The sequence below is a fragment of the Massilia norwichensis genome (assembly GCF_024753245.1).
Classification (GTDB): Bacteria; Pseudomonadota; Gammaproteobacteria; order Burkholderiales; family Burkholderiaceae_D; genus Telluria; species Telluria norwichensis.
In genome coordinates, this window is record NZ_JANUGX010000025.1 from 1 (window position 1) to 55,942 (window position 55,942).

Consider the following 55,942-nt stretch of genomic DNA (forward strand, 5'->3'; position numbering starts at 1 on the left):
TTCTTTCACACAATTCGGGTATGGGATGCGGTAGAATCGCTGCGCCTTTTTGTCCAATCTCATAGGAGTTGTCGTGAAATCTGCGGTCATCCGTCAAGTCAAGAGCATGGCCATGTCGTGCGACCGGGTCGGTAATCTGTTGTTGGCGAAGTTTTCGGCGCACGGTGCGAATGATGCCCTGTTTGTCATCCCGGCCTCGATCGTGTTCTTCCTGTTGAAGAACCTGCCGCCCAACCAGGATCCCACCCTGCAGCCGCCGCCACCGGGACCGCAAATCACGCAATGGGATTGGGACCATCCGAACATTCCGCGCGCGTTCACGGTCAACTGCAAGGTCCTGCCGGGCAGGATCAGCATGACCTTCAACCTCGACGTCAAGCCGGACCTGACCCTGGTCCTCGACCGCAGCAACGTCGAACTGATGCGCCAGATCCTGATCGCGTACAGCAAGGACCTGATCGACCTCGACGCATGAAAGGAGACACCATGTCCATCAAGATCAGCCAGCTTTTCGACTCGGGTGCCATCGAGGTCGTCAGCGCAGAAAGCGCCCAGAAGATCGACCTGAACCTGCGCAAGGATTCGCACGCCGACATCCACCAGTGGTTCCACTTCCGCCTGCAGGGCGCACGCGGCCAGGCCTGCACCATCCGCTTCCTGAACGCCGGCCAGGCAACCTACCCGAAAGGCTTCGAGGGCTACCAGGCGGTCGCCAGCTACGACACCGAGAACTGGTTCCGCGTGCCGACCAGCTTCGACGGCCAGGTGATGACCATCAAGCACACGCCGGAACTCGACAGCATCTACTACGCCTATTTCGAGCCCTACACCTGGGAGCGCCACCTGCGCCTGCTGGGCGAGGTCGCCGAGAACCCGGTCGCGCGCGTGCACGACATCGGCACCACGGTCGACGGCCGCGACATGAACCTGGTGGTGATCGGCAATCCGCAGGCCGAGAAGAAGATCTGGGTCATCGCCCGCCAGCACCCGGGCGAAACGATGGCCGAATGGTTCGTCGAGGGCATGATGGATGCGCTGCTCGACAATTCGAACCCGGTATCGACCAAGCTGCTGCAGCGCGCCGCGTTCTACATCGTGCCGAACATGAACCCGGACGGCTCGGTGCGCGGCAACCTGCGCACCAACGCGGCCGGCGCCAACCTGAACCGCGAATGGATGACCCCGTCGCTCGAGCGCAGCCCGGAAGTCCTGTGCGTGAAGCGCAAGATCGAGGAAACCGGCGTCGACATGTTCTTCGACATCCACGGCGACGAAGCGCTGCCCTACAACTTCGTGGCCGGCAGCGAGATGCTGACCGACTTCACGCCGGAGCGCCTGGCTGCCCAGAACGCCTTCATCGAGCGCTACATGGCATCCAGCCCGGACTTCCAGAACGTCTACGGCTATGCGGCCTCGAAGTACAACGAAGAGCTGCTGACGCTGGCGTCGAAGTACATCGGCCACACCTATAAATGCCTGTCGCTGACGCTGGAAATGCCGTTCAAGGACAACGCCAACCTGCCCGACGCCCACGTCGGCTGGAACGGCGCCCGTTCCGCGGCGCTGGGTGCGGCGATGCTGCAGCCGATCCTGCTGTCGCTGGACGACTGAGACGAGGGGGAGAAACATGGGCGTCGAAATCGAACGGAAGTTTCTCCCCAGCGGCGACGGCTGGCGCGGGCTCGGCCAGCCGACCCTGATGCGCCAGGGCTACCTGACGTCCGACCCGGTGCGCACCGTGCGCGTGCGCATCGAGGGCGAGCGTGCCGTCATCACCATCAAGAGCAAGAGCACGGGCGCCACCCGCGGCGAGTGGGAATACGAGATTCCCGTGCCGGACGCGGCCGAACTGCTGGACCGCCTGTGCGAACAGCCGCTGGTCGAGAAGGTCCGCCACCGCATCGATCACCAGGGCCACACCTGGGAAGTCGACGAGTTCCAGGGCGAGAACGCCGGCCTGGTGGTGGCCGAGATCGAACTCGGCAGCGAAGACGAAGCCTTCGAGAAGCCCGACTGGATCGGCCAGGAAGTGACGGGCGATCCGCGCTACTACAATTCCAGCCTGATCCGGCTGCCGTACTCCAAGTGGAAAGACCAGGCATGACACGTATCGCTCGCCGTACCGTTCTCGCACTCGCCTTATCGCTTCCCCTGGCCGCATTGGCCGCAGCTTCCGCCAAAACCTATTTCCCGCCTGCCGGTTCCTGGGAACACAAGAACCCGGCAGCGCTGGGCCTTGACCCCGCCAAACTGGCCGAAGCCATCGCCTACGCCAGTTCGCACGAAACCGAGCGCGCCAAGGATTTCTCGGACCAGCAGCAGACCTTCGGCCAGCCGCTCGGCTCGCTGCCGACGAAGCGCGCCGCGACCAATGGCGTGGTGATCTACAAGGGTTATGTGGTGGCGGAGTTCGGCGACACGCACTTCGTCGATCCCACCTATTCGGTGGCCAAGAGCATGCTGTCGACGGTGGCGGGCGTGGCGGTGCGCGACGGCAAGATCCCCGACCTGAACCAGCCCGTGGTCCAGCTCGTGCAGGACGGCGGCTACGCGTCGCCGCACAACGCCGCCATCACCTGGAAGCACCACCTGCAGCAGGAATCCGAGTGGGAAGGCAGCATGTGGGGCAAGAATGCCGATTTCATCGGCCGCGAAGCCTTCGGCGCCGGCGAGCGCAAGCCGCGCCAGACCGGCGCGCCGGGGACATATTACGAATACAACGATGCGCGCATCAACCGCTTCGCGCTGTCGCTGCTGCGTGTGTTCGGCAAGCCGGTGCCCGAGGTCTTTCAACAGGAAGTGATGGACCCGATCGGCGCCTCGAACACCTGGAAATGGGTGCCGTACACCAACAGCTACGTCGACATCAACGGCAAGCTCATGCCTTCGGTCAGCGGCGGCACGCGCTGGGGCGGCGGCATGTGGATCAACTCTTGGGACATGGCCCGCTTCGGCTACCTGTGGCTGCGGGGTGGTGCCTGGAACGGCCGCCAGATCCTGCCGCCGGATTACGTGAAGGCAGCGCTGAGCCCGAGCGAACACGGGCCGGACTACGGCTACCTGTGGTGGCTCAACACCAAGGGCAAGAACCTGCCGGGACTGCCGGCCACCGCCTACGCCGCGTTGGGCGCGGGCAGCAACGACATCGTGGTCTCGCCCGAGCACGACCTGGTGATCGTGTGGCGCTGGCATGCCGGCAATACCGCCGAGTTTGCCAAGCGCGTGATCGCCGCCATCAAGCAAAAGTAAGGTAGATTGGCGGGCGTGATCCTCAGCGAGAGGTGCCCGCCATGCCAGACCCGTTTCCGACCTTCGGCCCCGATGCCTTCGGTGCCGATCCCGAATCCCGCGCGGCGGTCGCACATTACCGTCATTCCCGCGAAAGCGGGAATCCATGCTGAGGCACTGATGACGCGACGCATGGATCCCCGCCTGCGCGGGGATGACGATAAGCCTATTCTTCCAGTTCCGCCACCTGCTCCAACCAGCGCGCCACGACCGCCAGCTCCGCATCCGAAAACCCGCGCGTGATGCGCTCGTTCAGCCCGGCCAGCGCCAGGCGCGCACCGCTTGCCGCCTGCTCGCCGGCGGGCGTCGCGCGCAGTCGCGTCAGCCTGGCATCCATCTCGTCGGCGAAGCGCTCGACCAGGCCCGCCGCCTGCATGCGCTTGGATAAATTGGTGACGGCCGCCGGCGAGGCCTTCAGCTCGGCGGCGATCTCGCCGATGGTGGCGCTGCCGCGCGAGGCCAGCAGGAACAGCACGCCGGCCTGGGCCGAGCTGATGCCGTCCCATCCGTGCGGGTGGTTCTCGACCCAGCGCTGCAGGATGCGCTGGGCGCGGTTCAGCAGGAAGACGAAGCGCGGCTGCTTCATGCCGCGCGCTCCAGCAGCCAGTCGCCGATCTGCGGCCACAGCACGGCGGCGCAGCGCTTGCGGAAGAATCCCATGTGGCCGATCGCCGGCACTCCAGCATCCTTCGGTGCGATCTGCCGGCGCTCGACGCGGGCGTTGGCCAGCGGCGCCACCAGCATGCCGATTGCGTCCGGATTGGCCCAGGGATCGTCGTCGAAGCCCAACACCAGCAGCGGCAGGCGCTGGCGCCGCATGCGGCGCTCGGCATGCATGGTCGGGTCGTCGAAGAAGTAGCGCGGCCGGCTGGTCCAGCGGCTCCACTGGCGCATTACCGAGGCCGGCAGGTCTTCGCCGAGGCCGATGCGGCGTCCCGGCATGTAGCCGAACAGGGCGCACAGCAGCGGCGTGAGGACCCGCATCACGAAGCGCACGCGCAGCCGTTCGCGCCTGCCCTGGATCAGCCGGCTGGTGCCGGCGTGGGACGCCACCAGCACCGCCGCGCGCAGGCGTTCGCTGTCCTCGGACAGGGCGATCGCGTGGCCGCCCACGCTGTGGCCGACGGCCAGCAGGGGCAGTGCGGGAAAGCGTTCGGCGGCCCAGCGCGTGACGGCGCCGACGTCCTCGTTCATCCAGTCGGCCATCGTGACCGTGCAGGCATGCAGGCTGGCGCCGCGCGAGGCGCCGGTGCCGCGGTAGTCGTAGGTCAGCACGTGCAGGCCGAGTCCCGCCAGCCAGCGCGCGAAGTGTTCGTAATAACCCTGGGTGACGGCGGTGGCCGGATGCAGCAGCACCAGCGCGCGCGCCTCTGCCGCCGGGAACAGCCGCGCCGCGATGCTGCCGCCGTCGGCCGTGGTGATGGAGACCGCTTCGTTGTCCATGCCGCCCTCGATTCGTTAACGTGTTAACGAAAATGTAGCAGCGGTGTGCGCAAGGTGCAAGAAAAAAAAGCCCGGACAATGCCGGGCTTCGTGTGCAGGGAAACGAGACTCAGTGGAAGTGCTCGTTGCCCGCCGGCGTATCTTCCGGCATCTCGGCATGTACCAGTTCGCCGCTCGGGTCGGCGAACAGCGGGGCGCCGCAGTCGTCGCAGTATTCCGCGACATAGCGTTCGGCGATGCGCTTGACGTGGGCGATGCCCATCTCGTTCAGGTGCTTGACGATGTCGTCCATCGGCGACAGCGGACGGGCGCCGTGTACCGGGCCTTCCATCGGCGTGCCATCCTCGTCTTCCTGGCCGTACAGCGGCCAGACGATGCCGTACACCACTTCCGCGGACTGGCGCAGCGTGAAGCCGACACGGTATTCGTCGACCTGGCTGTCGTTGATCTCGTCGCCGAAGCCGGCGATCACGGCGCGCAGGTCGCCCGGCTCGACGCCCAGCGTGTAGGTCAGGTAGTGCACGGCGGCGCGCACCGACACCGGGCGGATCAGCTTGTCCGCCTCGCGGCAGGCCACGTAATAGGCTTCCGGCAGCAGCAGTTCGGTGCCGCAGCCCGGCAGCAGGCGCGCGATGCTGGGGCCGGCCTGGGCGCGCCATTGCTCGAGCGCGGCCTCGCGTACGGCTTCGAAGTTGACGTGGTGCTGCGGTTCCTGCCAGCGGAACAGCGGCGCGCCGACCGGGGCGATCACGGCCACCAGCAGGTAGCGGGTATCGGCCAGGAACTGCGAGGCGTCCGGGCCCGGCGCGGCCGGCTTCAGGCCGCCGCTGCCCTTGTGCGCGGCCTGGGCCAGCTTGTGGGTCAGGCCATAGGTTTCGGCGTGGGTGCGCGGCAGCTGGTCGAGCGAATACAGGGTCGGCGCCATCGCCATGCGGGCGCCGTCGGCCAGCAGGTGGGCCGAGAAGTGGGCCGACAGCGTGCTGACGACCTCGTTCGGGACGGTGCCGGAAGCGATCGAGAAGCGGGTCCAGGCCAGCACCGGCGCGGCCACCAGCAGGGCCTGCCAGGTGACGTCGGCGCCGTCGGCACCCTGCTCGGTCATGGTCGAGGATTCGCTGACGGCTTCGACGCCATCCATCAGCACGTCGTAGACGGCGAGGTCGCCCTTGAACAGGACGTTCAAGGCGGCGTCGATGCTGTCCTGGTGGTTGGTCTTCAGCAGCTTCTGCAGCTGCGAGTCGAGATTGCGCTCCCAGGTCCGTTCTTCAACGCGGCTGGCGGCCTGCACGATGGCTTGGCTGATGCTGACTAGACGCTGGCTTTCTGCCGATAGTTTGGGTGAGTCTTTGGAGGAGCGACGCATAGTAGTTGATTGAATGTGGAACGATGGCCCAAGGGACCATGATAAACCCTTATCCACGGTATTGTAGTTGATTCGGCCACATGCCTGTGACGCATGGCAAGTCGGGGCAAGCGCGCGCTTGCTAAAAAGCTCAACAGGAATCATAATGCGAATCGTTCTCATTATCTTTTCTGCTGTCCGACCCCATGACGAATAACAACAAACAGCAAGCATCCTTCATCAAGAGCCGCAAGCACGCCCCGCAGTCCCCCGCGATGCGTCCGGCGCCGGCGCTGGCGCTGACGATGCTGGCCACCCTCGTCATGCCGGCCGCCCACGCGGCCCCGGACAACATCATCGACCAGAGCATCCCGACCGTGCAGGTGTCGGGCGCAAGTGCCCCGGTCGGCCCGGTCTCGAACAACGACAAGTTCACCGCACCGCTGCTGGACACCCCGAAGTCGGTGACCGTGGTGACCGCCGATACGATCGCCCAGACCGGCGCGGTGTCGCTGACGGATGCGCTGCGCACCGTGCCGGGCATTACCATCGGCGCGGGCGAGGGCGGCAACCCGGTCGGCGACAATCTCTTCATCCGTGGTTACAACGCCCAGACCGATACCTATATCGACGGCATCCGCGACGCCGGTTCGCAGTCGCGCGAGATCTTCAACCTCGAGCAGGTCGAAGTGGTGAAGGGCCCGAACTCGGCCTACGGCGGCCGTTCCTCGGCCGGCGGCGGCGTCAACCTGGTCAGCAAGAGCGCCCAGGCCTACGACTTCAACCAGGCCTCGGTCGGTATCGGCAGCGACAAGTACAAGCGCATCACCGGCGATGTGAACCGCAATATCGGCAGCAACAGCGCCTTCCGCCTGAACGTGATGGCGCACGAGAACGACGTCGCCGGCCGCAAGGTGGTGGGTGGCAATCGCTGGGGCGTGGCGCCGACCGTGACCTTCGGCCTCACCGGCCCGGACCGCGCCATTATCAGCCTGTACCACCTGACGTCGCACGAGATCCCGGATACCGGCATCCCTTTCAACAACCCGATCACGAGCGGCAAGGATCTGCCGAAGAACGGCAACGGCACCCCGTTCGCGGTCGACCGCGAGACCTTCTACGGCCTGGCCAACCGCGACTTCCGCGATACCAGGAGCGACGTCGGCACGATCGACCTGCGCCATGAATTCTCCTCGACGCCGGGTCACAGCTTAGCCCTGCGCAACGTGACCCGCTACGGCAAGTCGAACAACGACTACGTCTGGACCCAGCCCGACGATTCGAAGGGCAACACCGTCCTCTACGGCACCGTCTGGCGCCGCGCCAACACGCGTGCCACCGAGACCCGCACCTTCGCCAACGTCACCAGCCTGAGCGGCGAACTGAGTACCTTCGGCCTGCAGCATACCTTCAATGCCGGCGTCGAATTCGACCGCGAGACCACCGACCGCGGCAGCTACGTCTTCACCCCGGGTACCAACAACCCGCTGACCAACACCTTCACCTGCCCGACCTCGGGTGCGGCGACGCTGTACAACTGCACCACCCTGGTCAATCCGAACCCCTACGATCCGTGGGTATACAGCCGTACGCTGTCGGGCGCGCTGACGCATGTGAACACCAGGACCAAGGCTGTCTACGCCTTCGACACCATCGAGATCAACCCGCAATGGCTGCTGAACCTGGGCGTGCGCTGGGATGACTTCCAGACCACGCTGGACACGCTGCCGACCGCCACCACGGCCGCGGTGCGCGCCAGGGTCGACACCGACTTCGTCAGCAGCCAGGCCGGCCTGGTCTACAAGCCGAGCAAAAACGGCAGCATCTACCTGTCCTGGGCCAGCTCGGCGACCCCGCCGGGCAACGACGGCGGCGACGGCCTCGATGGCTTGACCGTGGCGGTGCAGAACCTGCAGCCCCAGCGCAGCCGCAACATCGAGCTGGGCACCAAGTGGGACCTGCTGCCGGGCGGCCGCCTGTCCGTGACCGGCGCGCTGTTCAAGAGCACCATGAACAATGCCCGCGTGACGGCACCGGACGGCACCACCCAGAACGTCGGCCGCAAGGAAGTCCAGGGCGTGGAGCTCGGCTTCTCGGGCAAGCTGTCCACTGCCTGGACCGTGTTCGGCGGCTACACCTGGCTGGACGCGGAAGTCGCGGACAACGGCTACGCCAACACCGGCACCACGGCCAACCCGGTCTGGTCGCCGTCGCCCTTCAACGGCAACCGCTTCCCGACCACGCCGAAGAACAGCGCCTCGCTGTGGACCAGCTATGCCTTCACCAAGGCCTTCACCGCCGGCTTCGGCGTGAGCGCGATGTCGAAGGTCTACGCCAACGTCAACAACAACAAGTGGGTGCCGGGCTATGCCCGCTTCGATGCGATGGCCAGCTATGCCCTGAACCAGGACATCAGCCTGCAGCTGAACCTGCAGAACCTGACCGACAAGCTGTACTTCGACAAGGTCTCCTCGCCGCACTACGCGGGCGTGGCGCCGGGCCGCTCGGCGACGCTGACGGCCAACTTCAAGTTCTAAGGCATTCCTCATGATGCTGCATATTCCCGGCGTGCTCACGCCGGCGCAGGTGAAGACCATGCGCGAGCGCCTGGCGGCCACCGACTGGGTGGACGGCCGCGCCAGCGTCGGCAGCCAGGGCGCCCAGGTCAAGCGCAACCGCCAGCTGGCGGAAGGATCGCCGCTGGCGCTGGAGTTGGGCCAGCTCGTGAGCAGCGCGCTGATGGCCAATCCGCTGTTCTTTTCGAGCGCGCTGCCGCTGCGCATCCTGCCGCCTTTCTTCAACAGCTACGCGGGCGGCGAGCATTACGGGCCGCACGTCGACGGCGCCATCCGCGCCCAGCGCGGCGGCCCGGCGCTGCGCACCGACGTGTCCTGCACCGTGTTCCTGTCCGAGCCCGAGGAATACGAAGGCGGCGAGCTGACCGTGATCGATTCCTACGGCACCCACGAGGTCAAGCTGCCGGCCGGCGATGCGATCGTCTACCCGGCCACCAGCATCCACGAGGTGCGGCCCGTCACGTCCGGCGAGCGTATCGCGTCTTTCCTGTGGGTGCAGAGCATGGTGCGCGACGACTGGAAGCGCGCCATGCTGTACGAGCTGGATACCAACATCCAGGCCTTGCGCGCCAGGCACGGCGACGGCCCGGAGCTGGTCGGACTGACCGGGCATTATCACAACCTGCTGCGGCAGTGGGCCGAGACCTGAACCTTCGTCGCAGGCGCCCCCGCTACTGCACGATCCGCACGACTGCATTCTCCGTCATCACATAGATCGCCCCCTGGTCATCCACGGCCATCCCGCTCATCAGATTCAGGCTGCCCGGCAGGGCGCCGGTGATCAGTCCGAACTGGTCGCGGCGTCCCGCGACCAGCTGGACCTTGCCGTCCGGCCCCAGCTTCTGCACGACGGCCGGCTGCAGATAGGCGCTGGCCAGAAACAGGTTGCCGCCCGGGTCCACGGCGAGCCAGTTGAGGTAGGGCACATCGGCGCGGATCACCGTGACGCCGCCGCCGGCCGCGATCCTGACCACGCTGCTGTTGGCGGGGCCGGCAAACACATTGCCCTGTCTGTCCGCGACGATGGACCAGGGCTGGCCGACGCTGTCTTCGTGGGGCACGCTGTACACGGTGCTGACGACGCCACCCGCGCTCACCTTGCGGATGCGGTTTTCCAGCCAGTCCGGGAACACGTCCGTCGGGTTGGCGCGGTGCTCGTAGCAGTCGAGCAGGTAGAAGTTACCGGCGCCGTCGCGGGTGACGCCGCAGATGGTGTCGAAGCCGGCCTGGGCAGCGGCGCCGTCGGTCTGGCGCGGCGCGTTCGCGGAGCCGGCCAGCACCCGCAGGCTGCCGTTTTCGTCGGCCAGGTAGACCACCCGATTGGCCACGCCGACCAGGCTGCCCTGGTATGCCATGCCGCCGGTGAACCAGGTGATCGGGTTCTGGCCGGCGTCCTTGTCGGGCAGGTTCAGGGTCGTCACCACGCCGGCGCGGGTGATTTTGCGGACCTTGTTTTGCTGGACCAGGTAGAGCGTGTCCTTGCCGTCGAAGGTCAGCTGGTTGGCGCCGTCGGTGAAGCGCGCGGCGCTGCCCGTGCCATCGACCATGCCGCGCTGCGCAGCCTTGCCGGCCACGGTGCTGACGGCGCCGCCCGGGCCGATCTTGCGCACGACCCGATTGGCCATATCGGTCAGGAACACATTGCCCGCGCCATCGGTCACGATGCGGCCATCGCAGCCGGATTCGCTGCCGAAGCTGGCGTCGACGCCGGCGCCGTCCAGCGCACCGCGGCGGCTGGGCGAACCGGCCAGCACGCTGACCTGGCCGGCGGCGTCGGCCTTGTACAGCGTGCACTGCTCGAAGCCGTAGAGATTGCCGTCGCGGTCCACGGCGATGGCGGTGCCGGCGCTCAGCGAGGTGTCGAGCCTGGCGCCGGCCGGCGTCAGCTTGCGCACCTTGGCACCGCCGACCGCGATCACGAGGTTGCCGGCCTTGTCGAAGGCAAGGCCGGTCGCGGAGTAGCCGAGATAGAAAGGCTGCCCATGTTCGTAGCCGGCGACGTCGGACAGCGCCTGGGTTGCCGCGGCATGGGTGCGCACCTCGCCGCTGGCGCTCACGGTGCGGATTTTCTGGCTGTCGGCGACCCAGATCAGGCCCGCACTGTCGATCGCCAGCGCGCGCGGAAGGGTAAAGCTGGCCTGCTCGCCCATGCCGTCGGCGCTGCCCTCCGCATCGCTGCCCGCCAGTGTGGTTTGCGTGCCATCCTTCGCGATGCGCACGATGCGCCTGCCGAGGATCCCGATCAGGTTGCCGGCGCCGTCGGCTAGCAGAGCCTCGGGCGCCTGGGCCTCTGCGGGCAAGCCGACACCCTTCCAGAAGGTACCGAGCGTCGCATCGGCGCCGGTCCCGATGGTGAGGGTGCGCACGGTGGGCCCGAAGTCGCCCACATACAGCACGCCGGCGCGGTCGATGGCCAGCGCCTTCGGCTCGCGCAGGCGGCCGACCGGGCCGTCCGCATCGCCGTCGCCGCCGATCGCACCGGCCAGCACGCTGATACCGCGTGGGATGGTCTGTACCGGCGGCGGTGGCATCACAGGGCCGGGTGGGTTGGCGTCACCGCCACCGCCGCCTCCGCAGGCGGACAGGACGAACAGCAGCGTGCTGAAGACGGGAGCGAAACGGTGGAGCTTCATGGTCGGTATCCTGCATTCAATAGTGAACATGCAGGATACCGACTATTCCGGTGCGAATTTCCTCAGAATTTCACACCTGCGCGCGCACTGGCCTTATTCCCGCCGAACGCATTGCCGATCGCGCGCCGCAGCACCGGTTCGCCATGCCGTGCGATCAGCCAGGCTACTACGCCGACGGCCGCCATCGCCAGCGCGAGCGCCGCCGCATGCGGCAGACCGCGCGACAGCCCGGCGTGCAGCATGAAGCCGCCCAGGATTTCATGCAGCAGGTAGAAGGGATAGGTGACCAGCCCCAGCGTGCGCACCAGGGTAGCCAGCCGTGCCGGCGGCACCCAGGCCTGCGCATGCCGCAGCGCGACGAAGATGGCGCAGGTGCAGGCCGCGAAGATCGCCAGCGCGCCCGCCACCAGGAAGCCGATGCTCAGCGGGCCATGCGCGCCCACTGCATAGCTGCTCACGATCTGGGCTGCGCGCGTATGGATCTCCAGCCCGGCGCCGGCCAGCGCCAGCGCCAGCAGCAGCCAGTCGATGCCGGCGAGCCGGTGCCGGCTGTTCAGCAGCCAGAAGTACATCCCGGTCGCGAAATAGATCCCGTGGCGCAGCAGCAGCATGTTCTTCGGCCCGTAGCCGAAGTCGAACCAGCCGAGGGCGCCGGCGCTGCGCGTGGCGGCGAACAGGAACACCACATACGGCAGGCTGGCGACGACCAGCAGCCGCGCCACCGCCACGAAGCGCCTTGCGCCGCCGCCCACGATGGACAGCAGGATCAGCGCATAGAAGGCCAGTTCGATCGGCAGCGTCCAGTAGGCGCTGGTCAGGAAGGTATTGCCGAGCAGGGCCAGCGAAAACGCCAGGCCCTTGAGCGAAGGATCGACCCACACGCCCACCGCACCGAATGTCGCCACCGGCACCGCCAGCAGGAGGCCGAAGTTGACGATGGCGGCCAGCCACGCGGCCGGATACAGGCGCAGGAAGCGGCTTCTCAGGAATTGCAGGGGCGTGGCCCGGGCGGCGGAGTTGGCGATGACGACGCCCGAGATCACGAAGAAGATCTGCACCCCGATCCAGCCGAAGGGCATGGTCGACACCATCTGCGGATTGTGCCAGGTAAGGTGGAATGCGCAGACCATGAGGGTGCACAGGAAGCGGACGAGGTCCAGGCCGTACACGTAGGGAGTGGGGCGGTGATCGGTCATGCGGTGGGCGAGGGGAGGTTGAAAGGAAAAAAGGCCGGAACCTTTGCGGGTTCCGGCCTTTTTTGCGTTAGCTGTTCAGCTTATGCAGCCAGCAGCTGGCGCAGCACGAACGGCAGGATGCCGCCATGCTTGTAGTAGTCGACTTCGATCGGGGTGTCGATGCGCAGCAGGACCTGGGTTTCCTTGACCGAGCCGTCGGCGCGGTGGATCACCAGGGTTGCCTGCATCTGCGGACGGATCTCGCCTTCCAGGCCCTTCAGGTCATAGGTCTCGTTGCCGGTGATGCCCAGCGACTCGACGCTGTCGTCGCCGATGAACTGCAGCGGCAGCACGCCCATGCCAACCAGGTTGGAACGGTGGATACGCTCGAACGAACGGGCGATCACGGCCTTCACGCCCAGCAGCTGGGTGCCCTTGGCAGCCCAGTCGCGCGAGGAGCCGGTGCCGTACTCTTCGCCGGCGAAGATCATCGTCGGGGTGCCTTCCGCGATGTACTTCATACCTGCGTCGTAGATCGACATCTGTTCGCCGCTCGGCTGGTGGATGGTGATGCCGCCTTCGACTGCGGAACCGTCGGCCTTCGGCGGGATCATCTTGTTCTTGATGCGCACGTTCGCGAAGGTACCGCGCATCATGATCTCGTGGTTGCCGCGGCGCGAGCCGTAGGAGTTGAAGTCGGCCTTGAGCACGCCGTGCTCTTTCAGGTATTTACCTGCCGGACCGTCTTCCTTGATCGAACCGGCCGGGGAGATGTGGTCGGTGGTGATCGAGTCGCCGAACACGCCCAGGGCACGTGCGCCCGAGACGCCGGTGGCGGCTGCTTTCGGGGTCATCTCGAAGTCGGCGAAGAACGGCGGCTCGGCGATGTAGGTTGATTCCGGCCAGTCGTACACCTGGCCCGAGGTCGACGACACGGCTTCCCACAGCGCGCCCGGGTTGCCCTTGACGTCGGCGTAGTTGGCCTTGAAGACTTCCGAGTTCATCGCGAACTTCATCAGGTCCTGGACTTCCTGCGAAGTCGGCCAGATGTCGCCCAGGTAGACGTCGACGCCATCCTTGCTCTTGCCGACCGGCTCGTTCATCAGGTCCTTGTTGACGTTGCCGGCGATCGCGTAGGCGACGACCAGCGGCGGCGAGGCCAGGAAGTTCGAACGGATGTTCGGGTGGATACGCGCTTCGAAGTTACGGTTGCCCGACAGGACTGCGGCGGCGATGATGTCGTTCTGGGTGATCGTCGCGTTCAGTTCCGGGGTCAGGTCGCCGGCGTTACCGATGCAGGTGGTGCAGCCGTAAGCGGTGACGCCGAAGCCCAGCTGGGTCAGGTAAGGCAGCAGACCGGCGGCTTCCAGGTAGTTGGTGACCACGCGCGAGCCAGGAGCCAGCGAGGACTTGATGTGCGGAGCGACGGTCAGGCCCTTCTCGACGGCCTTCTTGGCCAGCAGGCCGGCAGCCAGCAGCACGCTCGGGTTCGAGGTGTTGGTGCAGGAGGTGATGGCGGCGATCAGGATGTCGCCGTTCTTCACGCGCACGCCATTGGTGGTCTCGTAGACCTTGTTCAGGTCGTCCGGCGACTTGTTGAAACCGTTGGCGGTGGTCGGCTTGGAGAACAGGTCGGTGAAGGTCGACTTCATCGCGCCCAGTTCGATACGGTCCTGCGGACGCTTCGGGCCGGCCAGCGACGGGGTCACGGTCGACAGGTCGAGCGACACCACGCGGGTGTAGTCGATCTCGCCTTCGCGCGGGATGCCGAACAGCTGCTGGGCCTTGAAGTAGTTTTCGAAGGCAGCCAGTTCTTCTTCGGTACGGCCGGTGCCGCGGAAGTAGTCGACGGTCTTTTCGTCGACCGGGAAGAAGCCCATGGTCGCGCCGTATTCCGGGGCCATGTTGCCGATGGTGGCGCGGTCGGTGGTCGACAGCGAGGCGGTGCCTTCGCCGAAGAATTCGACGAACTTGCCGACGACCTTCTCTTTACGCAGCATTTCGGTGATGGTCAGCACCAGGTCGGTCGCGGTGCAGCCTTCGCGCAGCGCACCGGTCAGGTTCACGCCGATGACGTCCGGGGTCAGGAAGTAGACCGGCTGGCCCAGCATGCCTGCCTCGGCTTCGATACCGCCCACGCCCCAGCCGACGACGCCGACGCCGTTGATCATGGTGGTGTGCGAGTCGGTGCCGACCAGGGTGTCCGGGTAGTACATCGAACCGTTCTTCATGACGCCGCGCGCCAGGTACTCGAGGTTGACCTGGTGGACGATGCCGAAGCCCGGCGGCACGACGCCGAAGGTGTCGAATGCCTGCATGCCCCACTTCATGAACTGGTAGCGCTCGTTATTGCGCTGGAACTCGATCTTCATGTTCAGGTCGAGCGCGTCCGGGGTGCGGAAGTGGTCGATGGTGACCGAGTGGTCGACCACCAGGTCGACCGGCACCAGCGGCTCGATCTTCTTGGCGTTCGCGCCCATCTTGGCGGCGACGTTACGCATTGCGGCCAGGTCGGCCAGCAGCGGCACGCCGGTAAAGTCTTGCAGCACGACGCGGGCGACGACGAACGGGATCTCGTCGGTACGCTGGGCGGTCGGGCCCCAGTTCGCCAGCTGGCGGATGTGTTCTTCGGTGACCTTCTTGCCGTCGCAGTTGCGCAGCACGGACTCCAGAACGATACGGATCGACACCGGCAGGCGCGACAGGTTCACGCCCAGGGCTTCGCCCAGCGCCGGCAGCGAGTAGAACTGGCCGGTCTGGCCCGCGAGCAGCGGGAATTCCTTGAGCGTATTCAGCGTGTTGTGAGACATGAATTCTCCTTCAAAAGAGGATTTTGTTAACTACTTAAAGCGTCAGCTTTTCTGTTGCGAAGGGGCGGCCGCCACCAGCGGCTTGGCCTGTTCGGCGTTCTTGCATTCGTTGGCCAACTGGCGGTTCTGCTTCGAGTCGAGCAGGATGCCCTTGCTCGGGATGCCGATCCAGATCAGGCCGAACTTCGTGTTCTCGAAACGCAAGGCGCCGGTGGTGGTGCCCACGCGCTCGAGGCGGTGCAGGCGGTTCTTCCAGCGCAATGCGATGTGGCCACTGTCCTTCTCGTTGGTGTAGATGGTGACCTTGTTGTTCAGCTCGCACGCGTAATCGGCGACCACGGTATCGGTGATATCCGGTTCCGGCTCGTCCGCGAGCACTTCCTGCTTGGGTTCTTCTTTCTTGGCCTTTTTCGACTTGGCCTTTTCTTTTTCTTTCAGGACCTTGGTCGCTTTCGGGTGCGTTTCGTGGTCCTTGTCGGCTGCGGATGCGGGCGCGCAAAGGGCGGCGGCCGCGAGCGCGAATGCGGCCGCAAGCGCGCAGGCGGCGGGTGATTTCAGGGTGATGGCCATCAGATGGATTCCGGTTGGTTGACGAGTGCCGCCGCGGCATCTGGCAGCGCAAGGCCGGCCAGCTTCGCGCGCTGCAACACCGTCCAATAATATCGGTAGCTGGCGCGGTCGTGCAAGCGGCCATGCTGGGCAATCGGGCCCCAATCTGCTGCCATCGCTTCGAGCAGGATGTTTGTTGCTTCGTTCACTTCCGACACGCGCGGGGTGAAGGCCTTGACGATCGGCTTGATCTGGTCAGGGTGGATGCTCCACATGCGCGTGAAGCCGAACTCGCCGGCGGCGCGGGTGGCGTCATTGGCGACAACCGCGCTGTCCTTGATATCGGTCGTCACATTATGCGAAGGGACCTTATCGTGCGCATGACATGCCGCAACCATCTCCAGCTTCGCTCGTACTACCAACGGATGGGTAAATTGTCCCGGCGTACGCATCGCGGCGCCGGGGATCGCGCCGTAATGGCTCGATACGAAATCCATGATGCCGAAGGACAAGCATTCGACCTGGGGCAGGGCGGCGATCGCATAGGCGTCGTGCAGCGCGCCATGGGTCTCGATCAGCACGTGCAGCGGGATCGGCTTGTCCGCGGGGCGTCCAGCCTTCTCGGCGATGGCGTTGACGAGCTGTTGCGCACGCAGCACATCGGCCACGCCGTTCGGCTTCGGCAGCACCACATAGGCCAGCTTCGAGGCGGCGTTGCCGACGATGATCCCGACATCGTGCGCGAAATGCGCGCTGCCGACGTCGTGCAGGCGCGCGCCGATGCGTCCGAAGCGATTGCCTTCGTCGTTCAGCAGGCTGGCGACCAGCTGGGCATGTTCACGCTCGTTGCCGGCGCTGGCGCCGTCCTCGCAGTCGAAGGTGATGTCGAAAACCGGGCCAAGCTCTTGTTGCAGGGCCATCGATTTGCGCATCAGCTTCTCGCTGCCGGCGTAATGGTCGCAGGCAGGGAGCAGCAGCGGCTGGCGTTGGCCCTGGAATAAAACCTCGGAGGGGTGCATGTCAGATACGGTATATAACCCGTCGTCCCCGCGAAGGCGGGGACCCAAGTTTGGCAGGCGCTAACGAAACGCACGCAGAACTTGGGTCCCCGCCTGCGCGGGGACGACGATTTTCGAAATTACTGGCCCAGCAGGTGAGCGACGCCAGCCTTCTCTTCGTTCAGTTCGTTCAGGGTGACATTGATGCGCTCTTGCGAGAACTGGTCGATGTCCAGGCCCTGCACGATGGTGTACTCGCCGTTTTCGGTGGTCACCGGGAAGCCGAACATGGTGCCTTCCGGGATGCCGTACGAACCGTCCGACGGGATGCCCATGGTGGTCCACTTGCCGTTGGTGCCCAGGATCCAGTCGCGCACGTGGTCGATCGCTGCGTTGGCGGCCGAGGCTGCCGACGAGGCGCCGCGGGCGTCGATGATCGCTGCGCCGCGCTTGCCGACGGTCGGCAGGAAGGTGTCGCGGTTCCAGACGTCGTCGTTGATCAGATCCTTGACGGACTGGCCATCGGCGGTGGCGAAGCGGTAGTCGGCGTACATGGTCGGCGAGTGGTTGCCCCACACGACCATCTTTTCGATCGAACCGACCGGCTTGCCGGTCTTGGCGGCAACCTGCGACAGGGCGCGGTTGTGGTCCAGGCGCAGCATGGCGGTGAAGTTCTTGGCCGGCAGGTTCGGGGCCGACTTCATGGCGATGTAGGCGTTGGTGTTGGCCGGGTTGCCGACCACCAGCACTTTGACGTTACGCGACGCGACGGCGTCCAGGGCCTTGCCCTGCACGGTGAAGATCTGAGCGTTGGCTTCCAGCAGGTCCTTGCGTTCCATGCCAGGACCGCGCGGACGGGCGCCGACCAGCAGGGCGACGTCGGCATCCTTGAAGGCGGTCATCGGGTCGCTGTGTGCGGTCATGCCGGCCAGCAGCGGGAATGCGCAGTCGTCGATCTCCATCATGACGCCCTTGAGCGCCTTCTGTGCTTTCTCGTTGTCGATCTCGAGCAGCTGCAGGATGACGGGCTGGTCCTTGCCCAGCATGTCGCCGTTGGCGATGCGGAACAGCAGGGAATAGCCGATCTGGCCGGCCGCGCCGGTCACAGCGACGCGCATTGGGGTTTTAGCCATGATGAATCTCCAAAGGGGTTCGGGGAAAATGCAATCATACCAAAAGCGCATCCGGGTTTCGGGGCGTTTGGCCGATAGCGATCGACCGGGAGTGTAGTCCTCGGGTATTCCATCTGTCAATTCATATCATATGTCTTATATAAGACACATAATCTTTCCCTGGACGCACTGGACGCAGAGGGGGATTTATGAAAAAATCGTGGTCTATGAACCAGGTCCCGTCCAATCCGAACAGCAATGGCGCCCCAAACAGCAACGCGGGCGGCGCCGGCAACGCTGCCTCCGGAACTGGATCTTCCCCCACGTTTTCGCCGCTGTACCAGCAGATCAAGGCCCTGATTACCCAGAGCCTGCAGTCCGGTGAGTGGAAGCCGGGCGAACTCATCCCCTCCGAAGTCGAGCTGGCCGGCCGCTACAAGGTCAGCCAGGGCACGGTGCGCAAGGCGATCGACGAGCTCGCGGCCGAGAACCTCGTGGTGCGGCGCCAGGGGAAGGGGACGTTTGTCGCCACCCACAACGAGGCGCGCGCCCACTTCCGCTTCCTGAAGCTGATGCCCGACGAGGGCGTGTCCCAGCATCCCGATCACCAGTACGTCGAGGTCAAGCGCATCCGTGCCGCCGCCGAGGTGGCGCGCCTGCTCGACCTGAAGTCGGGCGATGCGGTGGTGTATATCAAGCGCGTGATGTCCTTCGACGGCGTGCCGACGATCCTGGAAGAGCTGTGGCTGCCGGGGCAGTTGTTCAAGGGACTGACGGCGGAGCGCCTGGCGGAATACAAGGGGCCGATGTACGGCCTGTTCGAATCGGAGTTCGGCACCCGCATGATCCGCGCGACCGAAAAGATCCGCGCGGTGGCCGCGGATGCGAGCGCGGCCGAATACCTGAAAGTGCCCGAGGGAACGCCGCTGCTGTGCGCGGACCGGGTCTCTTTCACCTATGGAGACAAGGCGGTGGAATTGCGGCGGGGTTTGTATCTGACCTCGTCGTTCCATTACCAGAACGAATTGTCCTGAATAGTTTTTGTACAAGCTCTATGCTGGTGCAGGATTCGCATTGTGCGAGTAAAATGGATTGGTTTTGGGAAAGCGAAGACGAAGCCCGGTCGACGTTCTCCCGGAGTCCGGAAACGGCTCCGAGCAGGTCGCAAAATCGATGAGTCTGGGTTGAACAATTTAGAGTATTTGAGGGAGGTGTTGCATGTCCGAAGCCGTGAGAGAGGCTCAAAAAAAGGGCCGACCGGTCATCCGTAACGTCGATTTTGGCGACATTACTTACCGGGGTTACTACAAACAGCCGCCGTCGGCGATTGTCTCGATCCTGCACCGCGTCAGCGGCGCCGGCCTGTTCCTGTTCCTGCCGTTCCTGCTCTGGCTGCTCCAGGAAAGCCTGCGTTCGGAAATCTCGTTCGCGCACTTCGCGGGCGTCGTCAGCCACCCGTTCACCAAGATCATCATCCTCGGCCTGTCGTGGGCATACCTGCACCACTTCACCGCCGGCGTGCGCCACCTGTTCATGGACAACCACATCGCCCTGGACAAGGACGATTCGCAGCGCACCGCGCGCTGGGTGCTGACCATCAGCCTGGTGCTGACCCTGCTGGTCGCCCTCAAACTGTTCGGAGTGTTTTAATCATGCAAGGTACGAATACTAAAAAGAATATTGGCCAGCGCCGCCTGGTCGTCGGTGCCCACTACGGCATGCGCGACTGGCTGGCCCAGCGCCTGACCGCGATCCTGATGGCGGTCTTCACCATCGTCCTGCTGGTCTCCTTCCTGACCGGTCAGAATTTCACCTACGAAGGCTGGGCCGGGCTGTTCGCACGCCAGTGGTTCAAGCTGTTCACCATGGTGACCTTCTTCGGCATGTTCTACCACGTGTGGGTCGGCGTGCGTGACATCTGGATGGACTACATCAAACCGGTCGGCATCCGCCTGACCCTGCAGACTCTCACGCTGCTGTGGCTGCTCGGCTGCGCGGCCTGGACTGTGCAAATTCTCTGGAGCGTTTAATCGTGGCAGCATTCAATTCTTCCATTCCAACCCGCCACTTCGACGTGGTAATCGTCGGCGCCGGCGGCTCCGGCCTGCGCGCTGCGCTGCAACTGTCGGAAGCCGGCCTGAACGTGGCCGTACTGTCGAAAGTCTTCCCGACCCGCTCGCACACCGTGGCTGCCCAGGGCGGCATCGGTGCTTCGCTGGGCAACATGAGCGAAGACGACTGGTACTGGCACATGTTCGACACCGTCAAGGGTTCGGACTACCTGGGCGACCAGGATGCGATCGAATTCATGTGCCGCGAAGCACCGAAGGTCGTGTACGAACTGGAACACTTCGGCATGCCGTTCGACCGTAACCCGGACGGCACCATTTACCAGCGTCCGTTCGGCGGCCACACCGCCAACTTCGGCGAAAAGCCGGTGCAGCGCGCCTGCGCCGCCGCCGACCGTACCGGCCACGCACTGCTGCACACCCTGTATCAGCGTAACGTCCGTTCGCGCACCCACTTCTTCGTCGAGTGGCAGGCGCTGGACCTGGTCCGCAACCAGGACGGCGACGTGCTGGGCGTGATGGCACTGGAAATGGAAACCGGCGACGTCATGATGCTGCAAGCGAAGACCACCGTGTTCGCCACCGGCGGCGCCGGCCGTATCTTCGCCGCGTCGACCAACGCCTTCATCAACACCGGCGACGGCCTGGGCATGGCGGCACGCGCCGGCCTGCCGCTGGAAGACATGGAATTCTGGCAGTTCCACCCGACCGGCGTGGCCGGCGCGGGCGTCCTGATCACCGAGGGTGTGCGCGGCGAGGGCGGTATCCTGATCAACTCGAACGGCGAACGCTTCATGGAGCGCTACGCGCCGACCCTGAAGGATCTGGCGCCGCGCGACTTCGTCTCGCGCTCGATGGACCAGGAGATCAAGGAAGGCCGCGGCGTCGGTCCGAACAAGGACCACGTGCTGCTGGACCTGCGCCACATCGGCGCGGATACCATCCGCAAGCGTCTGCCGTCGATTCTGGAAATCGGCCACAAGTTCGCCAACGTCGACGCGACCAAGGAACCGATCCCGGTCGTTCCGACCATCCACTACCAGATGGGCGGTATCCCGACCAACATCCACGGCCAGGTCATCGCACCGGACGGCACCGGCGGCCAGAAGATCGTCAATGGCCTGTACGCGATCGGCGAGTGCTCCTGCGTGTCGGTGCACGGCGCCAACCGCCTGGGCACCAACTCGCTGCTCGACCTGGTGGTGTTCGGCCGCGCGGCCGGCAACCACATCGTCGGCCAGAACCTGAAGGCGCAGGGCAACCGCGCGCTGCCGAAGGACTTCGCCGACTACGCGCTGGACCGCCTGAACCGCCTCGAGAACTCGACCGGCGGCGAGAAGGTGCAGAACGTCGCCAACGACATCCGCGCCACGATGCAGAAGTTCTGCGGCGTGTTCCGTACCCAGGCGCTGATGGACGAAGGCGTCAAGGAAATCATGAAGCTGGACGAGCGCCGCAAGCACGTCTCGTTCAAGGACAAGTCGAAGGTGTTCAACACCGCCCGCATCGAAGCGATCGAGCTGGACAACCTGATCGAAGTGGCGAAGGCGACCATCGTCTCGGCCGCGGCGCGCAAGGAATCGCGCGGCGCCCACGCCCACAGCGATTTCCCGAACCGCGACGACGAAAACTGGATGAAGCACAGCCTGTTCTTCTCGGAAGGCAACCGCCTCGAGTACAAGCCGGTCATCACCAAGCCGCTGACGGTCGACACCTTCAAACCGAAGCCACGAACTTTCTAAAATTCGTTTCTAAGCTTTCGGCAGACAACAAGACATTTTCGCGGACGGGGATCGCCCCGTCCTCACTGATAGGTAAAACAATGGCACGTACTGTCCAACTGAAGATCTACCGCTACGATCCGGACAAGGATTCGAAGCCCTACATGCAAGACATCACCGTCGAACTGAAAGACACCGACAAGATGCTGCTCGACGCCCTGCAGCGCATCAAGGCCGACGTCGACGACTCGCTGGCCCTGCGCCGCTCCTGCCGCGAAGGCGTGTGCGGTTCGGACGCGATGAACATCAACGGCAAGAATGGTCTGGCCTGCACGACCAACCTGAACGAGCTGACCCAGCCGATCGTGCTGCGTCCGCTGCCGGGCCTGCCGGTTGTGCGCGACCTGATCGTCGACATGACCAACTTCTTCAAGCAGTACCACTCGATCAAGCCGTTCCTGATCAACGACTCGATCCCGCCGGAGAAGGAGCGTCTGCAGTCGCCGGAAGAGCGCGAAGAGCTGGACGGCGTGTACGAGTGCATCCTGTGCGCCTGCTGCTCGACCTCCTGCCCGTCGTTCTGGTGGAACCCGGACAAGTTCGTCGGCCCGGCCGGCCTGCTGCAGGCCTACCGCTTCATCGCCGACTCGCGCGACGAAGCCACCAACGAGCGCCTGGACAACCTGGAAGACCCGTACCGCCTGTTCCGCTGCCACTCGATCATGAACTGCACGGACGTGTGCCCGAAGGGCCTGAATCCGAACAAGGCGATCGGCAAGATCAAGGAATTGCTGGTCCGCCGCGCAATCTGAACGGCGTTTCAGCGTGGGGCGTGGGCACGGTGTGCCCACCCTGCGTAGGGCGGGCACACCGTGCCCGCGAACGAACGGCGCGAACGCCGCGAACACGGTATATTTCGCGATATTTGCGCCTAACTTGTTGCTATAAATACAGTAAAACTACCGTACTGTCGACATCCGGCAGGCGGAGTATAGTGTTGACCGAACAACGGACTCTAGTGTGAAAACGCATCAATCCGACCCCACCAACCGTGCCCGCCTGCGCTGGCGCGCGCGCCGGGGCCTGCTCGAAAACGACCTGATCCTCACGCGCTTCCTGGATGCGCACGAAGAGGAACTGACGGACGAGGAAGTCGATGCGCTGACCCGCTTGCTGGACCTGGCGGACAATCCGCTGATGGACCTGCTGCTGGGGCGCGCCGAGCCCGCCGGCGAGGTCGACCTGCCGCATGTGCGCGCCTTGCTGGCACGTTTGCGGCAAGCGTAACGAAACTAAACCTAGGAAGGAAGTGCCATGAACATCTCTGATACCAAAGCCACCCTGTCGTTCTCGGACGGCAGCCCGTCGGTTGACATGCCGATCTACAAAGGCACCATCGGCCCGGACGTCATCGACATCCGCAAGCTGTACGGCCAGACCGGCAAGTTCACCTACGATCCTGGCTTCATGTCGACCGCCGCCTGCCAGTCGGCCATCACCTACATCGATGGCGACAAGGGCGAGCTGCTGTACCGCGGCTACCCGATCGAGCAACTGGCCGTCAACTGCGACTTCCTGGAATCCTGCTACCTGCTGCTGAACGGCGAGCTGCCGAACGCCGCCCAGAAGGCCGAGTTCGAGAACACCGTGACCCGCCACACGATGATTCACGAGCAGATGAACTTCTTCTTCCGTGGCTTCCGCCGCGATGCGCACCCGATGTCGGTCCTGGTCGGCACCGTCGGCGCGTTGGCTTCGTTCTACCACGACTCGCTGGACATCAACGATCCGAAGCAGCGCGAGATCTCGGCAATCCGCCTGATCGCCAAGCTGCCGACCCTGGTCGCGATGGCATACAAGTACTCGATCGGCCAGCCGTTCATGTACCCGCGCAACGACCTGTCGTACAGCGCGAACTTCATGCACATGATGTTCGCCAACCCGTGCGAAGAGTACAAGGTCAACGACGTGCTGGTGCGCGCCCTGGACCGCATCCTGATCCTGCACGCAGACCACGAGCAGAACGCATCGACCTCGACCGTCCGTCTGGCCGGTTCGTCGGGCGCCAACCCGTTCGCCTGTATCGCAGCCGGTATCGCCTGCCTGTGGGGCCCGGCACACGGCGGCGCCAACGAAGCCGCTCTGAACATGCTGAAGGAAATCGGCAGCGTCGAGAACATCCCGGCCTTCATCGAGAAGGTCAAGGACAAGAACTCGGGCGTCAAGCTGATGGGCTTCGGTCACCGCGTGTACAAGAACTTCGACCCGCGCGCCAAGCTGATGCGTGAAACCTGCCACGAAGTGCTGAACGAACTGGGCCTGCAGGACGACCCGCTGTTCAAGCTGGCCATGGAGCTGGAAAAGATCGCCCTGAACGACGAATACTTCGTGTCGCGCAAGCTGTACCCGAACGTCGACTTCTACTCGGGCATCGTGCAGTCGGCCCTGGGCATCCCGGTCTCGCTGTTCACCGGTATCTTTGCGATGGCCCGTACCATCGGCTGGATCGCCCAGTGGAACGAAATGATCGCCGACCCGGAACAGAAGATCGGCCGTCCGCGCCAGCTGTTCGTCGGTTCGACCGTCCGCGACGTGCCGACCATCGACAAGCGTTGATTTGGCTACGCCGGTTTCGGCCGGCGTTGTCAGTGTTGACGTCAACAAAAAAGCGAGCCCTCGGGCTCGCTTTTTTGTTGTTACGTAGAACTTACTCGTCGAAATCTTCCGCCAAGTTCTTCCAGCCCTTGCTCTTGGCAAAGCTTGAGAACTCCTCCGGCGCCTCAAGCACGATCAAACGGCTTTCCTGCAGCCCCGGATCGCTGAGGCCGAAGTCCGGGCCCTTGTAGCCGACCGCGCGCAGGCGGTCGACGATCGCGCGCAGCAGCACGCTGTCCTTGTGGGCGCCGGATTCGAGCGGGCGCTTGAATTCCACGTACACGTCGATGATCCCGTAGCCCTCGTCGAAAATGCGGATCGCCTTGACGTCGAGGGTACGGCCATTACCGTCCTTGGCCTGGAAAGGGCCGGACAGTTCAATATCGGAATCGGTAGTCATGGCGTGAGCATACCACCTGCGGCCAAGGTCTCGCGCGCCCATGCGCGGATGGGTTAAGATCTTTCTTTTTCAATATCTCCGACCCATGGCGACGCAAGGCGAATTCGAGTATTTCAAGAACATCGGCGAAGACAATATGCGCCATGCCATCTACAAGCCCTGGTCGGACGCGCAATGCGGCCTCTACCTGATGGAGCTGGGCGCGATGCTGGGCCTGATGCCCGAGGGCGGGCGCCTGCTGGACATGGGTTGCGGCACCGGCTGGACCAGCGCGCTGTTCGCCCGGCGCGGCTACGACGTGGTCGGCCAGGACCTGGTGGCCGATGCGATCGACGCCGGCCGCAAGCTGAAGGCGGAGCAGGGGCTTGCCAATCTCGACTTCGTGGTCGGGGACTACGAATCGCTGACGTTCAAGGAAGAATTCGACATCGTGGTCTTCTTCGACTGCCTGCACCACGCCGTCGACGAGGTGGCCGCCCTCAACAGCGCGTATCGCGCGTTGAAACCGGGCGGCATCTGCATCACCTCCGAGCCGGGGCTAGGCCACGAGAAGCGTTCGGCCGCCATCATGGCCGAATTCGGGACCACCGAGCGCGACATGCATCCGGCGAAGATCATCCGCGCCGGCAAGAAGGTGGGCTTCAAGCAGTTCAGCACGCACCCGCACGCCTTCTATCTCTACATCGCCCTGTACCGCCGCGAACAGCGCGGCCTGCTCGGCAAGCTGATGCGCATTCCGGGCATGCGCACGCTGGTCGGCATGCTGGTGGTGCTGCTGTCGAAGCACCAGGCCGGCATCGTCGTGCTGCGCAAGTAGATGCGAAAACGGCTGCCGGATCGCTCCGGCAGCCGTCGTTTTAACGGGATTTCGGTAAGGAGTTAGACGGCGTAGTAAGGCTCGACCGTGCCCTTCAGCTTGATCAGCATCGGACGGCCCTTGCGGTCCACGACCTTGCCGGCGGCGACCTTGATCCAGCCTTCGCTGACGCAGTATTCCTCGACGTCGGTGCGTTCCTTGCCGTTGAAACGGATGCCGACCGGGTGCTTGAACACTTCCGCGTTGTGATGCGGGCTGCGCGGGTCGATGGACAGGTGGTCGGGCAGGGGAGGGAGTTGGGTAGTATCGTTCATGGCGCCATTATCCACGATTCCCGATCCGTCCTCAATTACACTTGCCGCGCGCGATGGCCGCCGCCCAGAAGGGCAGGGCGAAGATACCGCCGACCCCAACGTTGAATTTCCCCAGCGGCGTATTCACCACCGTGCTGGAAGGCTGGAACCTGGTTGCGTCCGGTCCCAGGCAGCCGGGTTTTTGCGCTTCCGAAAATCCGCGTTCGGATTTCTGGTAAGACGCGTCGGCGCTGAGCGCCTTGCCCTGCTCGCGCTTGATGCCAGCGCCGGTTCCGGCGTCGGCGCCGCTGCGCCCCTCTTCAAGCAGGGTTTCGCGCACGGCCTTGCTGATCGCCTCGTCGGTCAAGCGCAGGCGGGGCGGGGGCGGTGCGCTCTCCTTGCGCTCTTCGAGCTCCTGCGCCATGGCCTGCCAGCCGGTCAGGCACAGCCCCATCACCGTCATCCAGATCCAGGATCGCATCGCTCGCACGTAGAGTTACCGGGAAGCCAACTGTACACGACTTATTGAACACGCGATGATCTTGCACAATTGGTTACATTTCCAACGTACAATGCATCATCCTATGCACGCACGAGGTACCGATGAAACGCCTTCTTGCCCTGATGGCCGCGCTGTTGATCACGCTGCCTGCCATGGCCGCCAACGCCGACCCCGCACTCAAGAAACAGGTCGACGCCTTCGTCGACAGCTGGCACGACGATGCCGCCCATGCGCGCATGGCCTACTTCGACAAGATGGCGCCGGACGGCGTCTATATCGGCACCGACCGTAGCGAGCTGTGGCAGCGCGACGCCTTCAAGGCCTGGGCGCGCAAGTATTTCGAAGGGAAGAAATCGGCCTGGTCCTTCAAGGCCACGCGCCGTAACGTGTATACTTCCGGTGATGGCAAGCTGATCTGGTTCGACGAACTGCTCGACACGGCAAACATGGGTCATTGCATGGCCAGTGGCGTGATCCGCAAGACGGACAAGGGTTTCGAGATCCTGCATTACCAGCTGTCGATGGCGGTGCCGAACGAAGTCGCGGACCAGGTCACCGAACTGGTCAGGAAAGCCGAGGCCACGCCGGGCAGTGCTATTCATTGATTGAATGGCATCGACTGTTACCAATTCGCGACAGCATATCAATTGCGTATTAACAATGCCGGTGTAACCCGGTTAGAATGTTGCCTTGCAACAATCCGTAATTCCTCAATAGAACTTTTCTGTGGGGTAAGTTAGAGAAGCTGCTCCATGGGAACCTATTACGACATCGCACACTGGCGCTCCAGGGTCTTTTCGTCCCTGTTGTCGTATGTGGTCATGCTCGGCACGCTCGCCGCAGTGCCCAGCATCGGCCTGTCCATCAGCGAAGGCCTGTGGCCGGTTGCCCTGATGGACAGCGTGGCGCTGGCTTGGGTGACCGCGCTGTGGCGCCTGCCGCGCCTGAGCTACACCTTCCGCGTCCTCAATTTCCTGGCGATCCTGTACCTGATCGGCATCGGCCTGATGCTCACCGTCGGCCCGGTCAGCCAGATCTTCCTGATGGCGCTGCCCGTGCTGGGCGTGGTGCTGCTGAACATGCGCTGGGCGCTGGGCGCGCTGGTCTGGAGCGGGGCTTCGATCCTGGTGCTCGGCTTGACCGGCTACGCCCGGCTGTACGTGACCGGGCTGGAAGAGTACCAACTCCTGCCCTGCCTGATCGTCACCCTGAATTATCTGTTCGTGGGTGCGCTGATCACGCTGACCTGCGGCAGCCTGCTGCAGCGCCTCGACAACTCGATGGCCGAACTGGGCCGGACTGCCGACTCGCTCGAGGAGGGCCACGCCCGCCTGCACGAGCTGAACGCCGAGCTGCGCCTGACCTCGGCCGCGGTGGCGCGCCTGAACGACATGGTGCTGATTGCCAGGGTGGTGGACGGTACCGCCGCCGAACAGCCGATCATCTTCGCCAACGACGCCTTCGTGCGCCGTACCGGCTATACGCGCGAGGAAGTGGTGGGGCAGAGCATGCGCATCCTGCACGGCCCCGAAACCGATCAGGCCGAAGTCGCGCGCATCGTCGCGGCCATGGCGCGCGGCGAGGCTGCCAAAGCCGAGATGGTGAATTACACCCGCCGCGGCGAGAAGTACTGGGTCGAGATGGAGCTGGTGCCCTTCGCCGACGAAGGCGGCCGCAACACGCACTGGGTGGTGGTGGGGCGCGATATCACCGAGCGCCGCAACGCCGCCGACGCCATCCACCGCCTGGCCTTCTACGATGTGCTGACCGGCCTGCCGAACCGCCGCTTGCTGATCGAGCGTCTCGACGCCATGATCGCGCGCGCGCACATGGGCGCCGGCCTGGGCGCGGTGCTGTTCATCGACCTCGACAACTTCAAGACCATCAACGATGCGCGCGGCCATGCGATCGGCGACACCATGCTCAAGCACGCCGCGCAGCGCGTGGCGGCGGTGCTGCGCCAGGGCGACACCGTGGCCCGCCTGGGCGGCGACGAGTTCGTGGTGGTGCTCGAGAACCTGGGCGGGGACGCCCTGCGCGCCACCGCCGCGGCGCAGATGGTCGCCGAGAAGATCCGCAGCGCGCTGGCCGAACAGGTCGAGATCGGCGGCCAGATCTATCACGCTTCCGCCAGCATCGGCATCGCCTTGCCGCTGCGCGCCGGCCAGGCCGGGCACGACCTGCTGCGCGAAGCCGATACCGCCATGTACCACGCCAAGGTGGCGGGCCGCAACGGCGTGGCCCTGTTCGAAGACGGCATGCTGGCCGAGGCCGAGCGCAAGCTGACGCTGGAGCGCGACCTCGCCCAGGCCATGGAGAGCGGCGAACTGTCGATGCACCTGCAACTGCAGATCGACCACCGCCACGTGCCGGTGGGCGCCGAGCTCTTGATGCGCTGGTGCCGCCCGGACGGCAGCTTCGTGCCGCCCGACGTGTTCATCCCGGCCGCCGAATCGAGCGGCCTGATTTACCCGCTCGGCCAGTGGGTGCTGCGCCAGGCCTGCGAATACTGGCTGCGCCTGCAGCGTGCCGGCATGGCGGTGCCGCTGTCGGTGAACGTCAGCCCGCTGCAGTTCCGCCAGCCCGATTTCGTCGAGCAGGTGTGCGCGATCCTGGTCGAAACCGGCGCGCCGGCCAGCCAGCTGATCTTCGAGGTCACCGAAGGCTTGCTGGTGAATGACCTGAACGAAACCATCGCCCGCATGCACGAGCTGGCGCAGATGGGCATCCGCTTCTCGATCGACGATTTCGGCACCGGCTATTCGAACCTGGCCTACCTGAAGAAGATGCCGCTGTACGAGCTCAAGATCGACAAGAGCTTCATCCGCGACACCCCGGGCGACGTGAACGGCACCGCGATCGTGCAGTCGATCCTGGCGATGGCCGACCACCTCGGCCTGCGCGTGGTGGCCGAAGGCGTCGAAACCGGCGAGCAGGCGGCGTTCCTGGCCGCCAACCGCAAGCCGGCGATGCAGGGCTTCCTGTTCTCGCGCCCGGTCCCGCTGGACGACTTCATTTCCCAGATGAAGGTGTGGCGGGCCAAAGCCGCCGCCTAGCGCCTCACTTGACGAGCGCGAGGGCTTGCCTGCCGCTTTCCAGCGTCGGCAGCAGGCGCACGCCGGCGATGCCTTCGAGGCGCGCCACACCGGCGCCGCCGGCCCACAGTTCGACTTCCGCAGGCAGGGCCTGGCGCAGCTGCGTCAGCACCGGCGTCACCTGGCGCCGCGCATAGGCGGCCGAGAACGACAGCGCGACGACATCGGTGCCGTAGGCACTGGCCGCGCGCGCGATGTCGAGCAGCGGCGTTTCCGTGCCCAGCGAGATGCAGGTCGCACCTTCGAGCGAGAACAGGGCTTCGGCCATCAGCAGGCCGAGGCCGTGCGCCTCGCCGGAGACGGTGGTCAGCAGGATGCGCGGTCCGTGGCGCGCGACCGGCAGGTCGGCGATCGCCTGGCGCAGCTGCTGCTGGGCCGCCTCGGTAAAGAAATGCTCGTCGAAGACGTCGAAGCTGCCGTTTTCCCAGCAATCGCCCACCGCGGTGGCGAGCGGCGCCATGGTCTGCTCGACGAAGTTCTCCAGTCCCTGGCGCGCCAGCGCCTGGCGCAGCGCGTGCCGGAACACGCCCGGCTCGCGCGCGCGGATCTCGTCCAGCAGGCGGGCGATGGCGGCGGATTGCGCGGCGCGTGCCGGCGTGGCGGCGCGCTGCGGCACGGCCAGCGCACTGAGTTCGTCGTGCGCCATCGCCGCCAGGGCGCCGGGGCGGTGGCCCTGGTCCATCAGGCGCTTCATCAGGCGCAGGCGTTCCACCTGCTCGGCAGGGTAGCAGCGTTCGCCGTTCGCATCGCGCACCGGCTGCGGAAAGCCGTAGCGCCGTTCCCAGACGCGCAGCACGTCCTTGGACAGGCGCGTCTCGCGTTCGACAGCGGCGATGCTGAAAGTGGTGGAGGGTGTCGTGGTCATGTGAGTCTGTATTCTAGCCCCTTGGCGCCGCCTCTGCCGCACCGCGGCACAGCAGGGCGGCGCCATCGTAGCGGATCACGGCCAGCAGGCGCCGCAGATCGTGGTCGAGGCGCCTTTCCGCGCCGCTGAAGGGCACCAGTTCGACGATGCGCCCCATGCAGCTCAGCAGGCCGGGGCCAAGCTGCGGCGGCAAGCCGTCGGGGTAGCGCAGCGCGCAGGCCTGGCGCACCGCTACCAGCAGGGCCGCCGCGATCTGTTCGGTGAGTTCGATCACGCGCAGGCTTTCGCGCGCCGCACTGGTGCCGGTGCCGATTTTGTGGAAGACCGTATCCGGCGCCAGCCTGTGGGCTTCCACGGTCCATGCCGAGACGTTGCGTTGCAGCGCCTTCAGGCCCTGGTGGACGGCGGTACGCGCCACGACCGCGCTGCGCAGGCTGGACAGCAGGCCGTGATGGCTGGCATCGGCCAGCAGCGCAAGCTGGTGTTCGAACAGGTTGGCGAGCTTGCCTGCCGCATTCCTCATCCCGTCCATCGCATAGGTGACGTGGCCGCCGTGTTCATGTCCGCCATGCAGCAGGCGGCCGCCTTCGAGGTCGACCAGCAGGGCGCCGCTGGGGCTGTTCAGTTCCAGTTCGATGTGGCGGACCATCCAGGGCAGGGCGTCCATCAGCACCCCGATCACGTGCGGCGCGCAGCGGATCGCGTCGTGCGCTTCGGCGCCGGGCGCCGTGCCGCTGCGGTCGCCGAGGTCGGCGCGGATCCAGCCCGCCGCCTGCGCCATGCCGGGATAGGGCTTGGCCGCGAACAGGGCGGCGTCGAAGTGCTTGCCCCTGTCGCCCAGGGCGAGGACGGCGAGCGCGGTGATGCGGGCTGCCAGGCGGCACAGGGTCTCGGCGCGTGCCGCGGCCAGGCAGGCCAGACCGGTCATGGCCGCGCTGCCGGCGCTTTCGTGCGGCACTTCCGGCAGGACGTCGTGTTCCAGCAAATCGCACAGCAGCCGCAGCTGCTCGATGCTGGCGCCGGACTGGCCGCGGCTCAGCGAGGCCAGGCGTACCGCCAGGATCGCGCGGGTCTGCTCCGGCGTGAAGGCGGTGCCGGCACCGTCATCATCCCAGGCGAACAGGGCTTGCGCCGCTTCCCCGGCCGCCGTGCGTGTCGCTGCCGCCGCGTCGCCCCCGCCGGCAAGACGCGCCAGCAGCGCGGCCCCGGCTTCGATGCGTGCGACAAAGGCGGGGTCGCCCGACAGCACCGGACGGGCGCGGCGCGCAGCCAGCGCCACCACCTCGTCCAGGGTCACCGGGCCGGCCCCGAACACCACGGCGGGCAGCTCGCCGGCGGGCAGGTCGAGGTGCACGATCATGTCGCGAGGCTCCAGTCGGCCGGCTTGCCCAGGGCGCCGCGCGGGATGCTGCGGCCCAGCGTGATCGCCTTCGGCCGTTCGGGCGCCGCCAGGTTCGCGTCGATCCAGCTGCGCAAAGCCTGTACCAGGCCGGCATCGGCTTCGGCGCCGGCCCTGGGCACGATGAAGGCTTTCAGGCGCTGGCCTTCGTCGGGACGCATCAGGCGCACGGCAGCGTCTTCCACCAGCGGATGCGTGAGCAGGGCCTGGCGCACCTGCTCCGGAAAGACGTTGATGCCGCCGACCTGGACCGCGGCATCGCGGCGCGCGCCGAGGGTGAAGGTAGCCGGTCCGCACCAGCGCAGGCCGTCCTGCGCGCGGAGCAGTTGCGCCGCGCCGTCCGGGCCGCGGCGCAGCAGGCTGTCGTCGCTGTCCGGCGTGCGCTCGATATGCGGCAGCAGGCGGTAGGGATCACGCTGCGAGGCGCGCCATCCGAGGCCGCCGGTTTCGGACGCGCCGTACACCTGGACCAGGCGCAGACCGGCCGTCTGGGCGCGCTCGGCCACGGCGTCGGGACAGGGCGCGGTCGAGCTGACGCCGATCACGTCGGCGGGGAAGGCCGTCGCGGCGGCGATATCGGCACCGACTGCGGCCTGCCAGAACTGCGGATGGCCGACCACCAGGTCGCCGGGCAGCACGTGCCGCGCCAGCTGCGAAGGCAGGCGCGCACGCACGCTGACGACCTGCGCGGGGTCGATGCCGAGGTGACGCGGCAGCAGCACGCCGAACAGGAAACCGTAGATGTGGTGGCTGGGCACGGCCAGCAGCAGGCGCCGGCGCCCCGGGAACAGGGTGGCCAGGCTGGCCGCTTCCTGCTCCAGCGCGGCCAGCGCATGCGCGCAGCGTTTCGGCTCGCCGGTGCTGCCCGAGGTGCGGAAGGTCAGCTCGCCGTCCCAGTGTTCCAGGCCTGCCGTGGCGATGTCGAGCCAGCCGGCCAGGGTGCGGCGCGCCAGCAGATAGTCTTCGACGCCGCTGCGCTGCATCTGCAGGGTTTCCGCCAGGCTGCCCGCCAACTGCAGCAGCTCCAGCGAATCGACGCCGAGGTCGTGCTGCAGCGACAGCGAAGCACTCCAGCCCTCGGGCAGCAGCAGCGGATCGTGGCGCAGCGCCGCCAGCTCGGCCGCCACCAGGTCGGCCACCACGCGCAGCAGCGCGTTGCGGTCGGTCCACCAGGGCGTGAGAAGCGTGCCGGTCGTCTGCATGGGCTTACAGGCGCTTGACGAAGATCCAGAAGCTGCCGTCGCTGATGGCCTTCTTCATGTGGATCTTGACCTTGGTCGGCGTCATCTTGTAGTCGAACACGTACTCGAACATCGTGTTCAGGTTGTTCGAACGGACGCCGGCATCGAACACGCCCTTGAAGCGGGCGGTGTTGGTGCAGGGCGCGACGTCGCGGAAGAAGTTGGTGCCGATCACGGCGCTGGCGATACGGCCGGTGATCTGCGCTTCCGCTTCGTTGTAGCGCAGGACCTTGCCCTGGGCGTCGAGCTGGATGGCGCCGAAGGCCAGTTCGTCGATCTGCTTGCCGGTCATCTTGGCAAGCGAATTGTCGATGTCGTCCTTGCCGAAGGCGATGATGTTGAGGCTTGACTGCATGGTGCTCCTTTATCCGTTTTGTAAGATTGAACCACAAATTTGTCTAGGACAAAGTACGATTGTATATTACTTTTCGGCAATGCTGTTAATTTGTCCTGGACAAATCGTGCGGACCCCATGGCGGCCACATGGTCCGATCGACCACAGGCGGGCGATATGCTAAGGTGGCGCCCGTGAGCAGCTTTTCGACTTCATCCCCATCCCCGGCCGGCCGCTACGTCGGCCGCTTCGCCCCCTCGCCGACCGGCCCGCTGCATGCGGGCTCGCTGGTGGCGGCCCTGGCCAGCTACCTCGATGCGCGCGCCAACGGCGGCGTCTGGCTGATCCGCATCGAAGACATCGACGAGGGCCGCGCCGTGCCCGGCGCCGCCGAGACCATCCTCGAACAGCTGGACTGGCTGGGCATGCATTCGGACGGCGAGATCGTCTGGCAGAGCCGGCGCAAGGATCTGTACCAGGCCGCGCGCGAACGCATCGCCGGTCACGTGTACGGCTGCGGCTGCAACCGCAGGGAGATCGCCGATTCGCGCCTCGGCGTGGGGCCGGACGGCGCCGCCATCTATCCGGGCACCTGCCGCCATGGCCTGGCGCCGGGGCGCGAGGCGCGCAGCCTGCGCCTGCGGGTGCCGGAGGCGGGCGAGGACCTGGTGGCGTTCCGCGACCGCTTTGCCGGCTGGCAGGAACAGCGGCTGGCGCTGGAATCCGGGGACTTCGTGCTCAAGCGCGCCGACGGCTATTGGGCCTACCAGCTGGCGGTGGTGGTGGACGATGCGCAGCAGGGTGTGACGGACGTCGTGCGTGGCGCCGACCTGCTCGACTCGACCCCGCGCCAGATCTACCTGCAGCGCCTGCTGGGCGTGCCCACGCCGCGCTACCTGCACGTGCCGGTGGTGCGCAATGCGCAGGGCGAGAAGCTGTCCAAGCAGACGGGTGCGCTGGCCGTGCTGCCGGCAACACAGGACAACAGGGAAGAGGCCGCCGTCGCAGCGCTGCAACAGGCGGCCGGGTACCTCGGGCTGCAATGCGCCGCGCCAGCATCGGCGATCACGAGCCTGTCCGCGTTCTGGCAGCAGGCGGTCCCGGCCTGGGCCAAGCTGCTTGCCGAACGCGGTGCTGCGCTGGCTGTCTAGTCCTCCACGTAGCTACTTCTGCCAACCGGCCTCCAGACGCCGCCGCCGGCCCATCCATACCAGCGCGCCGAGGCCGCCTGCCAGCAGTGCCCACTCTGACGGTTCCGGTACCGGCGCGGCAACGACGAAGCCGCGGATCTCGCCGTTCGGGAAGGCGGTGGTGTGGATGTTGACGTAGGCTTCATTGGCGTTCATGCCCGTCAGCAGCGCCGACGCCGCGCTCTGCGCCGTGCCGCCGTTGGCGGCCAGGAATGCCGGATCGAAGATCGATTCGTCGCTCAAGGACAGCGAGCCGGTGTACTGGCCCGCGTGGACGTCGGTCGGGAAGCCGGCGAAGGGCACCGCTACCGGCGCCACGCCGGTGAACGCGTTGGTGGTGCAGCAGTGCACGTGGGCGTCCACCGTAGCCCCGGTCAGGTCGCGGAACGGCATGTCGACCATCAGCTTGTCGCCGCCGATGTCGATGGTCACCAGGCTGTTGCCGGGCGAGCCATTCGGGGGACTTTCGGCGGGGCCGCTGGCGACGGCCCGGTAGGTCTGGGCGAACGCCGGGGCGGCCAGCCCCACCGTCGCTGCCAGTGTCAGAACAGACAGAACTTGTTTCATGGAATACCTCCTGTTGAACAGAGCCTCTGCAACGCACCCCGTCCTGGGGTGCCGTCAAAACTTAGCACTGGCGGATGGCCCGGACTCGCACGGTACGGCTGAGATAGTGCCTATGGGCTGCTGACATTTGGAAATCTTGGCATAATAGATTAATTGACCAGATATTCAGTAAATATGCGATACAAATTCCTGGCCCTACCGCTCGTTTTCGTATCATGTCTGGCGCAAGCCCAGGATGCATCGCTGCTGGCGGGCGCAATGCGGGTCGACCAGAACGAAGACGACACGTCCTTCGCGGTGGCCCTCGGCTACACGCACCACATCAACAAATATCTCTCGGTGAGCGCCGACTACCTGAACGAAGGCCATCCGAAGCTGCACCACCGCGACGGCCTCGGCGCCCAGCTCTGGCTGCGCACCCCGGTGCCCGAACGCGGCTGGTCTTTCGCGGCGGGCTTCGGTCCCTACTATTACTTCGATACCACCACCGGCAACGGCTCGTTCACCGACTACCGCAACGAGCATGGCTGGGGCCAGCTGATGAGCCTGAGCGCCAAGTACCACCTGGCCTCGAACGTCTATCTCGAAACGCGCCTGGCGCACACCCACGGCATCACCTCGCACGACACCACGATGCTGCTGTTCGGCGCCGGCTACGAGCTGGGCAGCCAGCCGCGCGCGATCCGCCTGCAGAACGCGGAGAAGGGCGACAACACGCTGATGCTGCTGGCCGGCCGCTCGATCGTGAACAGCTTCAAGTCCGAGACCGCGACCTCTTACGGTGTGGAATACCGCCGCACGGTCAATCCGAACGTCGAGTGGAGCGTGATCCTGATGAGCGAAGGGAAGGTCGATGCGGCCGAGCGCAAGGGCGTCAGCGGCCAGGTCTGGCTGCTGCGCCCGTTCACCGAGCGCACCGTGCTGGAGATGGGCTTCGGCGCCTATGCGATGCGCGACCAGCTCGACCGCACGGACGCCAACGACGAACGCGAGAGCCACGTCGCGCCGATCGCCTCGATCGGCATGCGCTACCGCATCAACGACACCTGGCGCGCCCAGCTCACCTGGAGCCGCGTCATCACCAATTACGAGCGCGATTCGGACGTGTTCATGCTGGGTGCCGGCGTCGCTTTCTGATCAGGTGCCGGCCTTCGGTTGCTTCATGATCGAGATGCCGCCGTCGGCTTCGAGGAAGGCGCACTGCATCTCGTGACGGGCGCAGCCGGCTTCGCGCAGGGCCTGCTCGATGTCGATCTGGCCGATGCGGTTGCGCTGCATGACCTTGTCGAAGAAGACGCCGTCGCGCCCGATCAGCACCACGTCGCCCTCGACCAGCGCCTCCACCTTCCTGCTGCGTGCCGACAGCAGGCCGATGCTGCCGTTGAGCACGATGAGCGTGGCGGCGATGATCAAACCGCCGCTGACGGAATCGTCGCCGCCGGACAGGCCGTTCGAGACCGCTTCCGACAGCAGCATGACGACCAGCAGGTCGAAGGGCGTGAACTGACCGATGGTCCGGCGCCCGGACAGCCGCACCATGACCAGCAGCGCAATGTAGATCATCGCGCCGCGGACGATGAATTCCCACCAGGGTAGATCCATATCGAACATGACGGCCTCTCATGGAATGCTTGTGCTTGAGAGGATTGTAATGACGCGCCGGCTGTTTGATTGTTCGCTAGGGAACGGAGTGGGCCTCCGGCGTCACCACCCGCACCACCGTCTCGCAATAATCCCGGAACCCCATCCGCAGATACAACCCGTGCGCGGCCTCGTTCGCGCGCATCACGTGCAGGAATGGCGTCTCGCCGCGCAGCAGCTGGCGCCGGATCAGCTTCAGCATCAGGCGGCGCGCGAGGCCGCGGCCCTGGTGCTCGGGGTGGGTGCAGACGCCGCTGATCTCGTGCAGGCCGGCGGCGGCCATGCGTTCGCCGGCCATCGCGATCAAGCGGTCCCCATCGTCGAAGTAGCCGAAGTACTCGCCCAGCTCGATGGTGCGCGGACCGAAAGGGCCGGGCTTGGTGAGCAGGGCCAGCGCCACGGCCTGCCCGGCATGGCGGGCGTCGAGCGGGATGGCGTCCGGCGCGGCGTCCTGCTGCGGCATGGCGCCGTCCCAGATCATCCGGTACATCGTCGATTCGGCCTCGATGCGCCAGCCTGCGGGCGCGGGTCCGGACCAGGCATCGCAGTAGAAGCGCTCGCCCGATTCGACGAAGGGCAGCAGGGCCGCGAAGTCCGGCTGCTGCGGATCGGGGAAGCCGACGATGGGCGAGAAGCCGGGCGCGTAGCGGCGCGCGCTGGCGGTGCCGGTCGAGAGGTGGGCGTGGGTGCCGCTCAGCGTATTCCAGAAGATGTTGTCGAGCGGGTGGGCCATGGTCTCAGCTTGTCGCTTCCGGATGGCGCGCCAGCCAGGCGGCCAGCGCCAGTTCGTAGTTCTCCTGCGCGATCTGGTAGGCGTCGAACACGCACATGACGCAGCCGGTGCCGCAGCAATCCTCGAGTTCCGGCTCCCTGGGCGGCTGCGGACGCGGGTCCGGTTCCACCGGCATCGACGGCCCGCTCACGATTCCTTCCCGCCATTCAGGATGGCCTGGATTTCCTCGCGCTCCTTCTTGCTGACGTGGCCGCGCAGGGCGGCCAGCACCAGCGCCTTGCCGGAGCCGGAAAAGGCTTTGGTGATCAACTCGCTGACCAGGCTGGTCTGCAGGGTGTCCTGCGGCTGGGCCGGCGCATACACGTGGGCGCGCTGGGTCTCGTCGCGCAGCAGCAGGCCTTTGCCGTGCATGAGCTGCAGCAGGCGCAGCACGGTGGCGGCCGTCATGTCGGGACGCTCGGCGGCAATCGCTTCGTGCACCTGCCTGGCCGTGGCGGGGCCCAGCTGCCACAGGATGCGCAGCAGTTCCAGTTCGGACGGTGTCGGTTTGGGAGGAGAAGCGGGAGACGGCATGCGGTGCAGCATACCGTCTCCGGCCGCGGATGTCACTCGGTCAGCTCGTATTCGTGCAGCGAAAACACCATCCTGCCGCCTTGCTTCTGGCAGACCCCGGTCATGGTTTCGCCGGGACGCAGGGTGAACATCATGCGGGTGCCCGGCTTCCTGGCGGCGCAATCGGCGTGGGCGCTGGCCGGCACCTTGGGAATCTTCGGTGCAGGCGGCGGGGCGGGTGGCGCGGGTGGGGCGGCCGGCGCCGGCATGGCTGGCATTGCGGGCATGGCAGGTGCGGCGGGTGCAGCGGGTGCAGCGGGTGCGGCAGGCGCGGCGGCATCGGGCGCGTCGGCCATCGCGATATCCGGCGCCGGTGGTGCGGGAGGGGCAGGCGGCGCCGGCAGGGCTGGCGGTGCGGGCGGACGCGGCGGCTTCGGCGCTTTCGGCGGCGGCGGGCACTTGGCGTCGGCCGCGCCGCAGTTGACGTAGACGTGGACGTCGGCCCGGCTGGCGCCGGCGGCGCTGGACAGCAGGGCAAACATCAGGATGGCGGCATGGTGTTTCATGGTGTGCTCCTCGGGTTGGCATGTGAGGATGGTGCCGCCCGAATGTGGAGAAAAAATGAAGACCGCTATAAATCGAAACGGTAGCCGAGTCCGTAGATCGAATGGATGGCCTCCACGCCCGGCAGCGCGGCGTCCAGCTTGCGGCGCAGGTTCTTGACGTGGCTGTCGATGGCGCGGTCGGCGACATCGAGGCTGGCATTGCCCTCGCGCGCCGCGTCCAGCAGTTGGGCGCGCGAAAACACCTGGCCCGGCCGGCGTGCAAGCGCCGCCAGGATGCCGTATTCGGTCGGCGTCAGCTCCAGCGGGCGGCCGTGGATGCGGATGCGGCGCGCGGCCCCGTCGATGTCGATGCTGGGCGCAGCTGAGGACACCGGCGCGGAGCCCGGCGCGGCCGCGGACGGTCCGGCGCGGCGCAGGATGGCCTTGATGCGCGCCATCAGCTCGCGCGGGCTGAAGGGCTTGCAGAGGTAGTCGTCGGCGCCGGCTTCGAGGCCGAGCAGGCGGTCGATCTCCTCCACGCGCGCCGTGACCATCACGATGGCGACATTCGAAAAGCCGCGTACAGCGCGGCACACGGACAGGCCGTCCAGGCCGGGCAGCATCAGGTCGAGCACCACCAGTGCCGGCGGCTGGCGCCGGATCGCGTCCAGGGCCAGGGCGCCATCGCTGAATACGGTGGCCCGGTAGCCGGCGGCGCGCGCATAGTCGGCCACCAGCGCGGCCAGTTCGGGTTCGTCTTCGACGATGAAGATGTCAAGGCTCATGGGCGCTCCGCAAGCGGCATTGTGATGGTAACGCGCAGGCCGCCCAGCGGCGCATGCGCGAAAGCGAGCGACCCGCCCTGCGCTTCGAGCAGGCGGCGGCACAGGGCCAGGCCGAGGCCGGCGCCGCCGTGCGCGCGGCTGCGCGAGGCGTCGACGCGGTAGAAACGCTGCGCCAGGCGCTCGAGCGCCGCGTCGGGCACGCCGGGCGCGCTGTCGTCCAGATGCAGCCGCAGCAGCCCCTCATCGCGTTCGGCGCTCAGCACCACCCGCCCGCCGGCCGCGGTGTAGCGCAGGCTGTTCTCGAGCAGGTTGTCGAGCACCTGGCGCATGCGGTCCGGGTCGGCCGAGACCTGCGCGCGCGGCGGTGGCGCTTCGATGTCCAGCCTCAAACCCGCCGCCTGCAGGCGCGCTTCGAAAGCCCGGGCCTGGCCGGCCGCCAGCTGCCACAGGTCGAGGCGCTCGGGCTTGACGTCGAGGGCGCCGACGTCGGCTCGCGCCAGCGCATACAGTTCGTCGATCAGCTTGTTCAGGGCCAGCACCTGGCGTAGCATGGCGTCCACCGTGTCCGGGTTGGCGCTGCGCACGCCGTCCTGGATCGCTTCGAGTTGCGCGCGCAGCACCGCCAGCGGCGTGCGCAGTTCGTGCGAGGTGTCGGCCACCCACTGGCGGCGCGCGCTTTCCGCGCTGTCGAGGCGCTGCGCCAGGGTGTTGAAGTGGCGCGCCAGTTCGCCCAGTTCGTCGCTGCGCGCCGCCGGCAGACGCACGTCGAAGCGGCCTTCGGCCAGCATGCTGGCGCCCATCGCCAGCGCCTGGATCGGGCGGCGGAAATGGCGCGCCAGCAGGGTCGCCGCCAGCGCCGAGAAGGCCACTGCGAAGGCGAGGATCCACCACAGGCTCGCGCCCAGCTGGTCGAGGAAGGCCAGCGCCATCGCATCGCTCGGCCGGTGGCTGCGCGCCACGCCGAGGTAGCCGACCGTGCGGCCATCGACTTCGATGGGCCGGCGCGCCAGCGGGATCGCATCCGGCTTGCGTCCCGCCAGCCAGCGGCCGTCGGCGTCGAGCAGGGTGATGCGCTGGGGCAGGGAAGCGTCGACGCCCGGTTCGGGGCCGATCGCGGGGACTGCATCGGGTAGCGTCGCGGGTACCGTGGCGGGCGCTGGATCGGCCGCCGGAGCGGCTGCTGGAGCGGTCGCCGGGTTGGCCACAACGCGCGGCGCAGGCAAGGGCGGCAGCGGCGGCGCGGGTGGCCGGGGTGGCGCAGGCACAGTAAACCGCTGGACTGGCGCGGCCGGTGCCGCTTCAGCTGCGGGGGCAGCAGGGGCCGCGGGTGCGGCAGGTGCGGCAGGTGCCGCGGGCGCCGGCTCGGGCAATTCGATCTCCGGCGCCGCCGGTGCGGGCGGCGCGGCGGGCACGCTCAAGGCCGCCTCGTCGCGCACGCTTTGCAGGCGTTCCAGCTCGCGCGCGATCCAGCCCCGGCGTCCGTCGCCGTCGCCTGCGGGCAGAAAGCCCCAGCCGCCTTGCTTGCGGTACTGGCGCGCCAGCGATCCGGACAGCTCATCGAGGCGGTCCAGCTCGATCCCGACCGCGTAATCGCCGAAGCCCGCCAGCACGTTCTGGCGCAGCAGGTAGACGGCGCCCGCCGCCACCGCGAGGATCGCGAGCAGGACGGAAGCGAAGAGGCGATGGCCGATCGAGATCTTCAAGGTGTCTTCAATGGTGGGCAACGCGCCATTCTAGGCCAAGTCGCCGGCCGGCGGCCGATTTCGATTGACGTACTGGCAAGCCCTCATTAGCATCTGGCGGGTTCGATCAACGGAGCCCATCCATGCCATTCGCCGCATCCCGTACTTTGCTTGCCGCCGCCATCTTCGCCAGCGCCGCGCCGGCCTTCGCCGCCGTGCAAACCGCGCCGCTGGCGACCACCGAGGCCGGCAAGCTGGCGGGCACGGTCGAAGACGGGGTGGCAAGCTGGAAGGGCATCCCCTTTGCCGCGCCGCCGGTGGGGCAGCTGCGCTGGCGCGCGCCGCAGCCGGCCGCGCCCTGGTCCGGCGTGCGCCAGGCTGTCGAGTATGCCCACGACTGCATGCAGCTGCCCTTCGCCAGCGACGCCGCGCCGCTCGGCACTGCGCCAAGCGAGGACTGCCTGTACGCGAACGTCTGGCGCCCGGCCGCAAGCCCGGGTGCCAAAGCGAATGCGAACAAGCTGCCGGTGCTGGTCTGGATCTATGGCGGCGGCTTCGTCAACGGCGGCAGCTCGCCGCCCACCTATTCGGGGGCGCGCCTGGCGAAGCAGGGTGTGGTGGTGGTCAGCTTCAATTACCGGCTCGGGCGCTTCGGTTTCTTCGCCCATCCGGCGCTGAGCCGGGAAACCGGCGACGGCGTGCTGGGGAATTACGGTTTCATGGACCAGCTCGCGGCGCTGCAGTGGGTAAAGCGCAACGTCGCGGCTTTCGGCGGCGACCCGAGCCAGGTCACGATCTTCGGCGAGTCGGCCGGCGGCATGTCGGTCAACACCCTGCTGACCTCGCCGCTGGCGCAGGGCCTGTTCGCCAGGGCCGCGGTGCTGTCCGGCGGCGATGGCGGGACTTCGCCGGCGCCGCTGGCTTTCGTCGAGCAGGCCGGCGTCAACTTCGCAGCCAGGAAAGGTATCGCCGCGGACGATCCGCAGGCGCTCGACAAGCTGCGCGCGTTGCCGGCGGACGAGGTGGTGGACGGCATGAACCTCGCCAGCCGGCCTAGCGGCGATGCGCCGACCTATGTCGGTCCGTTCGCCGACGGAAAACTGGCGATCGACTCGGGCCGCGCCTTTGCCGAGGGCCGTTTCGCCAAGGTGCCGGTGATGATCGGCGCCACCAGCGCGGACATCGGCGGCAAGACCGGCTTCATGGTGGCCGGCGCGCGCAGCCTGGCGGGAACCCTGGCCGGACAGGGCGTGCCGGTGTACGCCTACCGCTTCTCCTACGTGGCGGAATCCTTGCGCGAGCAGGGTGCCCAGCACGCGACCGACATCCCCTTCTTCATGGACACCGCCGCCATCAAGTACGGCGACAACACCAGCGCGCGCGACCGCGCCATGAGCCGGGCGATGAGCACCTACCTCGTCAACTTCGCCAAACACGGTGACCCGAACGGCGCCGGCCTGCCGGCCTGGCCGCGTTACGCGCGCGCCAGCGACGCCATCATGGATTTCGCAGTCGCCGGCAAGCCTGTAGCAGGGAAAGATCCATGGGGAAGCGAGATTGACGCGGCACAGGCCGCAAAGCCTTGAGCCCGCGCCGCCTGCGCACAGGTGACAAAGAACGCATTTTGCGGCGCCGGTTTTTGCTAATGTAGCGAACTCAAAATTGACGGGGAATTTCATGAAGCGGATCGTAGGCTGGCTGTTCATGTTGTGCATGCTCGTGGCGTGCAGCGATCCGGACCAGGGTCCGGCCCTGGGTCCGTTCGCGGCCATCACGAAAACCGAAACCGACAAGCCCTTCAACATCGTCCCGCCTTCGTCGAAGAGCCCGGCGCCGTTCAGCTACACCAGCAGCAATCAGGCGGTCGCCGTCATCGCCGGCAGCCTCGTCACCATCAAGGGACCGGGGGAAACGACGATCACCGCGACCCAGCCCGGCACCGGCGGCTGGGGCCCGACCTCGGCATCGACCACGCTGACCGTCACCGCGGTGGCCTGCGAAGCCGGCAGCGTGCGCATCAACGGCAACTGCGTGCCGAAGCCGAACTGCGTCGAGCCCGCCGTCCTGACCAACAACCAGTGCATCGTCCCGGCGTCAAATCCGCCGGTGGGGCTGGTGACCTTCGACGCCAAGGCCTGGATGGGCGTGAGCTTCTCGAACAACTGGACCAAGGCGCGCGACTTCTGCGACACCGTGACCATCGACGGGTACGGCAACTGGCGCCTGCCGTCGGTGGCCGAACTCAAGAAGCTGGCGGCATCCGGCGAGATCGCCGGCCATAACTGGTCGGTCGGCGTGACCTGGGCGTCGGAGATGGGCACGGCATCGGACCAGGCGAGCCACAAGGTCGTCGACCTGGCCACCGGCGCCGATGCCGAACGTCCCGATGCGGCGGGCGCTTTCGTCAGCTGCGTGCACTGAAAACGCCACGCGCAACAATGTGTTGCGCCGTGACAATTGACGCAATTTAAAGGCTAGCCAACTGATATCGTGTTGGGCTGTTCAGTCATTCAAGCAGCCCCTCATGATTTTCCAGCGTTACCCCGCCGCACTCGCCGTCCACCTGGCCCTGTTGTCCCTGCCGGCCGCCGCGCTGGCCCAGACCGCGCCCGCAGCGCCGGCCGACAAGCCCCTCGCGAAAGAAGCGCCGGCCAAGCAGGACAAGATCACCACCGTCGAAGTGAAGGGCGCGGCCAGCAGCTACGACGCGCGCCGCGACGACACCGCCAGCAAGACCGTGCTGAGCGCGGAAGAGATCCGCAAGTACGGCGACGACAACATCTACGACGTGCTCAAGCGCGCGCCGGGCGTGACCGTCAGCGGCAAGACCCTGCGCATGCGCGGCCTGGGCGCCGGCTATACCCAGATCCTGGTCAACGGCGACCGCCCGCCGCCAGGCTTCAACATGGACACGCTGACGCCCGACCAGATCGAGCGCATCGAGATCATCCGCGCGGCCAGCGCCGAGTATTCGATGCAGGCGATCGCCGGCACCATCAACATCGTGCTGAAGAAGGTGACCAGCAAGGCCCAGCACGATCTGCGCGTCTCCGCTTTCCGTTCGCAGGAGAGCCGGAACTTCGGCGGCGGCGGCACCTGGGCCGACAAGAAGGACCAGCTTTCCTACTTCCTGAACTTCTACCTGTACGGCGGCGACAATGCCTTCACCAGCCGGACCTTCGAGCAGTTCGCGTTGCCCTCGGGCGAAGTGACGCAGGCGCGCCGCGCGGCCTACGACGGCAGCGGCAGCTACCGCGGCGCCGTCCTGTATCCGCGCCTGTCCTGGAAGTTCGAGAACGGCGACGAGCTGAATGCCTCGGTCGGCATCCAGTCGAACCGCAATACCTGGGGCGGCGTCTCGCACACCGACAACCTGGTCGGCAGCTTTGCCAGCCCCGATTATGTCGAGAACCTGCAGAGCAGCCCGGGCGGCATGACGGGCATGCAGGGCGAAGTCGGCTGGATCGCGAAGCTCGCCGGCGGCAAGCTGGACCTGAAGGTGTCGGCGGAGCGCAACCGCAATTACAACGACAGTCTCAACGACATGTACACGGTCGGCCGCGCCCAGCGCCTGCTGCGCGACTGGGATACCGTCGACCGCGGCCACCGCACCAGCCTGCGCGGCAAGTACACGCGCTCGCTGTTCGACGGCCATGCGCTGACCGCCGGCCTGGACGCCAGCGTGCAGGAGAGCGAGCAGACGCGCGACCGCCACGAGCAGTTGAACCAGGCGGCGCCGACCTACTTCGTCGAGACCTTCGCGCCGAAGCTCACGCGCCTGGCCGGCTTCGCGCAGGACGAATGGAGCATCGACAAGCAGCTGTCGGTCTACCTCGGCGCGCGCTGGGAAGGCGTGCGGACCGACAGCGAGGCAAACAGTCCCGAGACCGGCATGCTGAAGACCAGCTCGCGCAGCCACGTGCTCAGCCCCGTGGCCCAGACCCTGTACAAATTCCCGGGCGACAGCGGCCGCCAGCTGCGCCTGGCCCTGACCCGCACCTACAAGGCGCCGACCATCGACCAGCTCACCGCGCGCCGCTGGGAAGCCGCGGTCAACACGCGCTTCGACGCCGATTCGAGCGGCAATCCGGACCTGCGTCCCGAGCTGGCGAACGGCATCGACATCACCTACGAGCACTTCCTGAAGGATGGCGCGATGTTCTCGGCCAGCGTGTCGCGCCGCGCGATCACCGATTACATCCGCACCCGTCTCGACCTCGATGCCAATGGCCGCTGGGTCTACCGTCCGATCAACGACGGCGACGCGCTGGTGCGCTCGCTGCAGCTGGAAGCCAAGACGCCCGGCAAGCTGCTCGGCGAGGCTTTCAAGGATCTCGACCTGCGAGCAAGCTTCAGCCGCAACTGGTCGCACGTCGCCGCCGTCCCCGGCCCCGGCAATACGCTCGATGGCCAGACCCCGATGTCGGCCACGCTGGGCGTCGATTACCGCAAGGGCGACCTGGCCGTCGGTAGCAGCCTGGCCTGGCAGAAGGGCGGCTGGGTGCGCATCTCCGAAGCCCAGTCCCAGCTCCAGCAGACCCGGCGCGACCTCGATGCTTACGTGCTCTACAAGTTCAATCCGCGCTACCAGCTGCGGGTGTCGGCCAACAACATCCTCGGCATGGACAATCCCTCGGACCGGCTCTACCAGGATGCGGCGGGTACGTCGCGCGAGACCGGTTTCCAGCCGGGATCGGTGCGGGTGGGGGCGAATCTGGAGATGAAGTTCTGAGCGTTGAGGCAAAAAAAATCCGCCGGCGGTGAGCACGGCGGATGAATGCATATCCGGTGTCGGAGATACACAAGAGATTGAAACAGTCTAGCGGCTTATCGTGTCAGACTGGTGACAAGGTCGGGCCGCCGCAACAGCTGCTATCCATCAAAGTTCGGCACATCTGAGGCCGCAGCACGCTATGTACACGGCACCTCAAGCCTTGAGGTAGTCGACCAATTGACCGAGTGGCCAAGCGCGGTGTGGGCGTAAATTGCCAGGCCTCGCATTGAAAATCATCTGACGAGACCACGTAAAGCTGTTGGCTGGGTCGCCGACCAGGTAAGCTGGCCGGCTTCCGCCCCGAGCGACGTAATCGACGTCCTTGTGCCAATAGGTGTCGTCGTGTGAAGTGCGATGCGCATGAGGCAGTATTGGGGGATGATAGAAGTCCGGAGAGACGCGTTGCGTATGTGTTAGCTGTTCGTGACGAGGAATCAGCACGTCACCGTTTACATGTCGGCTTGCATTTTTTGCGTCGAGGGTTGTGCTACGGCCTGATGCTCGTAAGGCTTGGACCAGGTCGAACTGAGAAGCATACGCTTCCCCAACCCGCATCAGGAATGCCAGAGATTGCCGATGACCGAACTTGGCACCGGACCCAGTCATGCCGGCTACCCAAACGCCATCGCGCCACTGTGATGGAGACAGGACAGTGCGAGTACTGTGCTTGCAAGTAAGCAGCGTTATGAAACCACCGCAGAAGTTAGGCGCACTTGCGGTTTGCTTGACGTTGCCATCTTCATCCAGCCGCAGGGTTTCAACAACATAGGTGTAGCACGGTTGTTTTTCGAGCGGACCAAACCTGCCGAGCCGGGCACACAGGGCCTCTAAATCGAGATTGTGCGCGGCACTGGTGATGACATTGTCGCCGTTCCACCCTTTACTTTGGGTCTGCTGCCCAGTGAAGTCAATTGCAGTGGTAGGCAACTTGGGCGCACATCCACGGTTCGTTCCTCGTACAGGTGGCGCTTGCTTTTCGGACGGGCGGCAGGATCTGGTCATGGTTGTTCTAAGCCCCACAGGTTAAGACGGTTTTATTATCATATATGATCGATAACCGTTCAGGTCGACTGCCAATTTGATGACATTATCTGCTCCTTTACTCACTTATAGCGAACGCGTAGAGCGTGGTTATAGCCTGGCCAGCCTCCAGAGTCTGCTGCGCCAGATCCGTGCAGAGGGACGTTACCGTGACGCATGGGGCGTGAATGCACTTACAACTGCTAACCTTGGCGCGTTTAACGCAGAAGAAGCAAAACGCGAATTGGCAGCAGCGGCAGACGCAGGTCGACTCGGCAATTCAGGCTTTCAGCCGAAGTTTGCAAATTCAGCAAGTGGGCTCTCACATGGCTTGAATCCCTATACTGACTGGACAATGTCCTTGCTCGATGCTCCTCCCCGGCACACTTATTTGTTCCTGGGACTCGACTTCTACGACATTGCTGATCTCGGGAGGCAGGCAGACTGGAACGCCTATCTACAAAACCCATTTATGGATCGAGATCCGTTTTGGCATAGGTTGTGGGCGTGGATAATGGACCGCACTGAGGTCAACAGTAACAAGCGCGTGGTTTGGCAAACCGGGGTCGCTCCCCTAGAAGCGGCACGCTTCGTCAAGGCCGACGGCGGGGCCTTTATTTTTCACAATTTGATTCCTTATCTGCGGCCCGCAGGCGTTGGCAGCACAGAGAAGGATTGGCCTAGCCGGGAATGGAACAAGCTTTCAGTGCAAGCCGATATCGTAGAAGATCTTCGCCTGCTTCGCGACTCCGTCCGTCATCCGATTCGTGCGTACTGCACGAGTGCAGCGGCTATAAAGGCGCTTACCAAAGCAGGGTTTAACGACAGGGAGGTCGTTTGCTGGAGCGCTCATCCATCGAAAGTGTTTTATCCATCGACGTTGTATCCGCGTGGCTTACATTTCAAAAAGATATGATGAGAAAAAATCAATCGTCGGTAGGTTAGTACACGTCACGCCGGTAGCGTCCCTCGTCAGCGAGGTGCTCCACCACATCGCCGCCAAGTATCTCCTGCAGGGTCTCATGCACCCCGCCCGCCATCCCCTGCAGGCTGCCGCACACATAAATCGCGGCGTCATGCGCCACCCACTGCCGCACCAGCGCCGCCTGCTCGCGCAGCACGTCCTGCACGTAGCGGCGACGCGGCTGGCCATCCTGCTGGTCGCGCGAGAACGCCAGGTCCAGCTTTTCCAGCCAGCCGGCTTCCACCCAGCCTTCCAGCTCGTGGCGCAGCAGGAAGTCGTGGGCCGCATTGCGTTCGCCGAACAGCAGCCAGTTCTCGCGCACCCCAAGCGCGATGCGGGCGCGCAGCAGGCCGCGCAGGCCGGCCAGGCCGCTGCCGTTGCCGATCAAAAGCATGGGCCGGCGTGCGTTGTCGCCGAGGCGGAAGCGCTGGTGCGCGCGGATGCGCAGGGGGATCGTGTCGTCCGGCCGCGCGCTTTCGCACAGCCAGCCGGAGGCCGCGCCGGGACTGCCGTCCTCGCGCTTTTGCAGGCGCACCAGCAGTTCCAGGCGGCCGTCCGCGGGAATCGAGGCGATCGAGTATTCGCGCGGATGCCCGGGGTCGGCGGGGGCGCTGACCTGGGCCAGGTCGCCGGCTTCCCAGGCGGGCAGGCCGCCGTCCAGCGGCGCCAGCACCAGGCGGTAAAGAGGCGCACCCTGGCTGCCGGGGTTGAGCAGCGTGCGCTCGGCGATGCGCCAGCCGGCATAAGCCGGCGCTTCCCAGTCGGGGGCGTCGACGGTGCCGGCCAGGCGGCCCAGGTGGTGCTGCCAGTCTTCCAGGGCCTTGCCGGCGCCGCGGTCGACGTCGATGCGCTCGAACAGCGGCGTGGCGCCGGCCTTGGCCAGCCAGGCGTCCAGCGCGCGGCCGAAACCGCAGAAGTTGGCGTAGCTGCGGTCGCCCAGGGCCAGCACGGCGTAGTGCAGGTGGGCCAGGTCGGCACCCTCCGCCATCAGGCGTTCGGCAAAGCGCGCGGCCGTGTCCGGGGCGTCGCCTTCGCCGTAGGTGCTGGCGACGAACAGGATGCGGGTGGCGCCGCGCAGGCTGCCTTCGTCGAGGCTGGAGATGCACACGGCGCGCGCCGCCAGGCCGCCGGTGGCCAGCAGTTCGGCGCTGCGTTGGGCCAGGTATTCGGCGCTGCCGGTCTGGCTGGCGTACACGACCAGCCAGTCGGCCGCGGGGGCGTGCGCGCTGCGGCGGGCACGCGCCGCGCGCCAGTAGCCCGCGCACAGCGCCAGGTAGCTGGCCGACAGCAGCAGTGCGCCGCCCCAGCGCAGCGGGTCGATCGTCATCATCATTCTTGCAGTCTCATTGCAGCAGCGCGCGCCAGGCTGGCGTGTGCACTTCGCGCAAGCCATCGCCTTCGCGCACCAGGTAGCGCGCCGCCAGGCCGCGCTGTTCGGCGAAGGGCAGGCCGGCGTCCACGCCCATCACGGTCAGCGCGGTCGAGAGCGCATCGGCCGCCATGCAGGTCGGCGCCAGCACCGTGCATGATGCGACATCGTTGGCGATCGGGTAGCCGGTGCGCGGGTCCAGCGTGTGCGAGGCGCGGCGCTGGGCCGGGCTCATGGAAAGCTGGTAGTAACGGCGATAGTCGCCGGAGGTGGCCACCGCCAGGCCGTGCAGGGCGACCACCGCTTGCGGTACCGGGCCAGCTGCGGCATCGGGCACGCCTTCGAGTTCGACCCACCACGGCTGGCCATCGTCCTTGACGCCGGCGCCGCGCAGTTCGCCGCCGACTTCGACCAGGTAGTGGCGCAGGCCCAGCGCTTCCAGGCGCTGCGCCAGGCAGTCGACCGCATAGCCCTTGGCCACCGAGGACAGGTCGAGGATGGCGCCGCCCGGCTGGTACAGCGCGCGCTGGTCGCGGTCCAGGCGTGGGCGGCGGCCCTGGCGTTCGGCGAGGACGGCGGCCACCAGCTCGCGGTCCGGCGCGTAGAAGCCGGCCTGGTCGTAGCGCGAGGTCGGGCCGAAGCCCCACAGGTTGACCAGGGCGCCGGCAGCCGGGTCGTAGGCGCCGCCGGTCTCTTCACGCACCGACAGCGCGTAGTCCATCACCGCGAAGAACTGCGGCGGCAGCGCATGCCAGCTGCCGGCGGGCGCGCGGTTGTAGTGCGAGAGCAGGGAAGCGCCGTCCCAGTGGCTCATCTGCGCGACGATCTGGTCCAGCTCTTCCTGCAGCAGCTGCCGGATGGCGGCGCCCGACGCGAGGTCGAGCGCCGGCGGCACCATCATCCGGGCCGACCAGCTGGTACCCATCGAGACGCCGCCCAGCGTGCGCAGGAGGCAGCCGGGGGCGGGCGGGACCGGGTCGATCTCGAGTGGAACCAGGACGGCGCGCATCGGGGAGGCCATGGAATGCGCGCTTACTCCGGCAGGATCTCGAGCGTGGCCGAGTAGCTGTAGCGCTTGGTGTCGGCCGGGCCTTGCTCGCCGGGGCCGCGCGGCGCGTTGGCCGGGTAAGCTGCGCTCAGCCAGTACATGTTCGGTGCCGGCAGGGTGAAGGTGGCTTCGCCTTTCGCATCGGTGGTGAGGCGCACTTCGTTCAGCGTGCCGCGGTACTTCACGCCGCCCGGGATCAGGCTGAAGGGGAAGTTGGCCAGCGGCTTGCCGTCCAGCTGGAAGCGGAAGGTCGCCTTTTCGCCGGTGTGCAGCTCGTTCGGGTGGGTGACCGGCACCAGTTCGAGGCCGGTGCCGAGCGGCTTGAGGGCGCCGGTGCTGGCCTTGTTGGCGGTGACGAAGGTGTCCTGGCGCTGGACCGTGGTCGTGCGCCTGACGTCGGTGACGCCGGCCGGGATCTCCTTGTCCGCGGTCTGCGCGCTGGCGCGGAAGCGTTTCGTCTCGCCGTTCAGCTGGTAGCTGCCCATGACGCTGGCCCCGGCCAGGGTGATGCGGTAGGTGCCGTTCTTCGGCAGCTTCAGGTCGACGCTGGAGCGGAACTTGCTCATGGTGGCGGCGGGCGCCGGGGCGGTCTGGCCGTCCGGATCGGTGACCGTCAGGCCGTCCATGCGCAAGGGCAGGTGGTCGAGGTCGAACAGGCCTTCCGACACGGCGCCGTCGATCGTGACCCAGGCTTCGCGGTCGGTCTCGATCAGGGTGCTGCTCGGCAGCATCCAGGGCTTGTGGGCCTGGGCGGCGCAGGCCATGCCGGCCAGGATGGTGGTGATCGCGAACTGCTTGAAGAATTTGTTTTGCATGGTGAACCCCTTATTGGACCGAGATCGAAACCGCGCCCAGCTCTTCCTTGCCGCTGGCGCTCGCTGCCAGCTTGCCCTTGGCCGGCCAGGTGAAGGGCACGCGCACCAGTTCGCGGCCGCCGGCTTCGCGTGCGGCCTCGATGACCAGCTTGTAGTCGCCGGCCGGCAGCTTGTCCAGGCCGGCCCTGGCGCCGGCGAAGTTCATGGTCTGCACGCCCGCCGAACGGGTCGCGCCGGAGACGCCATCCATCGGCAGCTCGACGTCGCGGCCGGCCTTGCGCCACCAGGTGCGCATGTCCTTGACCCACTTGGTGCCGGCGTTGTCCTTCTTCTTGACGTCGTACAGCACCGCAAGAGTGGAAGCGACAGTCTGGTCGGCGCGCTCGATCCAGATCGCGACGTAGGGCTTGTGGTACTCGGCCACGTTCAGCTGCGGTAGTTCGAACTTGACGGTCAGGTCGGCGGCCATCGCGCCGTTGGAGACCAGCGGCAGCGCCAAGGGCAGCGTCAGGGCGAGCGATCGGGACAGTTTCATGGGCATGCTTTCAAGTGGGATTAATGAACGAACAGGAGTGCCAGCACGATGGGCAGCACGATCCCGAAGCCGATCACCGGCCAGGTCGAGGGCCGGTTGGCGGCGTGGTATTTCAGGATCAGGAAACCGGTGATGCAGAAGACCAGGCAGGCGCCGGCGAAAATGTCGATGAACCAGCTCCACACGGCGCCGGTGTTGCGGCCCTTGTGCATGTCGTTGAGCCAGGAGATCCAGCCGCGGTCGGTCTTCTCGTATTCGGCCTGGCCGTCGACGCCGATGCGCAGCCAGGCGTCGCCGCCGGGGCGGGGCAGGGGCACGTAGGCGTCTTCCTCGCTCCACTCGGCGTTCACGCCGCGCACGTCGACCGGGAAGGTCTGGTTCGCCCAGCCGGCCAGTTCGTCCGGCAGCGGCAGTTTGGCGTCCACGTGCTCCCCGGCGAAGGCGGCCAGGCGCTCGCGCAGCGGGGCGGGCAGCGTGGCCTTCTGGCGCGTCACGCTCGGTTTGGCCTCGATCTGGGAGGCATGGTTCAGGGTGAAGCCGGTGATGCTGAACAGGAGCATCGCCATCAGGCAGAGGGCGGAACTGATCCAGTGCCACTGGTGCAGCTGGCGCAGCCAGACGGCGCGGCGGGCTCCAGGGAGAACTGGAGAGGCGGCAGTGTTTTGCGAGGGAGATTTTGAACCGGTCGAGTGCATGCGGTAAATGATAACTATTATCATTTAGCGCGTCAACTCAGCTGTTTGGATGCCGCACAGTAACAAATAAAAACAAAGTCGCTCTCTGTCGTGCTCGACGCCTTGCGTTACAATACCGTGCGCTAAAAGGCTGCACCTTGGCCTCTGTAGAGTCCTTCCCCCACAACTTGAGTAGTAGTGCGATCCGCTAACCGGTCAGGCCGTGTCGCGGAAGGTTTGAATAACCCGCCCCAAAATCGCGAAGCGCGAAGAAAGGTGAGCAAGAATGATGCAACAATACGAAGCCAACTCGTACCTGTTCGGCGGAAATGCGCCGTATGTGGAAGAGTTGTATGAAGCCTACCTGAACAATCCGGGTTCGGTCCCGGACAACTGGCGCGCCTATTTCGACGCGATGCAGCACATGCCGGCAGTCGACGGCAGCGCCAAGCCCGACGTCGCACACGCCTCCGTGATCGCCTCCTTCGCCGAACGCGCCAAGCAGGGTCCGATCCGCACCGTGATGGCCTCGCCGGACGCTGAACTCGGCCGCAAGCGCGTCGCCGTCACCCAGCTGATCGCCGCCTACCGCTACCTCGGCTCGCGCTGGGCCAACCTGGACCCGCTGCAGCGCCAGGAACGCCCGCCGATCCCGGAACTGGATCCGGCCTTCTACGGTTTCAGCGAAGCCGACCTCGATACCAAATTCAATATCAGCAACACCTATTTCGGCCAGGAAACCGCATCGCTGCGCGACCTGCTGAACATGTTGCGCGACACCTACTGCCGCTCGATCGGCGCTGAGTTCATGTACGTCAGCGACCCGACCGAGAAGCGCTGGTTGCAGGAGAAGCTCGAGTCGATCCGTTCGACCCCGGCCTTCACCGCCGAAAAGAAAAAGCACATCCTCGAGCGCCTGACCGCGGCCGAAGGCCTGGAGCGCTACCTCCACACCAAGTACGTCGGCGCCAAGCGCTTCTCGCTGGAAGGCGGCGAGTCCTTCATCGCCTCGATGGACGAAGTGATCCAGCGCGCCGGTGAGCAGGGCGTCCAGGAAATCGTGATCGGCATGGCCCACCGCGGCCGCCTGAACGTCCTGGTCAACACCCTGGGCAAGGCACCGTCCGAGCTGTTCGAAGAATTCGAAGGCAAGCACGCCGACGACCTGCCGGCAGGCGACGTCAAATACCACCAGGGCTTCTCGAGCGACATCTCGACCCCGGGCGGTCCGGTTCACCTGTCGCTGGCGTTCAACCCGTCGCACCTGGAAATCGTCAACCCGGTCGTGGAAGGCTCGGTCAAGGCCCGCATGGAACGCCGCGGCGACCGCAAGGGCAAGGAAGTGCTGCCGATCCTGGTGCACGGCGACGCCGCATTCGCCGGCCAGGGCGTGGTCATGGAAACCCTGAACCTGGCCCAGACCCGCGGCTACGGCACCGGCGGTACCGTCCACATCGTCATCAACAACCAGATCGGTTTCACCACCTCGGACCCGCGCGACGCCCGTTCGACCATCTATTGCACCGACGTGGTCAAGATGATCGAAGCACCGGTGCTGCACGTGAACGCCGACGATCCGGAAGCCGTCGTGCTGGCCACGCAGATCGCGATGGACTACCGCACCGAGTTCCACAAGGACGTCGTGGTCGACATCGTCTGCTACCGCAAGCTGGGCCACAACGAGCAGGACACCCCGGCGCTGACCCAGCCGCTGATGTACAAGAAGATCGCCAAGCACCCGGGCACCCGCAAGATGTACGCGGACAAGCTGGCTGCGCAGGGCACCATCGCTGCCGAAGGCGGCGACCAGATGGTGGCCGAATACCGCGCCGCGATGGACGCCGGCAAGCACACCATCGATCCGGTGCTGACCGACTTCAAGAACAAGTACGCCGTCGACTGGGCGCCGTTCCTGAACAAGAAGTGGACCGACGCCGCCGACACCGCCGTGCCGCTGACCGAGCTGAAACGCCTGGCCCAGCGCATCACCACCGTGCCGGAAAACTTCAAGCTGCACTCGCTGGTCGAGAAGGTGCTGGGCGACCGCGCCAAGATGGGCCAGGGCGAGATGAACCTGGACTGGGGCATGGGCGAACACCTGGCCTACGCCTCGCTGCTGTCCTCGGGCTACGCGGTCCGCCTGTCGGGCCAGGACGCCGGCCGCGGCACCTTCGTGCACCGTCACGCCGTGCTGCACGACCAGAACCGCGAGCGCTGGGACCAGGGTATCTACCTGCCGCTGGCGAACGTCTCGGACAACCAGGCCAACTTCACCGTCATCGACTCCGTGCTGTCGGAAGAAGCGGTGCTCGGCTTCGAATACGGTTACTCGACCGCCGAGCCGAACACGCTGACCATCTGGGAAGGCCAGTTCGGCGACTTCGTCAACGGCGCGCAGGTCGTGATCGACCAGTTCATCGCTTCGGGCGAAGTGAAGTGGGGCCGCGCCTCGGGCCTGGTGCTGATGTTGCCGCACGGCTACGAAGGCCAGGGTCCGGAGCACTCGTCGGCACGTATCGAGCGCTTCCTGCAGCTGTGCGCAGACCACAACATGCAAGTCGTGCAGCCGACCACCGCTGCGCAGATCTTCCACCTGCTGCGCCGCCAGATGGTGCGCCAGTTCCGCAAGCCGCTGGTCATCTTCACGCCGAAGTCGCTGCTGCGTAACAAGGACGCCGGCTCGCCGCTGACCGACCTGGCCAAGGGCGGCTTCCAGACCGTCATCGGCGAACTGGACGAGAAGATCGACGCCAACAAGGTCAAGCGCGTGCAGGTCTGCTCGGGCAAGGTCTACTACGACCTGGTCAACACCCGCAAGACCCGCAACGCGAACGACACGGCCATCATCCGTCTCGAGCAGCTGTATCCGTTCCCGCACAAGGCTTTCGTCGCCGAACTGAAGAAGTTCCCGAACGCGACCGAAGTGGTGTGGGTCCAGGACGAGCCGCAGAACCAGGGTCCGTGGTTCCAGATCCAGCACAACATCTTCGAAAGCATGGAAGCGGGCCAGCGCCTGTCGTACGCCGGCCGTCCTGCTTCGGCGTCCCCGGCCGTCGGCTATGCCGACAAGCACGTGGCGCAGCAGAAGGAACTGCTGGAAACCGCGTTCTCGAAGTTGAAGGGGTTCATCCTCACCAAGTGAGGATGAGGGGCGCCGCACGCTCGCGCGTGCCGCTTCTGACCAAGTAAATAGTAAATTGGCCCAAGAGCGCCCCGCGTTGTCATAAACGCCGCGGGGCTTTGGCAAAAAATATACGGAGTTTTTAAATGGCACAAATCGAAGTCAAGGTCCCCCAACTGTCGGAATCGGTTGCTGAAGCGACCCTGCTGTCCTGGCATAAGAAAGTCGGCGAAGCCGTTTCGCGCGACGAGAACATGATCGACATCGAGACCGACAAGGTGGTCCTGGAACTGCCGGCACCGAGCGCCGGCGTGATCGTGCAGCTGATCAAGGCAGACGGCGCCACCGTCGTCTCCGGCGAAACCATCGCGATCATCGATACCGAAGCATCGGCGCAGACCAGCCCGATCGCCATCACTTCCGCACCGGTCGCCAACGCCCCGGCCGCCGCCGCAGCGCCGCAGGCTTCCGCCTCGACCGGCAGCAAGGGCGACGTCGCCATGCCGGCCGCCGCCAAGATCCTGGCCGACAACAACCTGACCACCGCCGACGCCACCGGCTCCGGCCGTGACGGCCGCGTGACCAAGGGCGACGCCCTGGCCGCCGTCGC

The 55,942-nt window shown here is 65.9% G+C and carries 54 protein-coding genes (1 of these 54 cut by a window edge); 24 read left to right on the plus strand and 30 right to left on the minus strand.

The genetic code is table 11. The features are described from left to right. The first annotated feature begins 73 nt into the window (after positions 1–73). The 4 genes from NX782_RS18800 to NX782_RS18815 are packed head-to-tail and all read left to right on the plus strand — an operon-like array spanning position 74 to position 3,249. On the plus strand, positions 74–475 hold the full coding sequence (locus NX782_RS18800; RefSeq protein WP_258847012.1) for a hypothetical protein: 402 nt from the start codon (positions 74–76) through the stop codon (positions 473–475). A gap of 11 nt (positions 476–486) precedes the next feature. Next, complete coding sequence (locus tag NX782_RS18805; RefSeq protein ID WP_258847013.1) at positions 487–1,611, plus strand: M14 family metallopeptidase; 1,125 nt, start codon at positions 487–489, stop codon at positions 1,609–1,611. A gap of 16 nt (positions 1,612–1,627) precedes the next feature. Continuing rightward, positions 1,628–2,104: a CYTH domain-containing protein gene (locus tag NX782_RS18810; protein WP_258847014.1), complete on the plus strand. Its 477-nt coding sequence runs from the start codon at positions 1,628–1,630 to the stop codon at positions 2,102–2,104. Next, positions 2,101–3,249 (plus strand): serine hydrolase domain-containing protein, encoded by a 1,149-nt coding sequence (locus tag NX782_RS18815; RefSeq protein WP_258847015.1) that lies wholly within the window; start codon positions 2,101–2,103, stop codon positions 3,247–3,249. Before NX782_RS18810 ends, NX782_RS18815 begins: the two co-directional genes overlap by 4 nt. A gap of 205 nt (positions 3,250–3,454) precedes the next feature. Here the strand turns inward: NX782_RS18815 and NX782_RS18820 are convergent, their stop codons facing one another. The 3 genes from NX782_RS18820 to NX782_RS18830 all read right to left on the minus strand — a co-directional run bounded on the left by NX782_RS18820 (position 3,455) and on the right by NX782_RS18830 (position 6,094). Beyond that, positions 3,455–3,874, minus strand: coding sequence for a MarR family winged helix-turn-helix transcriptional regulator (locus NX782_RS18820; protein WP_258847016.1), 420 nt, complete (start codon positions 3,872–3,874; stop codon positions 3,455–3,457). Further along, positions 3,871–4,731 (minus strand): alpha/beta hydrolase family protein, encoded by an 861-nt coding sequence (locus NX782_RS18825; protein ID WP_258847017.1) that lies wholly within the window; start codon positions 4,729–4,731, stop codon positions 3,871–3,873. Before NX782_RS18825 ends, NX782_RS18820 begins: the two co-directional genes overlap by 4 nt. A 109-nt stretch (positions 4,732–4,840) precedes the next feature. Next, entirely contained in the window at positions 4,841–6,094 is a 1,254-nt protein-coding gene (locus tag NX782_RS18830; protein WP_258847018.1) for a DUF2863 family protein, read from the minus strand. Positions 6,095–6,279: 185 nt separating this feature from the next. Between NX782_RS18830 and NX782_RS18835 the strand changes: the two genes are divergently transcribed. Together NX782_RS18835 and NX782_RS18840 are read left to right on the plus strand one after the other, a co-directional pair. Further along, a complete protein-coding gene (locus tag NX782_RS18835) occupies positions 6,280–8,610 on the plus strand; it encodes a TonB-dependent receptor (RefSeq protein WP_258847019.1) in 2,331 nt (776 codons plus the stop codon). Between the two features lie 10 nt (positions 8,611–8,620). Then, positions 8,621–9,298 (plus strand): Fe2+-dependent dioxygenase, encoded by a 678-nt coding sequence (locus NX782_RS18840; protein ID WP_258847020.1) that lies wholly within the window; start codon positions 8,621–8,623, stop codon positions 9,296–9,298. Positions 9,299–9,320: 22 nt separating this feature from the next. On the opposite strand, the gene NX782_RS18845 is transcribed toward NX782_RS18840, so the two are convergent. The 6 genes from NX782_RS18845 to NX782_RS18870 form a co-directional block, all read right to left on the minus strand. Further along, entirely contained in the window at positions 9,321–11,282 is a 1,962-nt protein-coding gene (locus NX782_RS18845) for an NHL repeat-containing protein (protein WP_258847021.1), read from the minus strand. Between the two features lie 62 nt (positions 11,283–11,344). After that, positions 11,345–12,478: an acyltransferase family protein gene (locus NX782_RS18850; protein ID WP_258847022.1), complete on the minus strand. Its 1,134-nt coding sequence runs from the start codon at positions 12,476–12,478 to the stop codon at positions 11,345–11,347. An 80-nt stretch (positions 12,479–12,558) separates the two neighbouring features. Next, positions 12,559–15,267 carry an aconitate hydratase AcnA gene (acnA, locus tag NX782_RS18855; protein WP_258847023.1) on the minus strand — a complete coding sequence of 903 codons (2,709 nt, stop codon included), beginning with the start codon at positions 15,265–15,267 and terminating at the stop codon, positions 12,559–12,561. Positions 15,268–15,309: 42 nt separating this feature from the next. Then, positions 15,310–15,837 carry a hypothetical protein gene (locus NX782_RS18860; RefSeq protein WP_258847024.1) on the minus strand — a complete coding sequence of 176 codons (528 nt, stop codon included), beginning with the start codon at positions 15,835–15,837 and terminating at the stop codon, positions 15,310–15,312. After that, positions 15,837–16,835, minus strand: coding sequence for an HpcH/HpaI aldolase/citrate lyase family protein (locus NX782_RS18865; protein WP_258847025.1), 999 nt, complete (start codon positions 16,833–16,835; stop codon positions 15,837–15,839). Before NX782_RS18865 ends, NX782_RS18860 begins: the two co-directional genes overlap by 1 nt. Before the next feature lie 119 nt (positions 16,836–16,954). Beyond that, a complete protein-coding gene (locus tag NX782_RS18870; RefSeq protein WP_258847026.1) occupies positions 16,955–17,947 on the minus strand; it encodes a malate dehydrogenase in 993 nt (330 codons plus the stop codon). Positions 17,948–18,153: 206 nt separating this feature from the next. Here NX782_RS18870 and NX782_RS18875 point away from each other — a divergent pair, with 206 nt between their 5' ends. The 7 genes from NX782_RS18875 (at position 18,154) to gltA (ending at position 24,332) form a co-directional block, all read left to right on the plus strand. Then, entirely contained in the window at positions 18,154–18,960 is an 807-nt protein-coding gene (locus tag NX782_RS18875; RefSeq protein ID WP_258847027.1) for a GntR family transcriptional regulator, read from the plus strand. 184 nt (positions 18,961–19,144) lie between these two features. Further along, on the plus strand, positions 19,145–19,576 hold the full coding sequence (gene sdhC, locus NX782_RS18880) for a succinate dehydrogenase, cytochrome b556 subunit (protein WP_258847028.1): 432 nt from the start codon (positions 19,145–19,147) through the stop codon (positions 19,574–19,576). Between the two features lie 2 nt (positions 19,577–19,578). Beyond that, positions 19,579–19,956 carry a succinate dehydrogenase, hydrophobic membrane anchor protein gene (gene sdhD, locus NX782_RS18885; protein WP_258847029.1) on the plus strand — a complete coding sequence of 126 codons (378 nt, stop codon included), beginning with the start codon at positions 19,579–19,581 and terminating at the stop codon, positions 19,954–19,956. A 2-nt stretch (positions 19,957–19,958) separates the two neighbouring features. Then, on the plus strand, positions 19,959–21,737 hold the full coding sequence (sdhA, locus tag NX782_RS18890; RefSeq protein ID WP_258847030.1) for a succinate dehydrogenase flavoprotein subunit: 1,779 nt from the start codon (positions 19,959–19,961) through the stop codon (positions 21,735–21,737). An 80-nt stretch (positions 21,738–21,817) separates the two neighbouring features. Further along, positions 21,818–22,528 (plus strand): succinate dehydrogenase iron-sulfur subunit, encoded by a 711-nt coding sequence (locus NX782_RS18895; RefSeq protein WP_258847031.1) that lies wholly within the window; start codon positions 21,818–21,820, stop codon positions 22,526–22,528. Positions 22,529–22,736: 208 nt separating this feature from the next. Further along, on the plus strand, positions 22,737–23,003 hold the full coding sequence (locus NX782_RS18900) for an FAD assembly factor SdhE (protein WP_258847032.1): 267 nt from the start codon (positions 22,737–22,739) through the stop codon (positions 23,001–23,003). A gap of 27 nt (positions 23,004–23,030) precedes the next feature. Continuing rightward, positions 23,031–24,332 carry a citrate synthase gene (gene gltA / locus NX782_RS18905; protein WP_258847033.1) on the plus strand — a complete coding sequence of 434 codons (1,302 nt, stop codon included), beginning with the start codon at positions 23,031–23,033 and terminating at the stop codon, positions 24,330–24,332. Between the two features lie 91 nt (positions 24,333–24,423). On the opposite strand, the gene NX782_RS18910 is transcribed toward gltA, so the two are convergent. Continuing rightward, positions 24,424–24,771 carry a hypothetical protein gene (locus tag NX782_RS18910; protein WP_258847034.1) on the minus strand — a complete coding sequence of 116 codons (348 nt, stop codon included), beginning with the start codon at positions 24,769–24,771 and terminating at the stop codon, positions 24,424–24,426. Between the two features lie 85 nt (positions 24,772–24,856). Between NX782_RS18910 and NX782_RS18915 the strand changes: the two genes are divergently transcribed. After that, positions 24,857–25,588: a class I SAM-dependent methyltransferase gene (locus NX782_RS18915; protein WP_258847035.1), complete on the plus strand. Its 732-nt coding sequence runs from the start codon at positions 24,857–24,859 to the stop codon at positions 25,586–25,588. A gap of 62 nt (positions 25,589–25,650) precedes the next feature. On the opposite strand, the gene NX782_RS18920 is transcribed toward NX782_RS18915, so the two are convergent. After that, positions 25,651–25,902, minus strand: a complete 252-nt coding sequence (locus NX782_RS18920) for a DUF3297 family protein (protein ID WP_047823990.1) — start codon at positions 25,900–25,902, stop codon at positions 25,651–25,653. A gap of 31 nt (positions 25,903–25,933) precedes the next feature. After that, complete coding sequence (locus NX782_RS18925) at positions 25,934–26,362, minus strand: hypothetical protein (protein ID WP_258847036.1); 429 nt, start codon at positions 26,360–26,362, stop codon at positions 25,934–25,936. Between the two features lie 122 nt (positions 26,363–26,484). Between NX782_RS18925 and NX782_RS18930 the strand changes: the two genes are divergently transcribed. Continuing rightward, positions 26,485–26,988, plus strand: coding sequence for a nuclear transport factor 2 family protein (locus tag NX782_RS18930; RefSeq protein WP_258847037.1), 504 nt, complete (start codon positions 26,485–26,487; stop codon positions 26,986–26,988). A gap of 147 nt (positions 26,989–27,135) precedes the next feature. Beyond that, on the plus strand, positions 27,136–29,439 hold the full coding sequence (locus NX782_RS26430) for a putative bifunctional diguanylate cyclase/phosphodiesterase (protein ID WP_308633030.1): 2,304 nt from the start codon (positions 27,136–27,138) through the stop codon (positions 29,437–29,439). Between the two features lie 4 nt (positions 29,440–29,443). Here the strand turns inward: NX782_RS26430 and NX782_RS18950 are convergent, their stop codons facing one another. The 4 genes from NX782_RS18950 to pyp are packed head-to-tail and all read right to left on the minus strand — an operon-like array spanning position 29,444 to position 33,338. Next, the gene (locus tag NX782_RS18950) at positions 29,444–30,343 is read right to left on the minus strand and encodes a MerR family transcriptional regulator (protein WP_258847038.1); all 900 of its coding nucleotides are present in this window, start codon (positions 30,341–30,343) and stop codon (positions 29,444–29,446) included. A 13-nt stretch (positions 30,344–30,356) separates the two neighbouring features. Continuing rightward, positions 30,357–31,703, minus strand: coding sequence for an aromatic amino acid lyase (locus NX782_RS18955; RefSeq protein WP_258847039.1), 1,347 nt, complete (start codon positions 31,701–31,703; stop codon positions 30,357–30,359). Further along, positions 31,700–32,944, minus strand: a complete 1,245-nt coding sequence (locus NX782_RS18960; protein WP_258847040.1) for an AMP-binding protein — start codon at positions 32,942–32,944, stop codon at positions 31,700–31,702. Before NX782_RS18960 ends, NX782_RS18955 begins: the two co-directional genes overlap by 4 nt. Before the next feature lie 4 nt (positions 32,945–32,948). Further along, entirely contained in the window at positions 32,949–33,338 is a 390-nt protein-coding gene (gene pyp, locus NX782_RS18965) for a photoactive yellow protein (protein WP_258847041.1), read from the minus strand. A gap of 173 nt (positions 33,339–33,511) precedes the next feature. On the opposite strand from pyp, the gene gluQRS reads away from it, so the two are divergent. After that, on the plus strand, positions 33,512–34,468 hold the full coding sequence (gluQRS, locus tag NX782_RS18970; protein WP_258847042.1) for a tRNA glutamyl-Q(34) synthetase GluQRS: 957 nt from the start codon (positions 33,512–33,514) through the stop codon (positions 34,466–34,468). Positions 34,469–34,480: 12 nt separating this feature from the next. Here gluQRS and NX782_RS18975 read toward each other — a convergent pair whose 3' ends face one another. Beyond that, a complete protein-coding gene (locus NX782_RS18975) occupies positions 34,481–35,074 on the minus strand; it encodes a CHRD domain-containing protein (RefSeq protein ID WP_258847044.1) in 594 nt (197 codons plus the stop codon). A 174-nt stretch (positions 35,075–35,248) separates the two neighbouring features. Between NX782_RS18975 and NX782_RS18980 the strand changes: the two genes are divergently transcribed. Continuing rightward, positions 35,249–36,211 carry a putative outer membrane beta-barrel protein gene (locus NX782_RS18980; RefSeq protein ID WP_258847046.1) on the plus strand — a complete coding sequence of 321 codons (963 nt, stop codon included), beginning with the start codon at positions 35,249–35,251 and terminating at the stop codon, positions 36,209–36,211. Here NX782_RS18980 and NX782_RS18985 read toward each other — a convergent pair whose 3' ends face one another. The 7 genes from NX782_RS18985 to NX782_RS19015 form a co-directional block, all read right to left on the minus strand. Beyond that, entirely contained in the window at positions 36,212–36,685 is a 474-nt protein-coding gene (locus tag NX782_RS18985; protein WP_258847047.1) for a DUF421 domain-containing protein, read from the minus strand. It abuts the gene before it with no gap. A gap of 67 nt (positions 36,686–36,752) precedes the next feature. Beyond that, on the minus strand, positions 36,753–37,448 hold the full coding sequence (locus tag NX782_RS18990) for a GNAT family N-acetyltransferase (protein ID WP_258847048.1): 696 nt from the start codon (positions 37,446–37,448) through the stop codon (positions 36,753–36,755). 4 nt (positions 37,449–37,452) lie between these two features. Continuing rightward, positions 37,453–37,638, minus strand: coding sequence for an oxidoreductase-like domain-containing protein (locus NX782_RS18995; protein ID WP_370661811.1), 186 nt, complete (start codon positions 37,636–37,638; stop codon positions 37,453–37,455). Next, positions 37,635–38,033, minus strand: a complete 399-nt coding sequence (locus tag NX782_RS19000) for a BlaI/MecI/CopY family transcriptional regulator (protein ID WP_258847049.1) — start codon at positions 38,031–38,033, stop codon at positions 37,635–37,637. The genes NX782_RS18995 and NX782_RS19000 overlap by 4 nt, the downstream gene beginning before the upstream one ends. 20 nt (positions 38,034–38,053) lie before the next feature. Next, on the minus strand, positions 38,054–38,566 hold the full coding sequence (locus NX782_RS19005) for a hypothetical protein (RefSeq protein ID WP_258847050.1): 513 nt from the start codon (positions 38,564–38,566) through the stop codon (positions 38,054–38,056). 65 nt (positions 38,567–38,631) lie between these two features. Further along, positions 38,632–39,330, minus strand: a complete 699-nt coding sequence (locus NX782_RS19010) for a response regulator (protein ID WP_258847051.1) — start codon at positions 39,328–39,330, stop codon at positions 38,632–38,634. Further along, complete coding sequence (locus tag NX782_RS19015) at positions 39,327–41,054, minus strand: ATP-binding protein (RefSeq protein ID WP_258847052.1); 1,728 nt, start codon at positions 41,052–41,054, stop codon at positions 39,327–39,329. Before NX782_RS19015 ends, NX782_RS19010 begins: the two co-directional genes overlap by 4 nt. Before the next feature lie 101 nt (positions 41,055–41,155). On the opposite strand from NX782_RS19015, the gene NX782_RS19020 reads away from it, so the two are divergent. The 3 genes from NX782_RS19020 to NX782_RS19030 all read left to right on the plus strand — a co-directional run bounded on the left by NX782_RS19020 (position 41,156) and on the right by NX782_RS19030 (position 45,744). Continuing rightward, on the plus strand, positions 41,156–42,598 hold the full coding sequence (locus NX782_RS19020; RefSeq protein WP_258847053.1) for a carboxylesterase/lipase family protein: 1,443 nt from the start codon (positions 41,156–41,158) through the stop codon (positions 42,596–42,598). 91 nt (positions 42,599–42,689) lie between these two features. After that, positions 42,690–43,433: an immunoglobulin-like domain-containing protein gene (locus tag NX782_RS19025; protein ID WP_258847054.1), complete on the plus strand. Its 744-nt coding sequence runs from the start codon at positions 42,690–42,692 to the stop codon at positions 43,431–43,433. Positions 43,434–43,536: 103 nt separating this feature from the next. Further along, a complete protein-coding gene (locus NX782_RS19030) occupies positions 43,537–45,744 on the plus strand; it encodes a TonB-dependent receptor plug domain-containing protein (protein ID WP_258847055.1) in 2,208 nt (735 codons plus the stop codon). Between the two features lie 195 nt (positions 45,745–45,939). Here NX782_RS19030 and NX782_RS19035 read toward each other — a convergent pair whose 3' ends face one another. After that, positions 45,940–46,713, minus strand: a complete 774-nt coding sequence (locus tag NX782_RS19035) for a hypothetical protein (protein WP_258847056.1) — start codon at positions 46,711–46,713, stop codon at positions 45,940–45,942. Positions 46,714–46,867: 154 nt separating this feature from the next. On the opposite strand from NX782_RS19035, the gene NX782_RS19040 reads away from it, so the two are divergent. Beyond that, entirely contained in the window at positions 46,868–47,722 is an 855-nt protein-coding gene (locus NX782_RS19040) for a hypothetical protein (protein WP_258847057.1), read from the plus strand. A gap of 25 nt (positions 47,723–47,747) precedes the next feature. Here the strand turns inward: NX782_RS19040 and NX782_RS19045 are convergent, their stop codons facing one another. Genes NX782_RS19045 through NX782_RS19065 form a run of 5 tightly spaced genes read right to left on the minus strand, consistent with a single transcriptional unit; the run spans position 47,748 to position 52,232 of the window. Then, positions 47,748–49,103: a sulfite reductase subunit alpha gene (locus NX782_RS19045; RefSeq protein WP_258847058.1), complete on the minus strand. Its 1,356-nt coding sequence runs from the start codon at positions 49,101–49,103 to the stop codon at positions 47,748–47,750. A gap of 10 nt (positions 49,104–49,113) precedes the next feature. Beyond that, a complete protein-coding gene (locus NX782_RS19050; RefSeq protein WP_258847059.1) occupies positions 49,114–50,160 on the minus strand; it encodes an FAD:protein FMN transferase in 1,047 nt (348 codons plus the stop codon). Positions 50,161–50,171: 11 nt separating this feature from the next. After that, complete coding sequence (locus NX782_RS19055) at positions 50,172–51,002, minus strand: DUF4198 domain-containing protein (protein ID WP_258847060.1); 831 nt, start codon at positions 51,000–51,002, stop codon at positions 50,172–50,174. Positions 51,003–51,012: 10 nt separating this feature from the next. After that, positions 51,013–51,537: a DUF2271 domain-containing protein gene (locus NX782_RS19060; protein WP_258847061.1), complete on the minus strand. Its 525-nt coding sequence runs from the start codon at positions 51,535–51,537 to the stop codon at positions 51,013–51,015. 20 nt (positions 51,538–51,557) lie between these two features. After that, positions 51,558–52,232: a PepSY-associated TM helix domain-containing protein gene (locus tag NX782_RS19065; RefSeq protein WP_258847108.1), complete on the minus strand. Its 675-nt coding sequence runs from the start codon at positions 52,230–52,232 to the stop codon at positions 51,558–51,560. 265 nt (positions 52,233–52,497) lie between these two features. On the opposite strand from NX782_RS19065, the gene NX782_RS19070 reads away from it, so the two are divergent. Both NX782_RS19070 and odhB read left to right on the plus strand, forming a co-directional pair. Then, positions 52,498–55,353 (plus strand): 2-oxoglutarate dehydrogenase E1 component, encoded by a 2,856-nt coding sequence (locus NX782_RS19070; RefSeq protein ID WP_258847062.1) that lies wholly within the window; start codon positions 52,498–52,500, stop codon positions 55,351–55,353. 125 nt (positions 55,354–55,478) lie between these two features. Continuing rightward, positions 55,479–55,942, plus strand: the start of a protein-coding gene (gene odhB, locus NX782_RS19075) for a 2-oxoglutarate dehydrogenase complex dihydrolipoyllysine-residue succinyltransferase (protein ID WP_258847063.1). It continues 805 nt past the right edge of the window; the window shows 464 of its 1,269 coding nt (coding positions 1–464); its start codon is at positions 55,479–55,481; the stop codon falls past the right edge of the window.

Bases quoted from the DNA above. Each gene is read 5' to 3' on its own strand.
- NX782_RS19025 (WP_258847054.1), top strand. From the start codon at position 42,690: ATGAAGCGGATCGTAGGCTGGCTGTTCATGTTGTGCATGCTCGTGGCG.
- NX782_RS18910 (WP_258847034.1), bottom strand. From the start codon at position 24,771: ATGACTACCGATTCCGATATTGAACTGTCCGGCCCTTTCCAGGCCAAG.
- NX782_RS18840 (WP_258847020.1), top strand. From the start codon at position 8,621: ATGATGCTGCATATTCCCGGCGTGCTCACGCCGGCGCAGGTGAAGACC.
- NX782_RS18815 (WP_258847015.1), top strand. From the start codon at position 2,101: ATGACACGTATCGCTCGCCGTACCGTTCTCGCACTCGCCTTATCGCTT.
- NX782_RS19060 (WP_258847061.1), bottom strand. From the start codon at position 51,537: ATGAAACTGTCCCGATCGCTCGCCCTGACGCTGCCCTTGGCGCTGCCG.
- NX782_RS18860 (WP_258847024.1), bottom strand. From the start codon at position 15,837: ATGGCCATCACCCTGAAATCACCCGCCGCCTGCGCGCTTGCGGCCGCA.
- NX782_RS18930 (WP_258847037.1), top strand. From the start codon at position 26,485: ATGAAACGCCTTCTTGCCCTGATGGCCGCGCTGTTGATCACGCTGCCT.
- NX782_RS18895 (WP_258847031.1), top strand. From the start codon at position 21,818: ATGGCACGTACTGTCCAACTGAAGATCTACCGCTACGATCCGGACAAG.
- NX782_RS18925 (WP_258847036.1), bottom strand. From the start codon at position 26,362: ATGCGATCCTGGATCTGGATGACGGTGATGGGGCTGTGCCTGACCGGC.
- NX782_RS19040 (WP_258847057.1), top strand. From the start codon at position 46,868: ATGACATTATCTGCTCCTTTACTCACTTATAGCGAACGCGTAGAGCGT.
- NX782_RS18975 (WP_258847044.1), bottom strand. From the start codon at position 35,074: ATGAAACAAGTTCTGTCTGTTCTGACACTGGCAGCGACGGTGGGGCTG.
- NX782_RS18920 (WP_047823990.1), bottom strand. From the start codon at position 25,902: ATGAACGATACTACCCAACTCCCTCCCCTGCCCGACCACCTGTCCATC.
- gltA (WP_258847033.1), top strand. From the start codon at position 23,031: ATGAACATCTCTGATACCAAAGCCACCCTGTCGTTCTCGGACGGCAGC.
- NX782_RS26430 (WP_308633030.1), top strand. From the start codon at position 27,136: ATGGGAACCTATTACGACATCGCACACTGGCGCTCCAGGGTCTTTTCG.
- NX782_RS18825 (WP_258847017.1), bottom strand. From the start codon at position 4,731: ATGGACAACGAAGCGGTCTCCATCACCACGGCCGACGGCGGCAGCATC.
- NX782_RS19050 (WP_258847059.1), bottom strand. From the start codon at position 50,160: ATGGCCTCCCCGATGCGCGCCGTCCTGGTTCCACTCGAGATCGACCCG.
- NX782_RS18820 (WP_258847016.1), bottom strand. From the start codon at position 3,874: ATGAAGCAGCCGCGCTTCGTCTTCCTGCTGAACCGCGCCCAGCGCATC.
- NX782_RS18915 (WP_258847035.1), top strand. From the start codon at position 24,857: ATGGCGACGCAAGGCGAATTCGAGTATTTCAAGAACATCGGCGAAGAC.
- NX782_RS18985 (WP_258847047.1), bottom strand. From the start codon at position 36,685: ATGTTCGATATGGATCTACCCTGGTGGGAATTCATCGTCCGCGGCGCG.
- NX782_RS18960 (WP_258847040.1), bottom strand. From the start codon at position 32,944: ATGCAGACGACCGGCACGCTTCTCACGCCCTGGTGGACCGACCGCAAC.
- acnA (WP_258847023.1), bottom strand. From the start codon at position 15,267: ATGTCTCACAACACGCTGAATACGCTCAAGGAATTCCCGCTGCTCGCG.
- NX782_RS19030 (WP_258847055.1), top strand. From the start codon at position 43,537: ATGATTTTCCAGCGTTACCCCGCCGCACTCGCCGTCCACCTGGCCCTG.
- NX782_RS18805 (WP_258847013.1), top strand. From the start codon at position 487: ATGTCCATCAAGATCAGCCAGCTTTTCGACTCGGGTGCCATCGAGGTC.
- NX782_RS18950 (WP_258847038.1), bottom strand. From the start codon at position 30,343: ATGACCACGACACCCTCCACCACTTTCAGCATCGCCGCTGTCGAACGC.
- NX782_RS18865 (WP_258847025.1), bottom strand. From the start codon at position 16,835: ATGCACCCCTCCGAGGTTTTATTCCAGGGCCAACGCCAGCCGCTGCTG.
- NX782_RS18835 (WP_258847019.1), top strand. From the start codon at position 6,280: ATGACGAATAACAACAAACAGCAAGCATCCTTCATCAAGAGCCGCAAG.
- pyp (WP_258847041.1), bottom strand. From the start codon at position 33,338: ATGCAGTCAAGCCTCAACATCATCGCCTTCGGCAAGGACGACATCGAC.
- NX782_RS19010 (WP_258847051.1), bottom strand. From the start codon at position 39,330: ATGAGCCTTGACATCTTCATCGTCGAAGACGAACCCGAACTGGCCGCG.
- sdhD (WP_258847029.1), top strand. From the start codon at position 19,579: ATGCAAGGTACGAATACTAAAAAGAATATTGGCCAGCGCCGCCTGGTC.
- NX782_RS19070 (WP_258847062.1), top strand. From the start codon at position 52,498: ATGATGCAACAATACGAAGCCAACTCGTACCTGTTCGGCGGAAATGCG.
- NX782_RS18875 (WP_258847027.1), top strand. From the start codon at position 18,154: ATGAACCAGGTCCCGTCCAATCCGAACAGCAATGGCGCCCCAAACAGC.
- NX782_RS18870 (WP_258847026.1), bottom strand. From the start codon at position 17,947: ATGGCTAAAACCCCAATGCGCGTCGCTGTGACCGGCGCGGCCGGCCAG.
- NX782_RS19000 (WP_258847049.1), bottom strand. From the start codon at position 38,033: ATGCTGCACCGCATGCCGTCTCCCGCTTCTCCTCCCAAACCGACACCG.
- NX782_RS19055 (WP_258847060.1), bottom strand. From the start codon at position 51,002: ATGCAAAACAAATTCTTCAAGCAGTTCGCGATCACCACCATCCTGGCC.
- NX782_RS18955 (WP_258847039.1), bottom strand. From the start codon at position 31,703: ATGATCGTGCACCTCGACCTGCCCGCCGGCGAGCTGCCCGCCGTGGTG.
- NX782_RS18810 (WP_258847014.1), top strand. From the start codon at position 1,628: ATGGGCGTCGAAATCGAACGGAAGTTTCTCCCCAGCGGCGACGGCTGG.
- sdhC (WP_258847028.1), top strand. From the start codon at position 19,145: ATGTCCGAAGCCGTGAGAGAGGCTCAAAAAAAGGGCCGACCGGTCATC.
- NX782_RS18850 (WP_258847022.1), bottom strand. From the start codon at position 12,478: ATGACCGATCACCGCCCCACTCCCTACGTGTACGGCCTGGACCTCGTC.
- NX782_RS18845 (WP_258847021.1), bottom strand. From the start codon at position 11,282: ATGAAGCTCCACCGTTTCGCTCCCGTCTTCAGCACGCTGCTGTTCGTC.
- NX782_RS19005 (WP_258847050.1), bottom strand. From the start codon at position 38,566: ATGAAACACCATGCCGCCATCCTGATGTTTGCCCTGCTGTCCAGCGCC.
- NX782_RS19065 (WP_258847108.1), bottom strand. From the start codon at position 52,232: ATGCACTCGACCGGTTCAAAATCTCCCTCGCAAAACACTGCCGCCTCT.
- NX782_RS18980 (WP_258847046.1), top strand. From the start codon at position 35,249: ATGCGATACAAATTCCTGGCCCTACCGCTCGTTTTCGTATCATGTCTG.
- NX782_RS18990 (WP_258847048.1), bottom strand. From the start codon at position 37,448: ATGGCCCACCCGCTCGACAACATCTTCTGGAATACGCTGAGCGGCACC.
- NX782_RS19020 (WP_258847053.1), top strand. From the start codon at position 41,156: ATGCCATTCGCCGCATCCCGTACTTTGCTTGCCGCCGCCATCTTCGCC.
- NX782_RS19045 (WP_258847058.1), bottom strand. From the start codon at position 49,103: ATGATGATGACGATCGACCCGCTGCGCTGGGGCGGCGCACTGCTGCTG.
- NX782_RS18830 (WP_258847018.1), bottom strand. From the start codon at position 6,094: ATGCGTCGCTCCTCCAAAGACTCACCCAAACTATCGGCAGAAAGCCAG.